We start from the raw sequence: 57,671 nt of genomic DNA, 5'->3' as shown, positions 1-57,671 counted from the left end.
ATATCGAACAGATTACTTAATTCAATAATTACCTCGATATTAGGATAGTTTTTACCATTCTCCCATTTAGAAACTGATTGACGACTAACAAATAATTTTTGAGCGAGCTCTTCTTGCGACCAACCTCTTTTCTCTCTTTCGATTTTTAATTTATTACTAAAATCCATATTAGAAAACTTCCTTTCTCATGTGAATGATATATTTAAGAAAAAGTCAGATTAAGTTGAACTGCTTTAAGTAGTAGATTATTGACAATGAATCCATATTCTAATTATACATTAATTCTAATAAGCGTACTGTCAGAACCCACAACTGCCGATTACGAATATATCTTGAAGAGAAAAAAGGAGTTGTTTCTCCCTTTTAACTATAGCCTACTCTTTCAGGCTACGACCAATAAAGTCGAGATGATGTAACCGTAAGTGATTCTGAAAACTTACTGCTAAGTATGAATGAACACTTAATTGGGAATTGAGAGTGGTATGAAGCCTCTACGGGCATGATTATGGGCCGAGAAGCCAATTGCTCAATTCATTGCATTCTTGGCAGGCTACCATGCCCCACCTCTTTAAATAAAGTGCTCGTTTCTACTGGGAAATAGTGTTCATTTTTATCGAGCAAAATCTGTTCAATCTTTTCTAATGGTTACAGTTGCATTTATACTGTTTACTAAGGTCTTTATTTTAAGTTATATACAAAAACCATGCTTAGACATCGTCTAAAGCATGGTAATAAACTAATATTAAACTGCTATGTTGATTTTTTTCAGCTCATCTACTTATCGAATCCATTAACTGGAAGAAGTATTCTGATTTATGAGTCTTATTTAGCTTATACCATGAATGCAATGTATCTGGTGCAAACACATCTAATTTCTTCATTACTTCCATCGCAAATTCCAAAGGAGCTACTCCTGATGCAGTAACCAAATTCTCGCCAGATACTACAGGTTCCATCTCATAAAATTTTTCTCCTTTATAATTAGGACAGACCATTTTAATATACTCTAAGTCATTGCTTGTATGCTTTCTAGAATCTAGGTATCCAACATTCGCTAGTCCCTCAGTCGCACCACAAATTGCAGCAACAATAGTGCCAAGCTTTATAGCCACGCCAATTTTTTTCAAAATAGGTTGATGATTATCTTCTCCCCAAGTATTCCCTCCAGGTAAAATTATAAGATCCGTACTCTCAAGAGTACACTCATCAAGGGCAATATCTGGTTTAATGCTCAGTCCTCCCATTGTAGTAATAATTTCTTTATTAGCTCCTACTGTAATTACTTTTAAGGGTGCTAAATCTTTTTTGAAATATCTTCCTGAGTTTAGTTCCGCAATTAAATATCCATATTCCCAGTCCGACATTGTATTAAATACATAAAGAAAAACTTTTTTTGTTTGCATCTAAATAACACTCCAATCACATTTAATATAGCCAAAGATAACATAACTTCCCTGACATCTAGCGTCAGGGAAGTTATCAAATTTGATGAAATTTTATTAATTCCGACAAAACATCAATCATTCTTTTCTTAAGACTGATTGGCTCAATAACTCGAATCGATTTACCGTACGGTAAAAGTAAATATGGTACATATGTATGTATCATATCTTTCTCAAGAAGAAATACTGCTTGATTTGAAGTCCGCTCTTGTAAATAATTTCCTAAAAACCAATGTTGGCAAATATCACTCAATGAACTTTTATCTCCATTAATAACCAAAGAAATAATCCCTTCCTTATCTTCTATAGTTGGAACAAGGTTTTTCATAAAAAAGTCACGTGCTGAAAAATTTTCTGGTCGGTTAAACTTATTTTCGGTTAACATTAGACTTTCCACTCGATCTACCCTAAAACTACGGATATCATTCCTAAGATGACAAAATCCAATGACATACCACTTATTATTCCAATAAATAATTCTGTACGGATCCACCAATCTATACTTTGATTGCCCTTCAGCACTTTTATGGTATAGAATTTTTACAGAGTATCCGTCAGCTACGGCCTGCTCCAACTCCTTCAAAAAAGGTTCCATAGCGAGGGAACTTAATCGACTTATTACTTCAAGACTAGTTAAATGTTGATTTATCTTTGTTTCCTGCTCTTGATTCGAATATTTTCTTAGCTTTGAAATAGCCCTATTTAGTGCTTCACCTCCATAATAACCGGCTTCTTCTGCAAAAATAGCAGCGTGAAATAGCGAGGTTTGCTCCTCAAAATCAAAAAAAGAGGAGCTTCAATAAAATTGTTCAATAAAGTGTATCCACCGTTATGTCCTGCGTCTGAAATTATAGGTACACCACTTATTGAAAGTGTATCAATATAACGATACACAGTCCTTATATTCATCTCTAACTTTTCTGAAATTTGTTTCGCAGTAATTTTTTCACCTGAACTAAGCATCCATATAATCGCTAGTACATTGTCAATTTTGGCCATAGAATCCACCTCTATATGGAAATCAATTTATTTTAAAATAATACTAAAAACATTACCTATTCATTGAATTTCTTTTTAAAAGTAAGAAAACCGAAAAAGCTAAAACAACTTGCCATGTAATTTTTAAACTTGACCTTTAATTGTTTGTTCTCTTCTTCTAGTGCCTTTATACGGTTTTTTAAGGTCTTTAATACGCCCAGAGAACCTTTATGAATACTGTATAAAAGTTAGACATTCCATCAGTCCTACTTCTGATGACACTTCGTTAAAGACACAGAATACAAAATGCGATGTTTCTATTAACAAAGAAGTATATGAGCTAATTCGTAAAATTCCTGTTAAAGAGAATGGTTATATTCTTGGCTTTGGTGGCTTTAAAACTGTCGGAGCAATTAGCTGAGTTATCGTAGAAACTATACATTAAACGAACTACTTTACTCGGTTCAAGAGATACTTATGCATCATCTTTATTTTCTCAAGGCATAGATATTAGATATGTTTCCAAATGATTAGCATATAAACATAGAAACCACACAAAATTACTATTTGAAATTAATGCCAGAAAAAAAAGCACCAGCAAGATGCCAATGCTTTGAATCTGTTAAGTTCTTTATGAGGTTCAAGTTGATTTGAACCAACTTGAACCAAAAAACCTCTGTAAACGTTGATGCAATATGGAATTGATTAACGTTTTGAGAACTGAGGTGCACGACGTGCTGCTTTAAGACCGTATTTCTTACGCTCTTTCATACGTGCATCACGAGTTAGGAAACCAGCTGATTTAAGTGCTGGACGGTTATCTGGGTCTACTTGAAGTAGAGCACGTGCAACACCGTGACGGATTGCACCAGCTTGACCTGTGTAACCACCACCATCAACGTTAACAAGAACGTCATATTGACCTTCTACGCCGATTTCTACGAGTGGTTGCTTTACAATAAGCTTAAGTGTTTCAAGACCAAAGTATTCATCTAGTTCACGACCGTTAATCACAATACGTCCGTCGCCTGGCAATAAGCGTACACGAGCAACTGAATGCTTACGACGACCTGTACCATAATATTGTACTTGTGCCAAAATAATACCCTCCTATCGATTAACCACGAAGTTCATATGCTTCTGGTTTTTGAGCTTGATGTTTGTGTTCGCTACCTGCATAAACGTGTAGCTTCATTCCTTGAGCGCGACCAAGAGTGTTCTTTGGAAGCATCCCTTTAATTGCTAACTCTAGCATACGTTCCGGCTTGTTAGCACGCATATCGCCAGCAGTTGTCTGCTTCAAACCACCTGGGTGAAGAGAATGACGATAGTAGATCTTATCGTTTAATTTATTTCCTGTTAAATGAATCTTCTCAGCATTAATCACAATCACGTGATCACCTGTATCAACGTGTGGTGTGAATGTTGGCTTGTGCTTACCGCGAAGAATGGATGCAACTTCAGAAGCAAGACGACCAAGTGTTTGACCTTCTGCGTCGACGACATACCATTTACGCTCAACTTCGTTTGGCTTTGCCATATATGTTGTACGCATAATTTACCCTCCTAATAAACAATCACTTTCAATTTACCTTTCAAACTAAAAAAAGCTTACTTATCCATGTCTATAGTATCGTTTCCGGCACCCGGGGCTAGTGGGTTATGGAATTACCATCTACCATCATATAATATTCAAAATCCAATGTCAATAAAATGTTACACTAGGATTCGTTGTTTTTATAATAATCGAATACAAGATTCGGATAATCGACCTTCCAAAGGTACAAACCGTGTGCTGGTGCTGTTTTGCTTGCTTTCGTCCGATCTCGTGCTGCTAGTATGTGAGCAACATCCTCACTCTCAAGCTTCCCATAGCCAACCTCTAACAACGTACCAACCATAATCCGAACCATATTATACAAAAATCCCGTTCCTTTAAAACGAAGACTAAGCTCGTCTCCGCTTTTGACTAGCTCAATTGCGGTAACTTCTCGTACTTTGTCTTTGACATCAGTATTTGAGGCACAAAAGGAAGAATAGTCATGTCTACCGATCAAATAGTGAGCGGCAAGCTCCATTTCCGCGGTGTTTACCTCTTGTTGGATCAAATACGTAAAGTTTCGCCGAAAAACGTCTAATTGTCGCTTCAGTGAAATCTGATAGCGGTATTCTTTCCCGACTGTATCGTAGCGAGCATGAAAATCGACTGCAACTGGTTTCACTTCATGAACAAATATATCATCAGGTAGACAGGCGTTAATTGCATTAGGCCAACGATTAGCGGGAATGGTCAATGACGTATCAAAATGAATCACTTGACCCTTGGCGTGAACCCCAGCATCTGTTCGCCCTGAGGAGATGACCTTGATCTTTTCTCCTTTATGCAGCTTCGTAAGAGCCTGTTCAAGCTCAAGCTGCACGGTTCTTTTACTTGGCTGTACTTGATAGCCAGAGAAATTTGTCCCGTCATATGACAGTAGTGCTGCTACACGCTGCATGCAAACACACCCTTTACCTAAAATCGTAAATAAACAATGACAGCTGAAAAAAGTGTCACTATCATTAATGCCAACGTATCTCTTAATTGCCACTGTAATCCGCGATATTTCGTTCTTCCTTCACCACCACGATAAGCACGAGCGTCCATCGCTGTCGCTAAATCCTCAGCCCGTTTAAATGAGTGGATAAACAGAGGGATCAATAACGATAGAAGAGCCACCATCCGCTTTTCCACGGTCCATAACGATAACTAACACCTCTGGCGAATTGAGCCTTTATAAGCCTTTCAGTCTCCTGTAGAACCGTTGGGATAAAACGAATAGCAATCGTCATCATTATAGCAAGCTCATGTGCTGGAAGCTTGAAACGCTCTAGAGGACGCATGAGCTGCTCTAATCCATCAGTTAACGCTAACGGCTTTGTCGTTAATGTAAGCAATGATGTGATAAGGATGAGGGCAAGAAGTCTAATTGCGATGATCGCTCCATGATATACACCTTCTTCCGTTACCGTGAAGATCCATACCTTTACCAATTCTTGTCCTTCGCGATACGAATATAATTGAAGCAAAAATAAAACAATAACTAAGATCATAATCGGCTTAATTGCCCGCCAAATATACGAAAATGTGATTCTAGCGAGCAACAGCTGGAGGAATATAAAGAAACAGATAAAGCCTAATGATAGCCAGCTATTGGCGATAAATATCACAATAACAAATAACATGACCGCAATTAACTTCGCTCTTGGATCTAACCGATGCAAAATAGACTGTCCCGGGAAATATTGCCCAATCAAAATATGTTGAAACATTATGTCCCCCTTCTCGACCTGATCCACGACACGATCTGTTCTGCTAGCTCTTCTTCATCAAATAGTGCTGGCCAATCGTTTAGATCAAATCGATTTTTAACTTTCTCCGCAAGCTGGAGGACAGGTGGGATATCTAAACCTAGCTGTTGCAATGTATGACTTTGAGAAAAGATGTCTTTAGGTGTTCCATCTAACACGATTTCCCCTTGATCCATTACAAGCACTCGCTTTGCGTAGGCAACTACCTCATCCATTTGATGGGTAACGAGCACAATCGTCGCCTGATGTTCCCTTTGGTAGTTTGTAAAAAGCTCCATCATTTCTTTACGACCAATCGGATCTAAGCTTGCTGTCGGTTCGTCTAATACGACTACTTTCGGTTCACTTGCTAGGACACCTGCAATTGCAACCCGACGCATTTGCCCGCCACTTAACGCGAATGGTGACTTCTGCATAACTTCTTTAGATAGACCAACTAACTCGAGCATCTCATAAGCTCGCTTTTTTGCTTCCGTTTCAGAATAATTAAAATTTAATGGACCGAAGCATATGTCCTTTTCTACAGTCTCCTCGAACAATTGATGCTCAGGATATTGAAAGATATACCAACATCCTTCCGCAGTGATCTCATATCGCCACGTCCCTTTGCCGATAGACGATGTGGCCGATTTCAATTTCGCCTTCTGTTGGCCTTAATAGACCGTTCAAATGTTGAGTAAACGTTGACTTTCCTGAACCAGTCGCTCCAATAACCGCGATAAAAGAGCCAGATGGAATCGTAACCGTAATATTTTTCAATGCCGTTTTTTCAAAAGGCGTTTTACGCATATACGTATGACTTACACCTGAGAAGACAATTTCCATAACTGATCCATCAGCTCCTCTTCCTCTAAGAAAAGTCGATTTAAAGGGATTCCTCTATTACGTAATCCATGCTGAAGTCCGATAAGTGGAGGAATCGCTAAACCTGCAGCTTCTATGCGATCAGCGTCATTGAAAAATGTATGAGGCTGCTCATCAGCAACAACTTGTCCATTTTCAATTAAAATGACTCGATCGCTTTTTAAAGCTTCTTCCATATAATGAGTAATTGTCACAACTGTAGAGCCTTGCTTTTTAATAGTGTGAATGGTCTTCAGAACTTCTCTTCGTCCAACAGGATCAAGCATTGACGTTGCTTCATCAAATACCATTACCACAGGCTCCATTGCTGCAACACCTGCTATAGCTACACGTTGCTTCTGACCACCTGACAGGCGGTGTGGTTCTGCTGAAAGTAAGTCGCTAATTCCCGTTAACGCCGCATATTTCTGAATTCGCTCTTTCATAACAACTGGTGAAAGCCCTATATTTTCAAGACCAAAGGCAATATCATCTTCAACTGTTGTCGCCACAAACTGGTTATCTGGATTTTGAAAAACGATCCCTACGATTTGACGAATATCGTTAAGCGATTGTTCATCCTTCGTATCGTATCCATTAACGATCAGATGTCCTTCAGCAGGTTGTAGTATCCCATTTAATAGCTTTGCAAACGTTGATTTTCCTGAGCCATTACGACCAACAATGGTCACCCATTCCCCTTGATGCAAGCTTAGATTAACCCTTTTTAGCACCCAAGGGCTATCTTCATTATAACGAAATGATAGGTCATTTAATTCAATCATACTTGACACGATGATCAACACCTTTTTATTAGAAAGACGCGAATGCGTCCTTACCTTGAAGCGTCGCGTGAAGCCGTTACTACGGTTTTAAATCTGTCTGTCAGACGTGTACCGAGCGGGGCCGACACTCTCCTTTGAATCAACTCACATCTTCCTCGAATCTTTCCAAACTGTCACCTAATAAATTCCGATATGAAAAAAGGGCTCAGTGTCAGAGCGTTAAGCTCGGATCTGATTGCCCTTTATTTCATACGCTTATTCTTCACCTTTTTCAACAAGCTCAATGATCGCCATTGGTGCGCCATCTCCACGACGTGGACCGACTTTTAAAATACGTGTGTATCCACCTTGACGGTCTTCAAAACGAGGAGCAATGTCTGAAAATAGCTTTTGTACAGCATCTTGACCAGATTCTTCATTCGCTACTTCTTTACGAATAAATGCCGCTGCTTGACGACGAGCATGAAGGTCTCCACGCTTACCAAGAGTGATCATCTTCTCGACGATTGAACGAAGCTCTTTCGCTTTTGCTTCTGTTGTTTCAATGCGCTCATTAATAATAAGATCAGTTGCTAGATCACGGAATAATGCCTTACGACCAGCACTATCACGACCTAATTTTGCATATGCCATGTAAATTCCCCTCCTTTGTCACTAATACATTCACTATGTGACTCAGCTTATTCTTCATTGCGAAGGGCTAAACCAAGTTCCCCTAACTTCTCTTGAACTTCTTCTAAAGATTTACGGCCAAGATTTCGCACTTTCATCATATCTTCTTCTGATTTATGAGTAAGCTCTTGCACCGTATTGATGCCAGCACGCTTTAAACAGTTGTAAGAACGAACAGAAAGGTCAAGTTCCTCGATTGTCATTTCAAGAACCTTCTCTTTTTGGTCTTCTTCTTTTTCAACCATGATTTCGGCATTTTGAGCTTGATCTGTTAATCCAACAAAGATATTCAAATGCTCAGTCAAGATTTTTGCCCCAAGTGAAACGGCCTCTTCAGGGCGGATGCTTCCGTCAGTCCAGACATCAAGAGTTAGTTTGTCATAGTTGGTCACTTGACCGACGCGCGTATTCTCAACTTGATAATTTACACGGGATACTGGTGTGTAAATGGCATCAATAGGAAGAACTCCAATTGGTTGATCGTCTCTCTTATTCCCTTCTGCTAACACATAACCACGTCCACGCTGAGCGTTTAAACGCATATGCAAATGCGCTCCCTTTGCTAACGTTGCAATGTGTAAGTCTGGATTTAAGATTTCCACATCACTGTCATGTGTGATATCTGCTGCTGTTACAACTCCCTCGCCTTGAACATCAATTTCTAACGTCTTTTCTTCCTCAGAATAAATCTTAAGGGCAAGGTTTTTCAAATTCAAGATGATCGTTGTTACATCTTCTACAACACCTTCAATTGTTGAGAACTCATGTAATACTGAATCAATTTGAACAGATGAAACAGCCGCACCAGGTAAAGAAGAAAGTAGAATACGACGTAAGGAGTTACCTAAAGTTGTTCCGTAACCTCTTTCGAGTGGCTCAACTACAAATTTCCCATACTTTGCGTCTTCACTTATTTCAACCGTTTCAATATTTGGCTTTTCGATTTCAATCATTAACAAACCCTCCTTCAAAACGTCGAACTCCGGTAGACTTCTAGGGATTGCCTGACCGGCACCCCAGTCGGCAATTCCTTTGCATGTTACTAACCTGCAAATGGACGAATATCGCTCTATCCATTATAGACAAATTAGAAAATTCTATACAATCTATGAATAAGTTACACTCTACGACGTTTTGGTGGACGGCAACCGTTATGTGGAACTGGAGTAACATCTTTAATCATGTTAACTTCAAGTCCAACAGCTTGTAATGAACGGATTGCTGCCTCACGACCAGCACCAGGACCTTTAACAGAAACCTCGATCGATTTCATACCATGCTCCATAGCTGTTTTAGCTGCTGATTCAGCTGCCATTTGTGCCGCGAATGGAGTAGATTTACGAGAACCTTTAAAACCTAGCGCGCCAGCACTTGCCCAAGAAATAGCATTACCGTGTGGATCTGTAATTGTCACGATCGTGTTGTTAAACGTAGAACGAATGTGAGCAATACCAGATTCAATATTTTTACGTTGACGACGCTTTGGACGAGTATTCGTTTTCTTAGCCATTTAGTCTGTTTCCTCCTTTCTTACTTCTTCTTATTTGCAACCGTACGACGAGGACCTTTACGTGTACGCGCATTGTTCTTAGAATTTTGTCCACGTACTGGTAAACCACGACGATGGCGAATACCACGATATGAACCAATTTCAATTAGACGCTTAATGTTTAGAGATACTTCACGACGAAGATCCCCTTCTACTGTTTGACCTTCAACTGCTTCACGAATACGTCCTAACTCTTCTTCTGTTAGGTCACGTACACGAGTTTCCTCAGAAACGCCAGCTTGTGCAAGAACTTGAGAAGCTTTTGCTTTACCGATTCCATATACATACGTAAGTGAAATCACAACGCGCTTATCACGAGGAATATCAACACCTGCAACACGTGCCATGTATGCGCACCTCCTTGTTTATTAACCTTGTTTTTGTTTATGCTTAGGGTTTTCACATATAACCATGACCGTACCCTTACGACGGATAACTTTACATTTCTCACAAATAGGCTTGACTGATGGTCTTACCTTCATTTTTTTAACCTCCTATTTAGTACGGAGTCGTCTCGTAACCAATTTATTTATAACGATATGTGATTCGTCCACGTGTTAAATCATAAGGCGATAACTCCACTGTCACCTTATCACCTGGTAATATCCGAATAAAGTGCATTCTGATTTTACCAGACACATGGGCAAGAATCTTATGGCCATTTTCTAATTCAACACGAAACATTGCATTCGGAAGTGGTTCAATAACCGTTCCTTCTACTTCGATAACATCTTCTTTCGCCATGGATTTACTCTCCTTCCTTCAGTAAATCAGAGTGTTTTTCAAGAAAGTTAGTAATTGCATACCTTAACTTCCCATTAGTAACACGTCCTGTTTCATCAAAGCTATTGCGTACTTCATCAGCAATATAGTCAACGAGCTCAAGGTGATTTAGGTTTTTCCTTTTGACACGGTCAACCTTACGAGTATCACCATTTGCGATACCAACAAAGCGATCATCGATCAATTCAATAATGACGCCAAACTGCCCTTGGTCACGACCTTTTCTAATACGTACGATTCGACCAAGCTCTGGACTTGGACCAGAGTCATTCATAGAACCATCACCTACATTTAAGCTTTTGTTAAAATCTCATACCCTGATTCTGTGATTGCAATTGTATGCTCAAAGTGCGCACAATTCTTTCCGTCCACAGTCACAACTGTCCACTGATCAGAAAGCGTACGTACGTACCTGGTTCCAGCATTAATCATTGGCTCTATCGCTAAAACCATCCCCGGTTTTAAGCGTGGACCTTTTCCAGGGCGGGCCGTAATGAGGGATTTGTGGATCCTCATGTAAGTCTTGCCCAACTCCATGTCCGACATACTCTCTCACAATTGCATACCCTAACGGCTCTGCGTAGGATTGAATAGCATGAGAAATATCAGACAATCGTGCACCTGCTTTTGCTTGCTCAAGACCTTTATACAACGACGTCTCCGTCACATCTAAAAGCTCTTGATCCTTTTTGGTAATGTTACCAACTGCATAGGTCCATGCTGAATCACCATGATAGCCATTTAGCTTTGCACCAATATCTAAGCTAATGATGTCGCCTTCTTTAAGCACTCGCTTACCAGGAATACCGTGCACCAATTCCTCATTTACCGAAGCACAGATGCTACCAGTAAATCCATTATAACCTTTGAATGAGGTGTTGCACCATTGAACGAATCAACTTTTCTGCAATCTCATCCAATTCTTTAGTAGATATACCGGGTTGTATATGTTTCTTTATCTCTTGATGAGTTAAAGCTACAATCTTTCCAGCTTCCCGCATGATTTCTAATTCTCGTTCCGTTTTACAAATGATCATGCATAAATTCCTTTCAGCAATGCATCAATATCTGCAAATACATCATCAATATCTTGGTCACCATTAATGTTCTTAAGATAGCCTTTTTCCGAATAGAAATCATATAACGGTTTTGCTTGTTGCTGATTAACTTCCAATCTCTTCTTTACTGTCTCAGGTTTATCATCATCACGTTGAATTAAATCACTTCCATCAACATCACACTTGCCTTCAACCTTAGGTGGGTTAAATAAGACATGATATGTTCTGCCTGATGTTGGTGATACGCGACGTCCAGTCAAACGCTCTAATAGAAGTGCAACAGGCACATCAACGTTTAGAACAAAATCAATTTTACGATCCATCGAATTGAGAATTTGTTCTAAAGCTTCAGCTTGAGCTACTGTACGTGGAAAGCCATCTAACAAAAAGCCCTTTTGACAATCTGGCTCAGATAAGCGTTCCCGTACAATTCCGATTGTGACTTCGTCAGGGACAAGTTCACCTTTATCTATAAATGACTTTGCCTCTAGACCAAGTGCTGTTTCGTTTTTAATTGCAGCTCTGAACATATCACCCGTTGAAATATGAGGAATCTGATATTTCTCAACAATACGTTCAGCCTGAGTCCCTTTACCAGCGCCTGGTAAACCCATTAAAATAAGATTCATTCGTTCATTCACCCCATCTTCGGTCTTAACAACAGGCGAACAGGAAGAACAAACTCCCCTGCTCCCCCTATTACTTAATAAAGCCTTTATAAGAACGTTTTATCAACTGATTTTCAATTTGCTTCATCGTATCTAATGCTACACCAACTACAATTAATAATCCAGTACCACCAATTTGAACGGCTGTTGGTAAATCCATCAAATTAGTAAAGAATACCGGGATAATAGAAACTGCAGCTAAGAATAGCGCGCCAACAAACGTTAAACGATATAAAATGCGTGTTAAGTAAAATTGCGTTGTTTTGCCCGGACGGATTCCTGGAATATAGCCGCCTTGTTTCTTCAAGTTATCAGCCATTTTTTCCGGATTAACCTGAATGAACGTGTAAAAATACGTGAAACCAATGATCAACGCAGCATATATAACCATGCCGAGAGGTTCAGTATAATCAAATATTCTTGTTACCCAATCCGCAATTTCATTTCCTGTACCAAAGAATCCTGCAATGGTAGGAGGAAGATGAAAAGAGATAAAGCAAAGATAACCGGAATAACCCCTGCAGCATTAACTTTTAATGGCAAGTGTGTAGACTGACCACCTACAGGACTACGACCAACTAAACGTTTTGCATATTGTACAGGCACTTTTCTTAATGCTTGTTGTATAAAAATGACCCCAACGACAATTGCTAACACGGCTAGTGCAAGAAGAAGCACTGTGACAATACTTAAAAACAACTGCTCTCCAGCATTCTCAACTTGTGTTGCATATAATTGGTTTACCGCAGTCGGAATACCAGCAGCGATCCCCGCAAAGATGATAATGGAGATTCCATTACCTACACCTTTAGCTGTGATTTGTTCACCAAGCCACATTAAAAAGGCTGTACCTGCCGTTAAAACGAGTGCAATAAAAAGATATGTTGGCACAGATGGATTAGGAATTAATCCAGGGAAGATTGCGTTAAACCCAATCGACATCCCGATTGCTTGTGTAAAGCCTAATACAATTGTTCCATAGCGGGTAAACTGAGCTAATTTACGTCTACCAGCCTCTCCTTCTTTCGCCCATTCTGCGAATTTAGGGACAACGTCCATTTGCAACAATTGAACGACAATTGATGCCGTAATGTATGGCATTATCCCCATCGCAAAAATAGAAAAGTTCCCTAATGCTCCACCACCAAACGTATTCAAAAACCCAAATGCATTTGCTTGATCGTCATAGAAATTTAATACGTCCTTGTTCGTACCTGGAACAGGAATAAAACTTCCGATCCGAAAAACAATGAGCATGAGTAAGGTGAAAATGACTTTGTTTCGCAAATCACCTACTCGAAAAATGTTGGAGATAGTCCGGAACATTAAATCACCTCAGTTTTTCCGCCAGCTGCTTCAATTGCTTCTAATGCTGAAGAAGAAAACTTATGTGCTTTCACAGTTAGGCTTTTTTCAAGATTTCCATTTCCTAAAATCTTAATTCCATGCTTAACGTTCTTAACCACACCAGTTTCAATTAGCAACTCAGGAGTTACCTCAGTTCCTTTATCAAAACGGTTCAGCGTTTCAACATTTACGATCGTAAATTCTTTACGAGTCGGGTTTGTAAATCCACGCTTAGGTAAACGACGGTAAATTGGATTTTGACCACCTTCGAATCCTGGTCTTACTCCACCGCCTGAACGAGCATTTTGACCTTTGTGCCCTTTTCCTGCTGTTTTCCCATTACCAGAACCGATCCCGCGTCCGACACGGTTACGTACTTTACGAGATCCTTCTGCAGGCTTCAACTCATGAAGTTTCATGTTGACACCTCCTCAAATTTAAGTAATCCTTTTATGCTTCGATTTCATTAACAGTTACAAGGTGTGAAACTTTGTTCACCATACCGCGAATCGCAGCATTATCTTCTTGAACAACCGTTTGGTGCATCTTGCGTAATCCAAGTGTTTTAACCGTTACACGTTGATCTTCTGGACGACCGATAAGACTACGAGTGAGGGTAATTTCTAATTTCTTAGCCATTTCCTATCCCTCCTTAACCTAACAGTTCTTCTACTGATTTTCCACGAAGTTTTGCAACTTCTTCAGCACGCTTTAGGTTCTTTAGACCTTCCATTGTAGCACGAACCATATTAATTGGATTGTTTGAACCTAGTGATTTAGAAAGAATATCACCAACACCAGCAAGTTCAAGTACCGCACGAACTGGTCCTCCAGCGATAACTCCAGTACCTTCAGATGCATTCTTTAGAAGAACGCGACCTGCACCAAAGTGTCCAACAATCTCATGAGGGATTGTCGTACCTACAACTGGTACTTCAATAAGGTTCTTTTTCGCATCTTCTACCGCTTTACGAATTGCTTCAGGAACCTCTTGTGCTTTACCCATTCCGAATCCTACGTGTCCATTCTTATCGCCGACAACTACTAGTGCAGCAAAGCGGAAACGACGTCCACCTTTAACTACTTTCGCTACACGATTGACAGCTACTACTTTTTCTTCAAGTTCTAACGTATTAGGGTCAATACGACGCATTCGTTTTTCCCTCCTTTTTTAGAATTTCAAACCATTTTCACGAGCTGCTTCTGCAAGCGTCGCTACTCGACCATGATATAAATATCCGCCACGATCAAATACTACTGATTCATGACCATTTTCAACTGCACGCTTCGCAACTAGTTCGCCTACGACCTTCGCTGCTTCCGTCTTTGATAGCTCGCTTGCATTTACTTCTTTATCTAAAGTAGATGCTGATGCAAGTGTCACACCATTTACATCATCAATTAACTGAGCATAAATGTGCTTAGAAGAACGAAATACATTTAGACGAGGACGTTCAGGAGTTCCAGTGATTGAACGACGTACATGTATGTGTCGCTTTTTACGTGCCGCATTTTTATTAGGCTTCGTAATCATTGAACGTCAATCCTTTCCGTATGTTAGTGATTATTTACCTGTTTTACCTTCTTTACGACGAATATATTCGCCTTCATAACGAATTCCTTTACCTTTGTAAGGTTCAGGTAAACGAACAGAACGGATGTTAGATGCTACAGCACCTACTCGTTCCTTATCGATTCCTTTAACAATAACTTTTGTATTAGAAGGAACTTCGATCTCAATTCCTTTTTCAGGAACAATTTCAACAGGATGTGAGTAACCAACGTTTAGTACAAGCTTCTGTCCTGATTTGCTAGCACGGTATCCGACACCGACAAGTTCAAGAGAACGCTCGAAACCTTTTGTTACTCCTTCAACCATATTTTGAATTAAGCTACGAGTTGTACCATGAAGAGCACGATGCACCTTATTATCTGAAGGGCGCTCTACTGTTACTTCGTTTTCTGCAACGTTAATCTTCATATCTTCATGAAGCTGACGCTTAAGTTCACCTTTAGGACCTTTAACAGTCATATGTTGACCGTCAAGTGTAATCGTTACACCACTTGGGACCTCAACTGGCTTTTTACCAATACGAGACATTCGTCTACACCTCCGTTCTTATCATATCAATTACCAAACGTATGCTAAAACTTCTCCACCAATTTGTTGTTGACGAGCATCTTTATCACTCATTACACCATTTGATGTAGATACGATAGCAATTCCAAGTCCACCTAGTACGCGAGGAAGTTCGCCAGCTTTCGCATATACGCGAAGTCCAGGCTTACTAATGCGCTTTAGGCCAGTAATAACACGTTCATTTGCTACACCATATTTTAAGAAAATACGGATGACACCTTGTTTGTTATCTTCAATATACTCATAATCACGAATGAACCTTCGCGTTTAAGAATTTCAGCAATTTCCTTCTTCACCTTTGAAGCAGGTAGTTCCAGTTTCTCGTGACGTACTGTGTTTGCATTACGGATACGAGTAAGCATATCTGCAATTGGATCTGTCATGACCATTATTCTTTACCTCCTTCCCGTTCTAGGGATTACCAACTAGCTTTTTTCACACCAGGAATTTGACCCTTGTGCGCAAGTTCTCTAAAGCAAATTCTGCAAAGTTTAAACTTGCGTAATACTGAATGAGGACGACCGCAACGTTCACAACGAGTATACTCTTGAACTTTATACTTTTGTGTGCGCTTTTGCTTTGCAATCATTGATTTCTTCGCCAACGTTTTCCCTCCTCTTCGTTATGAATTCGATTATTTTTGAAATGGCATTCCCATTTGTGTTAATAGTTCACGTGCCTCTTCGTCAGTATTTGCAGTTGTTACTAGAACAACGTCCATACCACGAACTTTATCAACCTTATCATAGTCTACTTCAGGGAAAATCAATTGTTCTTTTACACCTAAAGTATAGTTACCGCGACCATCAAATGCTTTCTTTGAAACCCCACGGAAGTCACGTACACGAGGTAGTGCAACAGTAATTAACTTATCAAGGAATTCATACATACGCTCACCGCGTAATGTCACCTTTGCACCGATTGGCATACCTTCACGTAACTTAAATCCTGCAATAGATTTCTTCGCTTTTGTAATTAAAGGTTTTTGTCCTGTAATTTCTGTAAGCTCTTCAACAGCTTTATCAAGTGCCTTTGCATTTGAAACAGCATCACCAATACCCATGTTGACAACGATCTTTTCAAGCTTTGGCACGGCCATAACTGAAGAGTAGTTAAACTTCTCAACAAGAGAAGGAACAATTTCAGCTGAATATTTCTCCTTTAAACGATTCATACGATTGACCTCCTTTCACACTCTGACTATTTATCTAACACTTCGCCAGACTTTTTAGCAACTCTTACTTTTTTACCGTCCTCAACTCTATGACCTACTCGGGTAGGCTCACCAGTTTAGGATCGATCGGCATTACATTAGAAGAATGAATTGGCGCTTCTTGGTTCAAGATACCACCTTGTGGATTATCTTGAGAAGGTTTCGCATGCTTCTTGACCATGTTAACTCCTTCTACAAGAACACGACTCTTCTTAGGGAATGCCTCTAAAATTACACCTTGTTTTCCTTTGTCTTTTCCTGAGATGACTTTAACCGTATCACCTTTTTTGACATGCATTGACATTATTGCACCTCCTTCAAGCAGGGCTATCTTATATCTTAATTAAAGAACTTCTGGAGCAAGAGAGACAATCTTCATGAATTGATTTTCACGAAGCTCACGTGCAACAGGTCCGAAAATACGTGTACCTCTTGGGCTCTTGTCGTCACGGATAATAACGGCTGCATTTTCATCAAATTTGATGTAAGAACCGTCCTTACGACGAGCACCACTCTTCGTACGTACAATAACCGCCCTAACGACATCACCTTTCTTGACAACGCCGCCTGGTGTTGCTTGTTTCACAGAACAAACGATTACATCACCAATATTAGCTGTTTTACGACCAGAACCACCTAATACCTTAATACAAAGTACTTCACGTGCACCAGAGTTATCGGCAACTTTCAAACGAGTTTCTTGTTGGATCATAAGATCTTACCTCCCTTCAACTTAAAGATCTTAGATTAGATGATAACCGCTTCTTCTACAATTTCTACTAAGCGGAAACGTTTATCTTTAGATAGTGGACGAGTTTCCATGATTTTAACGATGTCGCCAACTTTTGCACTGTTTTCTTCATCATGTGCTTTGAACTTTTTCGAATACTTTACGCGTTTCCCGTAAAGACGATCTTTCTTATATGTTTCAACAAGAACTGAAATGGTCTTATCCATCTTGTCTGAAACAACGCGCCCTGTATAAACCTTGCGTTGGTTGCGTTCCATTTAAGCAAACCTCCTTTTTAGCCGTTGTTAATTCCAAGCTCACGTTCTCGTAATACTGTTTTCGCACGAGCGATTGCTTTGCGAACTTCACGAATACGGGTTGGATTATCCAATTGACCAGTCGCTAGTTGAAAGCGAAGGTTAAATAACTCTTCTTTTAATGATTTTGTCTTTTGCTCAATTTCAGCAGTGGTTAAGTTACGAATTTCATTAGCTTTCATTTGCGTCACCACCCACTTCTTCGCGTTTTACAAACTTACATTTTACTGGTAACTTATGTGAGGCAAGACGTAATGCTTCACGTGCTACTTCTTCAGAAACACCGGCAATTTCAAACATGATCTTACCAGGCTTAACTACAGCTACCCATCCCTCAGGAGCACCTTTACCAGAACCCATTCGAACTTCCAATGGCTTCGCAGTATATGGCTTAGAAGGGAAAATTTTAATCCAAACCTTACCACCACGTTTCATATAACGTGTCATTGCAATACGAGCAGCTTCAATTTGACGGTTTGTAATCCATGATGCATCAAGTGCTTGTAAACCGTACTCACCGAAATGAACCTCAGTACCACCTTTTGCACGGCCTCTCATCTTACCACGGTGCTCACGACGGTATTTTACGCGTTTAGGCATTAACATGATTATTTGCCTCCTTCCACTTTGTTTGTTCCTTTTGTTGGAAGGACTTCACCACGATAAATCCAGATTTTCACACCTAACTTACCGTATGTTGTATCAGCTTCTGCTGTACCATAATTGATATCAGCACGAAGTGTGTGAAGTGGAACAGTTCCTTCACTATAATGTTCAGCACGAGCGATATCCGCACCACCAAGACGACCAGATACTTGAGTTTTAATCCCCTTTGCACCAGCACGCATTGTACGTTGGATCGCTTGCTTCATTGCACGACGGAAAGAAATACGATTTTCTAGTTGACGAGCAATATTTTCAGCTACAAGCTTCGCATCTAAATCAGCTTGCTTAATTTCAAAAATATTAATATGAACTCTCTTACCTGTTAATGTGTTAAGAGCTTTACGTAGAGCTTCTACTTCAGAACCACCTTTACCGATCACCATACCTGGTTTAGCAGTAGAAACTGTAATGTTTACACGATTTGCCGCACGCTCAATTTCAACTTTTGAAACTGATGCATCCTTTAAACGCTTTTCAATGTACTCACGAATTTTAATATCTTCGTGTAGTAAATCAGCATATTCTTTATCAGCATACCATTTTGACTCCCAGTCATGAATGACACCAACTCGAAGTCCGGTAGGATTTACTTTTTGACCCACGCGTTATCCCTCCTTCTTTTCTGTTACCACTAACGTAATGTGGCTAGTACGTTTGTTGATACGGCTTGCACGCCCCATAGCACGCGGACGGAAACGTTTCAGTGTGACACCTTCATCAACATAAACTTCACTAATTACAAGATTATTTGGCTCCATCTCATAGTTGTGCTCTGCATTCGCAATCGCCGAGTTCAAAAGCTTCTCTACTACAGGAGATGCCGCTTTTGGTGTATGGCGAAGGATAGCAATTGCTTCTCCGACTTGCTTTCCACGAATAAGATCCACGACTAGACGCACCTTACGAGGAGCAATACGGACTTGTTTTGCTACAGCTTTAGCTTGCATAGGATTGACCTCCCCTCTTACATTTAACGTCTTGTTTTCTTATCATCAGCTGCATGGCCTTTATACGTACGTGTAGGTGCAAACTCACCAAGCTTGTGTCCTACCATATCTTCAGAAATGTATACAGGTACATGCTTACGGCCATCATATACTGCGATTGTATGACCGATAAAATCAGGGAAAATAGTTGAACGACGAGACCAAGTTTTGATCACTTTTTTGTCATTTGATTCATTTAACGCTTCAACCTTCTTCATTAAATGATCATCGACAAAAGGTCCCTTTTTCAAACTGCGACCCATGAGAATTCCTCCCTTCGCGACTGTTCCACGGTTCTAATGAAGAACCGTAGCTCAATCCCGTTATTTTTTACGACGACGTACAATATGCTTATCGCTTGCTTTATTCTTCTTACGAGTTTTGTAACCAAGTGTCGGTTTACCCCATGGAGACATAGGAGACTTACGACCGATTGGTGAACGGCCTTCACCACCACCGTGTGGGTGATCGTTCGGGTTCATAACAGATCCACGAACTGTTGGACGTTTACCTAACCAACGAGAACGGCCTGCTTTACCAATGTTCACAAGTTCATGCTCAAGGTTTCCAACTTGACCGATTGTAGCACGGCAAGTAGCAAGAATGTAGCGAGTTTCACCTGAATTCAAGCGAACTAATACATAATCGCCTTCTTTACCTAAAAGTTGTGCTTCAGCACCAGCTGAACGAACTAATTGGCCACCTTTTCCTGGCTTCAATTCAATATTATGAATAACTGAACCAACAGGGATATTCTTTAATGGTAATGCATTCCCTACTTTGATATCAGCTTCAGGACCAGATTCAATTGTTGCACCGACAGTAAGACCTTTTGGAGCTAGAATATAACGCTTCTCACCATCAACATAGTTAATAAGTGCGATATTCGCTGTACGGTTAGGATCATACTCAATTGTAGCAACGCGTCCTGGAATTCCATCTTTATTGCGTTTAAAGTCAATCACACGGTATTGGCGCTTATGGCCTCCACCTTGATGACGTACAGTTAATTTACCTTGGTTATTGCGTCCGCCTTTTTTGTGTAAAGGGGCAAGCAATGACTTTTCTGGTTTGTCTGTTGTGATTTCTGCATAATCTAATACAGACATACCACGACGACCGGCACTGGTTGGTTTATACTTCTTTACCGCCATCTTTTATTCCCTCCTTCACTAGTAGTTCTTAAACACCTTCAAAGAATTCTAATTCTTTACTATCTGCTGATAATGTCACGATAGCTTTTTTACGACGTGCAGTAAAACCTGTATAACGACCGAAGCGTTTAGCTTTACCTTTGTAATTTTGCGTATTTACATTATCAACTTTAACATCAAAGATTTCTTCAACAGCATCCTTGATTTGCGTTTTGTTGGCACGAACATCCACTTCAAACGTGTATTTCTTTTCACTCATTAAATCTGTTGAACGTTCTGTGATTACAGGGCGCTTAATGATATCACGAGCATTTGACATTACGCAAGCACCTCCTCTACCTTTTCAACGGCACCTTTCGTTATGACAAGCTTATCATGCTTCAATACATCTAGAACGTTGATTCCATCAGCTGAAACAAACGTAACACCTGGGATGTTGCGAGCTGATAATGCAACTTGTTCATTGTAATCCGCTGTAACAACTAACGCTTTACGATCAGCTGAAAGGTTAGCAAGAACAGCCTTCATTTCTTTTGTCTTAGGAGTATCAAATGATAATCCTTCTAACACAACAATTTCTTCTGCTTTAACCTTACTTGATAGAGCAGATTTAATTGCTAAACGGCGAACTTTCTTTGGTAGTTTATAGCTATAGCTACGAGGAGTAGGACCGAATACAACTCCACCACCAACCCATTGCGGAGAACGGATTGACCCTTGACGAGCGCGTCCAGTTCCCTTTTGACGCCATGGCTTACGACCACCACCACGTACTTCAGAACGTCCTTTTGTTTTGTGTGTACCTTGACGTAGAGAAGCTTGTTGCATCACTACTGCGTCATGAAGCACACTGTTATTTGGTTCAATTCCAAATACCGAATCATTTAATTCAACATCTCCAACTTGAGATCCACTTTGATTAAATAATGCTACTTTTGGCATGATGTGTCCTCCTTTCTGTCAAGCTTATTTTGCTTTAATCGCACTTTGAACAGTTACGTAACTCTTTTTTGCTCCAGGAACATTCCCTTTAACTAAAAGTAAGTTGCGCTCTGTATCAACTTTTACGATTTCTAAATTTTGAACTGTTATTTGTTCTCCACCCATACGTCCAGGTAAAAGTTTACCTTTAAATACACGGTTCGGATCTACAGGACCCATTGAACCAGGACGGCGATGATAACGAGAACCGTGAGACATAGGTCCGCGAGATTGATTGTGACGCTTAATCGCACCTTGGAACCCTTTCCCTTTTGACGTACCTGTTACATCAACTGTGTCACCTTCTGCAAATGTATCTACTTAACTTCTTGACCAACTTCATATTCGTCAAGATTAACGTTACGGATTTCCTTGATGAAGCGCTTAGGGGCCGTATTTGCTTTAGCGGCATGGCCTTCAGCTGGCTTGTTAACATTTGCTTTCTTTTGATCCGCAAATCCAATTTGAATTGCTTCATAACCATCAGAATCAGCTGTCTTCTTTTGAAGGACAACGTTTGGTTCTGCTTCAATTACTGTTACTGGAATTACTTCACCATTTTCAGCAAATACTTGTGTCATACCAATTTTTCTACCTAAGATTCCTTTGGACATCCGTTACACCTCCTATTAATTGTTCAATTTATTTTGCCATTTTCATATCATCAGTTGAGATTTGCATCTCAAATACTATGTTATAGTTTAATTTCAATATCTACACCAGACGGTAAGTCAAGACGCATTAATGCATCTACTGTTTGTGGCGTAGGATTCACAATATCAATTAAACGCTTATGCGTACGCATTTCAAATTGCTCACGAGAATCTTTATACTTATGCACCGCACGAAGAATTGTATAAACAGATTTTTCTGTTGGTAGTGGAATCGGACCCGAAACACTAGCACCAGAACGTTTTGCTGTTTCTACGATCTTTTCTGCTGATTGATCAAGGACTCTGTGATCATATGCTTTCAAACGAATGCGAATCTTTTGTTTTGCCATAATAGCCCCTCCTTTATCGTCCATTTTTATAAACAGACATACTCTGCGAAAATTTCCTACACCCTGCCATGGCAAAGGAGCCGGGTGTGTCAGCAACCTTTCGCTTCATCGCTGTCAGTGACCAACGTTCACCATTATACACAAAAAGAAAAACCAGTGCAAGTGGGAACCTACGCTGATCACACCTTATCTATTATAATAGCCTTGAATATAAAAATCAATGTTTAATTTAAATCCAACGTAATTAATTTATATTTTAGCATTCTTTATGATTACAAACGGTTTTCTTTCCTCTTGTAATGATCATTTATCTTTCGCTAGCTTCATCAATTTAGTAACTACCAATCACTGAGATTTAGTAAACTTCTCATTAATGCAGTAAATACAACTCTTTCGTTTTTTTTACTACACTTCTGCCGTTCATATGTTCATATATAAGAAAACCCTGTCGTTTGACAGGGTTTCTATAATGTATTTATTACTTTTGAATTGATGCAACAACACCGGCACCAACAGTACGTCCACCCTCACGGATCGAGAATTTAGTACCTTCTTCGATCGCGATTGGAGCGATTAGTTCAACTGTCATTTCGATGTTATCTCCTGGCATTACCATCTCAACGCCTTCTGGAAGTTGAACAATTCCAGTTACGTCAGTTGTACGGAAGTAGAACTGAGGACGGTAGTTTGAGAAGAATGGAGTGTGACGTCCACCTTCTTCTTTTGAAAGAACGTAAACTTCAGCTTTGAAGTTTGTATGTGGTGTGATTGAACCTGGCTTAGCAAGTACTTGACCACGTTGTACCTCTTCGCGGCTTACACCACGAAGAAGAGCACCGATGTTGTCTCCAGCTTCTGCATAGTCAAGAAGCTTACGGAACATTTCTACTCCAGTACAAGTAGTTTTTTGAGCTTCTTCAGTAATACCGATGATTTCAATTTCATCACCAACATTTAACTGACCACGCTCAACACGACCAGTAGCAACTGTACCACGACCAGTGATTGAGAATACATCCTCAACTGGCATCATGAATGGCTTTTCGTTATCACGCTCTGGAGTTGGGATGTAGCTATCAACAGCTTCCATTAGCTCAATGATTTTTGCTTCCCATTCAGCATCGCCTTCAAGTGCTTTAAGAGCAGAACCTTGGATAACTGGAACATCGTCACCAGGGAAGTCATACTCAGAAAGTAAATCACGTACTTCCATTTCTACTAATTCTAATAGTTCTTCGTCATCAACCATGTCACATTTGTTTAAGAATACAACAAGGTAAGGAACACCTACTTGACGAGATAAAAGAATATGCTCACGAGTTTGAGGCATTGGACCATCAGCAGCAGATACTACTAGGATACCTCCATCCATTTGTGCAGCACCAGTGATCATGTTCTTAACGTAGTCTGCGTGTCCTGGGCAGTCAACGTGTGCATAGTGGCGGCTCTCAGTTTCATACTCAACGTGTGCAGTTGAGATTGTGATACCACGCTCACGTTCTTCTGGAGCTCCATCAATCGCATCATATGCCATTGCAGTACCTTTACCAGATTTTTTAGCTAATACTGTTGTAATTGCAGCAGTTAAAGTTGTTTTACCGTGGTCAACGTGTCCAATTGTACCAATATTGGCATGTGTCTTGGAACGATCGAATTTTTCCTTAGCCATGATTCATTTCCTCCCTTAATTAAGAAAAGTATAAGTATTTATTATTGGGTAAGAAAGGTGTGTACCCATTGTAGAATATCACCTTTCTTAGCTTACAACAAACATTACGTTGAAACAATTCCTAAACGAAATATTATTCGCCAGTTTGTTTCTTAATAATTTCTTCAGCAACACTCTTAGGTACTTCCTCATAATGATCAAAGAACATTGTATATGTTCCACGACCTTGTGTACGAGAACGAAGTGAAGTTGCATAACCAAACATTTCAGCTAACGGTACAAAAGCCTTAACGACTTGAGCATTTCCGCGTGCTTCCATACCTTCTACACGTCCACGGCGAGCTGTAACGTCACCCATTACATCACCCATGTACTCTTCAGGTACAACAACTTCTACTTTCATTAGTGGTTCAAGCAATACAGGGTTACACTTTGACTTGGCATTTCTAAGTGCCATTGAAGCAGCGATCTTAAAGGCCATTTCACTCGAGTCAACATCATGGTATGAACCATCGAAAAGCTTCGCTTTAAGATCGATAACTGGATAACCAGCAACCATACCATTTTGCAATGCTTCTCTAATACCTTCTTCTACTGAATTGATATATTCACGAGGTACCGCACCACCGACAACCGCATTTTCGAATTCGAAACCAGCGCCTTCTTCATTTGGAGAGAACTCAACCCAAACGTGACCAAATTGACCTCGACCACCAGATTGACGAACGAACTTTCCTTCAACTTGTGCTGATTGACGAATTGTTTCACGATAAGATACTTGCGGAGCACCAACATTAGCTTCCACCTTAAACTCACGCTTCATACGGTCAACGATAATATCAAGGTGAAGCTCACCCATACCAGAGATGATCGTTTGTCCTGTTTCTTCGTTTGTTTCAGTATGGAATGTCGGATCCTCTTCTGCTAATTTAGCCAGTGCAACCCCCATTTTATCTTGGTCGGCCTTTGATTTAGGCTCAACTGATAAAGAGATAACAGGCTCAGGGAATTCCATAGATTCAAGAATAACGAGATTCTTTTCATCACATAAAGTATCCCCAGTGGTAGTATCTTTCAAACCTACTGCAGCAGCAATATCACCAGAATAGACAGTAGAGATCTCTTCACGAGAGTTTGCGTGCATTTGTAGAATACGTCCTACACGTTCACGCTTATCTTTCGTTGAGTTCCTTACATATGAACCTGAATCTAGTGTTCCAGAATAAACACGGAAGAATGTAAGCTTACCAACGAATGGATCAGTCATAACCTTAAATGCTAATGCAGAGAAAGGTTGATCATCTCCAGACTCGCGAGTAACCTCTTCCTCTGAATCAGGAATAGTACCTTTGATAGCTGGTACATCTAGAGGTGATGGAAGATAATCAAGTACAGCATCTAACATTAATTGAACACCTTTGTTCTTGAATGCCGAACCACAAAGAACTGGATAGAATTCTACATTACATGTTCCTTTGCGGATCGCTGCTTTTAATTCTTCCTTCGTTAACTCTTCACCTTCTAAATACTTCATCATAAGCTCTTCATCTAGTTCAGCTACTGCCTCAACTAGTTGTTCATGCAATTCTTGAGCCTTTTCTTTGTATTCTTCAGGGATTTCTTTCGCCTCAGTACGAGTACCAAGATCATCTTCATAGAAGTACGCAACCATGTCTACTAAATCGATAATACCATCGAATTCATCCTCTGCTCCAATCGGTAATTGAATAGGATGAGCATTTGCTTGCAGACGATCTCGAAGCGTTCCTACAGAATAAAGGAAATCCGCACCTGTTTTATCCATTTTATTAATGAATACAATACGAGGTACACCGTATGTTGTCGCTTGACGCCATACAGTCTCTGTTTGCGGTTCAACACCAGATTGTGCATCAAGTACCGCTACAGCTCCATCCAATACACGTAATGAACGTTCTACTTCTACAGTAAAATCGACGTGTCCTGGTGTATCAATGATGTTAATACGATGGTCTTTCCATTGTGCTGTTGTCGCAGCAGACGTGATTGTAATACCACGCTCTTGCTCCTGTGCCATCCAGTCCATTTGTGAAGCACCTTCGTGAGTTTCACCAATTTTATGGATACGTCCAGTATAGAAAAGAATACGCTCCGTAGTAGTTGTCTTACCAGCATCAATGTGAGCCATGATCCCGATATTACGCGTATCTTTCAAGGAGAACTCTCTTGCCATAATGTCTTTCTCCTTCCTAATTCAAAGTTTATAATTTTTTTAATTTTACCAACGATAATGAGCAAATGCTTTGTTCGCTTCAGCCATCTTATGAGTATCTTCACGCTTTTTAACAGAAGCACCTGTGTTATTAGCAGCATCAAGGATTTCATAAGCTAAACGTTCTTCCATTGTCTTCTCTCCACGTAGACGTGAATAGTTTACTAACCAACGAAGACCTAAAGTAGTACGACGTTCAGGCTTAACCTCAACTGGTACTTGATAGTTTGCACCACCTACACGGCGAGCTTTTACTTCAAGAACTGGCATGATGTTTTTTAATGCTTGATCAAACACTTCCATTGGATCATTGCCACTACGTTCCTTTACAATTTCAAACGCATTATAAAGAATTGTTTGTGCTCTACCACGTTTACCATCCTCCATAATACGGTTGATTAAACGTGTAACAAGCTTAGATTTGTAGATTGGATCCGGTAATACATCGCGACGAGCGACTGGTCCTTTACGAGGCATAGTTCCCCCTCCTTTCCATTGTTATTTTTTATTTCTTAGGACGCTTCGTACCATATTTCGAGCGACCTTGCATACGATCTTGAACACCAGCAGTATCTAGTGCACCACGAACAATGTGGTAACGAACCCCTGGTAAATCCTTAACACGTCCTCCACGAATAAGAACAACACTGTGCTCTTGTAGATTGTGTCCAATACCTGGGATGTATGCTGTAACTTCAATTTGGTTCGTTAAGCGTACACGAGCATACTTACGAAGAGCTGAGTTTGGCTTCTTCGGTGTCATTGTACCAACACGAGTACATACACCACGCTTTTGTGGTGAAGAAAGGTTCGTTTGTGACTTTTTGAAGCTGTTGTACCTTTGTTAAGTGCAGGTGAATCAGACTTCTTCGTCTTAGCTACACGACCTTTACGGATTAACTGATTAATTGTAGGCATTTTATTTCCTCCTCTCTCTTACTAAATTAAGACCACTGATCCTGGTGGTTCATCTTTAGGCAAAAGGAAAGTTTTCGCCATCCGGATGAACCCCGTATGGCAAAAACGCATTTATTTCCTTAAAGCTACAGTGGCAGCACCAACATCGATATTAGCAGCTTTACCAAGTCGCTTCATCGAGTCGACATATATTAATGGTACTTCTTTCTCTTTAGCCAATGCTTCAACCTTATAGATCACACGGTATTCAGCATCTTTTGCTATTACAATCTCTGAAACAATACCATCTTCTAGCGCCTTTAGGGTTTGTTTAGTCCCTATAATTAGGTTATTAGCCTGTAAAACTTTTTCATAAGACATAATCCATCCTCCAAAGCAACAGGGGTCTCAGGCACACTTTGATATATTAACACTTTGTTACATTAAGTGTCAATGTTTTCTTTTTCAAAAGTTATTCATGAGTTAATGCTTCTTCAGCCACGTGCTCATCAACAATTTCCGGCTGTTCTTTATCGTACTTAGAACGAATGTCTAACTGACGATAACGTTGCATACCAGTACCAGCAGGAACTAGCTTACCGATGATTACATTTTCCTTAAGACCAAGAAGTTCATCACGTTTCCCTTTTATAGCGGCATCCGTTAAGACACGAGTCGTTTCTTGGAAGGATGCTGCTGATAGGAAGGAATCTGTTTCAAGAGATGCCTTTGTAATACCGAGCAGTATAGGTTTACCTGTTGCCGGACGTTGGCGTTCGAGAAGAACTTTGCGGTTTTCATCGTTAAACTGTTGGATCTCAACTAGTGAACCAGGCAATACGTTTGTTTCACCGGCATCGACGACACGTACTTTTCGTAACATTTGACGAACCATTACTTCAACGTGCTTATCACCGATTTCAACCCCTTGCATACGATAAACCTTCTGTACTTCCCTTAATAAATACTCTTGAACACCATTCATACCTTTAACCTTTAGAAGCTCTTTAGGATCGATCGAACCTTCAGTGATCGGTTCTCCAGCTTTAACTAAATCACCGATTGACACTTTCAAACGCGAACCGTAAGGAATGGCATAATTCTTCGTTTCCATCTCGCTCTTAATAGCAACCTCGCGTTTATCACCATCTTTAACATCGATCACTTCTCCGTCAATTTCTGAGATAACCGCTTGCCCTTTAGGGTTACGAGCTTCAAACAATTCTTGAATACGAGGAAGACCTTGTGTAATATCATCTCCAGCTACCCCACCTGTGTGGAATGTACGCATAGTAAGCTGCGTTCCAGGTTCTCCGATTGATTGTGCTGCGATAATTCCAACCGCTTCACCAACTTCTACATCACTACCTGTAGCTAAGTTACGTCCATAACATTTCTTACAAACACCATGGCGCGTATCACACGTAAAGACCGAACGAATCGTTACTTGTTCAATTCCAGCTTCGACTATTTGCTTAGCGATATCCTCATGAATCAATTCATTTCTACCGATCAAGACTTCACCTGTTTCAGGGTGCTTAACCGTCCTAAAGGCCACACGCCCAACTAAACGATCATACAGATCCTCAATGATTTCGTTACCTTCTTTAATGGCACTAACAGCTAAACCTCGGTCTGTACCACAATCATCAGAACGTACGATAACATCTTGAGCAACGTCAACAAGTCGACGTGTTAAATAACCTGAATCGGCTGTTTTTAGTGCGGTATCAGCAAGACCTTTACGCGCACCGTGAGTTGAAATAAAGTATTCCAAAACCGTTAAGCCTTCGCGGAAGCTTGATTTAATCGGTAATTCAATGATTCGACCAGATGGATTCGCCATTAATCCACGCATTCCAGCTAATTGAGTAAAGTTAGATGCATTACCACGGGCTCCTGAATCACTCATCATAAAGATTGGATTACTACGGTCTAATGTACCCATTAACTTGCTTTGAATAACATCCTTCGCTTCACTCCAAATGGAAATGACACGATCATAGCGCTCTTCCTCTGTAATTAAACCACGGCGGAATTGCTTTTGAACTTTATCAACTTTCGTTTCTGCTTCAGCTAAAATTTCCTTCTTCTCAGCTAATACAACAATATCCGCCACACCTACTGTAATACCAGCACGTGTTGAATATTTAAATCCTAACTCTTTCATTCGGTCAAGCATCTTAGAGGTTTCGGCAATTGCAAATTTCTTAAAGACTTCTGCGATAACGTGTCCTAAGAAGCCTTTCTTAAAAGGAGCAATTAGCTCGCTTTCTTCAACATGCTTTTTCACATCTGTTGTGCTTGGCACAATATATTTATCAGGTGTAGCAATTTCTAGGTTTGTCATCGTCGCTTCATTCACGAATGGGAATGAATCTGGCAAAATTTCATTAAAGATCAGCTTTCCGACAGTTGTTACTAACAATTTGTCATATTGGTCATCTCTAAACGTCGTTTTACCTAATGATTTAACCGGAATTGCAACACGGCTGTGTAAATGTACAAATCCATTCTGATAAGCGATTAAAGCTTCATCCGTATCTTTAAAGATGGCACCTTCACCAATTGCTCCTTTTCGTTCCATCGTTAAGTAGTAATTTCCTAATACCATATCTTGTGATGGTGTAACAACTGGCTTTCCATCCTTCGGGTTAAGGATGTTTTGTGCAGCTAACATTAAAATACGAGCCTCCGCTTGAGCCTCCGCCGATAACGGTACGTGGACAGCCATTTGGTCACCATCAAAATCGGCATTATAAGCCGTACATACAAGCGGATGAAGTCGAATTGCACGTCCTTCAACTAAAGTAGGCTCAAAAGCTTGAATACCGAGTCTGTGTAACGTAGGTGCACGGTTTAATAAAACAGGGTGTTCACGAATGACTTCCTCGAGTACATCCCAAACTTCTGGATGGACACGTTCTACTTTTCGCTTAGCACTCTTAATATTGTGTGCAAGCCCTTTGCTTACTAACTCCTTCATAACAAACGGTTTAAACAATTCTAATGCCATTTCTTTAGGTAATCCACACTGATACATCTTCAAGTTCGGACCAACGACAATAACGGAACGACCAGAATAGTCAACACGTTTACCAAGTAGATTTTGACGGAAACGACCTTGCTTACCTTTTAGCATATGTGAAAGGGACTTCAGCGGACGGTTCCCTGGTCCAGTAACCGGACGGCCTCGACGACCATTATCAATTAAAGCATCCACTGCTTCTTGCAACATACGCTTCTCGTTTTGAACGATAATATTCGGTGCACCTAAATCTAATAAACGTTTCAGACGATTATTACGATTGATCACTCGACGATACAAATCGTTCAAATCAGAAGTAGCGAAACGACCTCCATCTAATTGAACCATCGGTCGCAATTCAGGTGGAATAACAGGTAGCACATCAAGAATCATCCATGATGGCTCATTTCCTGAGTTACGGAATGCTTCTAACACTTCTAATCGCTTTATCGCCCGTGTACGACGTTGTCCTTGAGCAGTTACAAGTTCCTCTTTTAAAATAGAAACTTCCTTTTCAAGGTCAATATCAGAAAGAAGCTTACGAATCGCTTCGGCTCCCATCTGAGCTTGGAACGAACGGCCGTATTTATCACGATACGTCCGATATTCCTTTTCGGAAAGCAATTGTTTCTTTTCAAGAGCAGTATCACCTGGATCGGTTACAACATATGAAGCAAAATAAATAACCTCTTCTAACGAACGAGGAGACATATCTAGTACCAATCCCATACGACTTGGAATACCTTTAAAGTACCAAATATGAGAAACAGGAGCCGCTAATTCAATATGACCCATACGCTCGCGGCGAACCTTCGCACGCGTCACTTCAACGCCACATCGATCACAAACAACACCTTTGTACCGTACGCGCTTATATTTTCCGCAGTGACATTCCCAGTCTTTTGTAGGACCGAAGATACGCTCACAGAAAAGCCCGTCTTTTTCTGGTTTTAACGTTCGATAGTTAATCGTTTCAGGTTTTTTAACTTCCCCTCTTGACCAAGAGCGGATCTTTTTAGGTGAAGCAAGACCAATTTTCATATATTCGAAGTTGTTTACATCTATCAAGGGGCTAACCTCCCTTTTGGTTTTGCGTATCAATTCATTGCCCAAACAATCGATTATTAATAAGACAGTTCTGGGAACTAGTCGAAAACTAGCCCCCAAAAACATCATCATTTAAACGTTGGATTCGCTTGATTCAAAATTCAAGTTTAGCTTTTCACTAGCTTGATCATCTTCATCGTCAAGCTCTCTCATTTCAATTTCTTCTTCGTTACTTGAAAGCATCTTAACGTCCATTCCTAATGATTGAAGCTCTTTGATTAACACTTTGAACGATTCCGGAACACCTGGTTCAGGTACATTTTCACCTTTGACAATCGCTTCATATGTCTTCACACGACCAACTACATCATCAGACTTAACAGTTAAGATTTCTTGAAGGGTATAAGCAGCACCGTATGCTTCTAATGCCCAAACCTCCATCTCACCAAAGCGTTGACCACCAAACTGTGCTTTACCACCTAATGGTTGCTGTGTAACGAGAGAATACGGACCAGTTGAACGGGCATGTAACTTGTCATCAACCATATGTGCAAGCTTAATCATGTACATAACCCCAACAGAAACACGATTATCAAACGGTTCACCAGTACGACCATCGTAAAGGATCGTTTTTCCGTCACGTGCCATTCCTGCTTCCTCTAACGTATTCCAAACATCATCTTCACTAGCACCATCAAATACCGGAGATGCAACATGAATACCAAGCTTTCGTGCAGCCATACCTAAATGAAGTTCAAGCACTTGCCCGATATTCATTCGAGATGGTACCCCTAATGGTTTAACATTATATCAATCGGCGTGCCATCTGGTAAATACGGCATATCCTCTTCAGGGAGAATTTTTGAAATAACCCTTTGTTACCGTGACGTCCGGCCATTTTATCTCCTTCATGAATCTTACGCTTTTGTACAATATAAACTCGAACAAGCTGATTCACACCTGGAGGTAACTCATCGCCATCTTCACGGTTGAAGATCTTAACATCTAATACAATACCGTCCCCACCGTGTGGTGCTCTTAGAGATGTGTCACGAACTTCTCGTGCCTTTTCACCGAATATTGCATGCAATAAACGTTCCTCAGCTGTTAATTCGGTTACACCCTTAGGTGTTACTTTACCGACGAGAATGTCTCCATCTTTCACTTCAGCCCCAACACGGATAATTCCACGCTCATCCAAATTCTTCAACGCATCCTCACCGACATTTGGGATATCACGCGTAATTTCCTCAGGACCAAGCTTCGTGTCACGTGATTCTGATTCGTATTCTTCGATATGAATGGATGTATAAACATCATCTTTCACAAGGCGCTCACTTAAAATAATCGCATCCTCATAGTTGTATCCTTCCCAAGTCATAAATCCAACTAATACGTTACGTCCTAGTGCCATTTCACCTTTTTCCATTGAAGGTCCGTCAGCTAAAATTTCTCGTTTTTCAACGACATCCCCTTCAGAGACAATCGGACGTTGATTATAGCTAGTTCCTTGGTTAGAACGGACAAACTTTTGTAAACGATACTTTTCTAAGTCACCTTTTACTTCCTGACCATCTACTTCTTCTAAACGACGAACCCAGATTTCCTTAGCCGTTACACGTTCGACAATCCCTTTAGATTTCGAAACAATCGCAGCACCTGAGTCTTTCGCTGATACATGCTCCATACCTGTTCCAACAAAAGGAGCTTCCGGCACAAGTAATGGCACCGCTTGACGTTGCATGTTTGCTCCCATCAAGGCACGGTTTGAGTCGTCATTTTCTAAGAACGGAATACACGAAGTCGCAGCAGAAACAACCTGCTTCGGTGATACATCCATATAGTCAATACGTTCACGAGGTACGACTGTATTTTCACCTCGGAAACGAGCAATAATATTATCATTCACAAATGAGCCATCTTCATTTAAAAGGGCATTTGCTTGTGCAACAACATAGTTATCTTCTTCATCTGCAGTCAAATAATCAATTTGAGCAGTCACTTTTCCTGTCTCTGGATCTACACGACGATACGGTGTTTCCATGAAGCCAAACTCATTTACTTTTGCATATGATGAAAGTGAGTTAATAAGTCCAATGTTTGGACCTTCTGGCGTTTCAATTGGACACATACGACCGTAGTGGGAGTAGTGGACGTCTCGAACCTCAAAGCCGGCACGCTCACGTGTCAATCCACCTGGCCCTAGTGCTGATAATCGTCGTTTATGTGTTAATTCGGCTAACGGATTGGTTTGATCCATGAACTGAGATAACTGTGAACTACCAAAGAACTCTTTAATCGACGCAATGACCGGCCTGATATTAATAAGTGCTTGTGGTGTGATCATATTTGGATCCTGAATCGACATTCTTTCGCGAACCACACGTTCCATACGCGACAACCCAATACGGAATTGGTTTTGCAACAACTCACCTACTGAGCGTAGTCGACGGTTCCCTAAATGATCAATGTCATCAGTATCACCTACACCATGCAACAAATTAAAGAAATAGTTTATAGAGGCAATAATATCTGCAGGTGTTATATGTTTAACATCACGCTCTACTAAGCCGTTACCAATCACACGAATTGTGTTCTCACCATCTTGATCGTCCGGTGAGTAAATTAAAACTGATTGAATGTCAATTTCCGCATCATCTACAACCCCACCAGTTGCACGTACACGACGGAACCCAACATTATTTTCTAAGTAAGGCAGTATTCGATCCAAAGCTCGACGGTCTAATAACGTTCCTTCTTCTACAATTACTTCACCTGTTTCAGGATCAATAAGCGTTTCTGCTAAACGTTGATTAAATAAACGATTTTTTATATGAAGCTTTTTGTTGATTTTATAACGACCAACATTTGCTAAATCATACCTCTTAGGATCAAAAAAGCGTGAATCAAGCAAACTCTTCGCATTCTCAACAGTTGGCGGCTCTCCTGGACGTAGACGCTCATAGATTTCTAGCAACGCCTTTTCCGTGCCATCTGTATTGTCTTTCTCCAACGAATTACGAAGGTATTCATCTTCTCCTAGCAAATCAATGATCTCTTGATCAGATCCAAAACCTAACGCACGTAAAAGAACCGTTACTGGTACCTTTCTCGTACGATCAATTCGGACATAAACGATATCCTTCGCATCTGTTTCAAGTTCTAACCACGCCCCGCGGTTAGGAATGACAGTTGCTGTAAAGCCTTTTTTACCGTTTTTGTCCGTTTTCTGACTGTAGTAAACACTTGGTGAACGAACAAGCTGTGAAACAATAACACGTTCTGCTCCATTAATAACAAACGTTCCTGTTTCAGTCATTAACGGGAAGTCACCCATAAATACTTCTTGTTCCTTTACTTCTCCAGTCTCTTTATTGATTAATCGAACCTTTACACGTAATGGTGCAGCATACGTCACATCACGTTCCTTTGATTCATCAACCGGATATTTCGGCTCTCCAAGACTGTAGTCAATAAATTCAAGGACTAAATTTCCTGTGAAGTCTTGAATAGGAGAAATATCTTGGAACATTTCTCTTAATCCCTCATCAAGAAACCATTGATACGAAGCTGTCTGAATCTCAATTAAATTCGGCAGCTCCAATACTTCATTAATTCTTGCATAGCTTCTTCGCTGGCGGTGGCGTCCATACTGAACAAGTTGACCTGTCAACTGATTCACCCCTCAAATCTGGCGTTATAGTATCTAAAAACAATCATATCCCTTTCATAACTTACATAAAGAGAAATGAATGATTTTTATTAATTCATACAAAAATCCGTACACAAGCTATGTACGTTTCTCCTACGATTACTCCAGTATAACCACATATATCCAAGCTTATTCAACAAAAAAGTCTTGACTTCTTATCAAAAACTTGATCTAAAAATAGGTAGTTATACGCATTAAATAACAATATCACAAAAGACAAGTCAGGTCAAACTTTTTTGCTTGCAAAATAAAATAACCTTTCTTTTTTGTGACAACATCTACAGAACCAAAAAGTTGTTGCAGCTTCTCTATTGCCGAAGGTGCCCCTTGCTTCTTTTGAATAACGACCCATAGTTCACCTTGGTCAACTAACAAATCAGCCGCTTGTTCGAAAATTTGATGAACGATCTTTTTCCCTGCACGTATCGGTGGATTCGTCACTACCATAGCAAACGAACCTGTCACTTCTTTGAGACCATCACTTTGGTAAACGAGTACATTTTCAATACTGTTGTTTTTAGCATTCTCCTTCGTAAGAAAAAGTGCCCTTTCGTTCACATCAACCATATGAATGGCTCGTGTTGTACTTAATGTAGCAAGAGCAAGACCAATCGGACCGTACCCACATCCTACATCTACAATATCCCCATCGACAGACGGAAGAGTTACTGTATCTATTAGTAAACGGCTCCCAAAGTCGATTCCTTCTTTCGAAAAAACGCCACGATCTGACAAAAAGGAAAACGTTTTACCTCGTAATTGTGCGGACCATTTTTTACATTACTTTCGACAACAGGCTTTTCACTATAATAATGCTCTGACAACGTACATGCCTCCTCGCCTCTACTTAGTTGAAAAAAAGACCCGCATTAGCGAGTCTTTTCTTTATTACATTCAAATTACTTAACTTCTACTGAAGCACCAGCATCTTCAAGCTTAGCTTTCGCTTCTTCTGCTTCTTCTTTCGCAACGCCCTCTTTAATTGGAGCAGGAGCACCATCAACTAGAGCTTTTGCTTCTTTAAGACCAAGACCAGTAAGCTCACGAACAACTTTAATAACGTTGATCTTAGAACCACCAGGAGATTCAAGAATAACATCAAATTCAGTTTGCTCTGCGGCACCAGCGTCGCCACCAGCTGCTGCTACAGCTACAGGAGCTGCTGCTGTTACACCAAATTCTTCTTCAATTGCTTTAACTAAGTCGTTAAGTTCTAAAACTGACATTTCTTTGATCGCTTCAATGATTTGTTCTTTACTCATGATTTATTTCCTCCTAATTTTTGTTTTATTCAAATCGAACAGATGCATACGTTCCTAATACAATTAAGCGCCTTGCTCTTCCTTTTGCTCAGCAACTGCTTTTGTAGCCAACGCGAAGTTGCGAACTGGTGCTTGAAGAACATTTGCAAGCATAGAAAGAAGCCCTTCTCTTGATGGAAGTTCCGCAAGAGCTTTTACCTCATCAACAGATACTACTCGACCTTCAAGTACACCTGCTTTTATTTCTAATGCGTCATGCTCTTTAGAAAAGTTATTTAATACTTTTGCAGGAGCAATCGCATCATCTGCACCAAATGCAATCGCAGTTGGACCGACTAATTGCTCGTCAAGTTCCGTTAGTTCAACCTCCGCTGTCGCACGTCGAGCTAACGTATTTTTATATACTTTAAACTCAACTCCCGCTTCACGAAGTTGCTTACGAAGTTCTGTCACTTCTGCAACATTTAACCCACGATAATCAACGACTACTGTCGCTTTGCTATCACGAAGCTTTGCCGCGATATCTGAAACAACTTGTTTCTTTTGTTCTAATACACTCATCCTTACACCTCCTATTATGCTGTCCTATACCGTTCAAGCATAAAAAGTGCCCTCATGCAGACATGAGGGCACACAAACACAGTATTTAACCTGTATCTATTGCTTACCTCGGTAGGATGATTAAGTGCTTAGCACCCCTACTGTCTACGGTACGACTTTTTTAATTTTAACGTATCTTTCATGACACTTTTAAAAGTATACAGACACGTATGAATGAAGTCAAGATTTATTTTGCAAATGCTGTCGCGTTTACACGTACACCAGGTCCCATTGTTGAAGCAACCGCAACATTTCTCATGTAAGTTCCTTTAGATGCCGCAGGCTTAGCTTTAACTAACGTTTCAATAATCGTCTGGAAGTTTTCAACAAGCTTCTCTGACTCAAATGATACTTTACCAATTGGAACATGTATGTTACCAGCTTTATCAACACGGTATTCAACTTTCCCCGCTTTGATTTCACCGATTGCTTTAGTTACATCAAATGTTACTGTACCTGTCTTAGGGTTTGGCATTAAACCTTTAGGTCCTAATACACGACCAAGCTTACCTACTTGAGCCATCATGTCAGGAGTTGCTACGATCACATCAAAATCAAACCAGCCTTGGTTGATTTTATTGATTAGATCTTCTTCTCCAACAAAATCCGCTCCAGCAGCTTCAGCCTCTTTCGCTTTATCACCTTTAGCAAATACTAATACACGTTGTGTTTTACCAGTTCCATTAGGCAATACTACTGCCCCACGAATTTGTTGATCTGCTTTTTTCGGGTCTACCCCAAGTCGTACAGCCACTTCTACTGTTTCATCAAACTTTGCAGTAGATGTTTTCTTAACTAATTCAATTGCTTCTTCAACTTGATACGCCTTATCACGATCTACAAGCTTAAGAGCATCAGTGTACTTTTTACTTCTCTTAGCCATGTTTATTTCCTCCTCAAATGTGGTTTTAGCGGTAGTTACCTCCCACTATGAAAGGTTGCGAACCATTAGGTTGCAACCTCCAGCTGTCAATCTCAAACTACATTAGTCTTCAATCACAATTCCCATGCTACGTGCTGTACCTTCAACCATACGCATTGCAGATTCAACATTTGCAGCGTTTAAATCAGGCATCTTCGTTTCAGCGATTTCGCGTACTTTATCGCGCTTAATAGTAGCAACCTTCGTCTTATTCGGCTCACCTGAACCTGAATCAATACCAGCAGCTTTCTTAAGTAAAACTGCTGCAGGTGGAGTTTTTGTGATGAATGTAAACGAACGATCTTCAAAAACAGTGATCTCAACTGGGATAATAAGCCCTGCTTGATCTGACGTACGTGCGTTAAATTCCTTACAGAAACCCATGATATTTACACCTGCTTGACCTAATGCAGGACCAACTGGTGGCGCTGGATTAGCTTTCCCAGCAGGAATTTGTAACTTTACCATTTTAATTACCTTTTTAGCCACGTGACACACCTCCTTAGTCCGTGATGTGGTTATCGGGTACTTATACCCTCCCACTCAAAAAACGGATGCATTCATGCACCCGGTGGCTCATGTAATAAACCAATGTCAACCATGAAGATTCTATCACTTCCAGAGAAAGATATCAAGTCATTTTTCAAATCTTTTCAACTTGATTAAATTCGAGTTCAACTGGCGTTTCACGTCCAAACATATTCACGTGAACTTTTAACTTTTGCTTTTCTTCCTGAATTTCCTCAATAACTCCAACAAAATTCGCAAAAGGACCTTCCTTCACTTTAACTGATTCTTTCAGTTCAAAATCTACCTCTACCTTAGGCTGTTCTACACCCATTTGTTTCAAAATAACGTCAGCTTCTTCAGGTAGAAGAGGTGTCGGTTTAGAGCCAGCCCCGGAAGAACCAACAAATCCTGTTACACCCGGCGTGTTCCGCACGACATACCAAGAATCGTCTGTCATAATCATTTCGACAATAACATAACCAGGAAACACTTTCTTCGTAACCGTTTTACTTTTCCCGTTTTTCGTTTCCGTTTCCTCTTCAACAGGAACGAGAACACGAAAAATCTTGTCTGCCATTTCCATTGACTCGACACGCTTTTCTAAGTTTGTTTTTACTTTGTTTTCATAGCCTGAGTACGTATGTACTACATACCAATTTTTCTCCACTGTCAGTCGGACACTTCTGTCCTTCCCTCCTCTCTATTTAGCAGTTTCACCAAAATCAACCAACATTAACCGAGTAGGAGGCGAACTAATTCAGAAATCCCTAAATCTACTACAAAGAAATATATAGAAATAAAGATCACTGTACCGATTACAACCAATGTGTAGCGTGTTAATTCTTTCCGAGAAGGCCAAGAAACACGCTTCATTTCCGCTGCAACACCTCTAAAAAAATTGCCAATTCCTTTCTTTTCTCCGTCAGCCATGACAGACACCTCCAGCACAATTCAATATAGACAAATGAGCCATAATCTATTCAGCCAAGTAAAACAGCTTGTCCGTTTACTTAGGATCAATCATTTCCGCTCACAAAAAAGAACCGCTCCATTATTTCGTTTCACGATGAAGGGTGTGCTCTTGACAAGTCTTACAGAACTTCCTCGTCTCAATGCGGTTTGGTTTATTTTGCGTATTCTTTTGTGTTGAGTAATTTCTAGAATGACAATTCTCGCAAGCTAGTACAACCTTTGTTCGCACTTTGCACCATCACCTTCTAACACGTACATACTATTTCATTCTATTATAATCCTCCAATTATGTCAATTTCGATATTTGTAGGTAATTAAATAAAAGTAGGGAGCTACACAATCAATGTGCACTCCCTAAAATAACTATGTCTAGCTCTTGAAATATTAAAGACCTTTGATCCAAGCACCGGCCATTTTAACCCAATTTGTAACTTCTGGTTGAATGGTCGCCTGATTATTATATGCTTTCGTTTCCTCTGTTCCAAGGGATAGACCATGTATCCCCTTTGGATAAATGTGCATTTCAAGCGGAATTCGGTTCTCAAGTAACGCTTGAGCGAACATAAAGCTATTTTGCACTGGAACAGCTTCATCAGTATATGTATGCCACAGAAATGTAGCTGGCGTCTGTTCTGAAACATGCTTTTCTAACGAAACCTGTTCCAACAGTTCTTTATGTTTATCGCCTAATAAGGCTTTAAAAGAGCCTTTATGGGCATAGTTTCCTGAAGTAATAACAGGATAGCTTAATAGTAGCCCGTTCGGCTGCAATTGCTCTGAAGGTAACCCTACCTGTTCAGCTAGAAAAGGCTTAGCCCAAAATACACCTAAACTTGCAGCTAAATGGCCTCCCGCAGAAAAGCCAACAACAATAATTTTAGAAGGTCGACATTCCATTCTGTAGCTCTTTCTCTAATAAGTGCAACTGATTTAGCTAATTCAATTAATGCAATAGGAAAGAATGCAGGCTTAACACTGTATCTTAACACACAAGCATGAAATCCCATCGCGTTAAATTGAATCGCAACAGGCTCGGCCTCACGATCGGATGTCCGTTCATAACCACCACCAGGACAAATGATCACAATTGGCCGCTTTCTTTCAGGATCAATCTCAGCTGATTGGTGTAATAAATATGTATACAAAGAGACTGCTGAATGCTCTGTTTCAATCGTAATGGTTTGATGAATCAACAGGAACCACTCCCTTAACTTTTCTCGTTATAACATTCTACGTAAGATATGATGAAACTCCATTGGCAATGGTTCCATTCATCGCTTTTTCGCAACAAGCAGCAACTCTAACACATCTTAATTAAGCTAGAGAAACTCCTCTTAATTCTACATAACGCTCAAGCTTCCTCTTCACTCGCTGCAGTGCATTATCAATTGATTTTACATGTCTATTTAAATCAACAGAAATTTCTTGATACGTTCGCCCATCTAAATAGAGCATTAGAACTTGTCTTTCTAAATCACTCAATAATTCACTCATTTTCAATTCAATATCTTGAAATTCTTCTTGATTAATTAATAGCTCCTCAGGATCAGTAACCCTCGTTCCACATATAACATCTAATAACGTACGGTCTGATTCTTCGTCATAAAGAGGCTTGTCTAATGACACGTATGAATTCAACGGTATATGCTTCTGACGTGTAGCTGTTTTAATTGCTGTAATAATTTGCCTTGTAATACATAACTCTGCAAACGCTTTAAAAGAAGATAGCTTGTCCCCATTGAAATCTCTGACAGCCTTATAGAGACCGATCATTCCTTCTTGAACAATATCCTCATGATCCGCACCGATAAGGAAATATGACCTTGCCTTTGCTCGAACAAAATTTTTGTACTTATCGATTAAATATTCTAATGCTACTGTATCACCATTTCGAACATATAAAACTAAAGCATCATCATCAATCTTGTCATAAATAGGCGTTACGTCTGTTCTTTGAAGGCTCATTTCCACTAAAAACCCCTCCGACTTCAGCTCTGATTGAAATTTTATTAACATTATATAGGACATATTTCCAGTCGGTCAACCATTGATTAACGCTCTCGACGCCATTTTTCAAAAATTTCCAAAACTTCATCTTTTATTTGCAAACTTGTCGAATGTTGTTTTTTTTGCGTTTTTTTGTACCTCTTTGTCGATTCCTTTTTCAGTTGACTCAATTTCAATGAGGAGCTCACGTGCAGACTTTCTCAATGCCCCACTTCCAAAGATCAGAGATTGCTCGATAAAATCTGATGTTGCAACATGTATTCTTCTATCGATCCGTTTTAACTGATGAACGAGTTTTTCAATACGTTCATCAGCCGTTTCATTTTTCTTCGTATAGATGACATCAACACGATAATTATGATAGGTTTTTCCTATTCCCTCTACCCTATGTGCATCAAAAATGACATACACTTTAAAGCCAGTAAATGCTTGATATTCAGCCATCATCTCAATAAGCCGATCACGAGCCAACTCGAAATCTTTCTCTTTTAAATCACGTAATTCAGGCCATGCACCAATCATGTTGTACCCATCAACTAATAAAATATCCTTCATGTGATCACGTACTTCCTAGCTTGGAGCGATTACGATATACTTCATACATTAATAAACTTGCAGCCACCGACGCATTAAGTGACGTGACACGTCCAACCATCGGAATCTGTACAAGAAAATCACATTTTTCTTGTACGAGCCTACTAATTCCCTTTCCTTCACTTCCTATCACTAAACCAATTGCCATATCATAAGTTGCTTGTCGATAATCCTCTTTGCCTTTAGCGTCTGTTCCAATAAACCATAGTCCACGCTTCTTTAATTCTTCCATTGTCCGGGCAATATTCGTTACCCTTACTACAGGGACATACTCAATGGCTCCGGTAGAAGCTTTCGCAACGGTTTGAGTTAAACCAACCGCTCTTCTCTTTGGGATAATAATACCATGTGCTCCGACTGCATCGGCAGTTCGCATAATCGAACCAAGATTATGAGGATCTTCTACCTCATCTAATATTAGAAAGAATGGCTCTTCTTCTTTTTCTTCTGCTAGAGCAAATAAATCATCAATTGAAGCATACTCATATGCCGCTATAGATGCGACAACCCCCTGATGCTGGTCGATTTGCACAAGTTGATCCAATTTCCTCTTCGGTGCATTTTGAATCAAGATTCCATTTTCTTTTGCTAATTGTATAATCTTTGTCATTTGCCCCTTTTGAGAGCCTTCTGCGATCCAAATTTTATTAATGGCATGTCCAGATTTCAATGCCTCTATTACGGGGTTTTTCCCATAAATAAATTCCTGACTCATCACTTAGCCTCCTTTCATTTCATTCTCAATAAAGTTGACGGCTTTTGTCATAATTTCATCTAAACGTTCATTATTCCCCTGGAAATACAAAAATCCGAGGACTGCTTCGAAACCTGTCGAATAACGATATGTCTGTAAATCAGTATTTTTAGGTATCGTTCCAGATTTAGCGTTTCGTCCCCTTTTAAATAATGCTATTTCTTGTTCATTTAAAATTTGCTCATCAAGAAGATAGCGTACAATATTCGCCTGTGCCTTAGCTGACACATATTTAGTTGCTTCAACGTGCAGTTGATGCGGTCGAACCCTGCCCTTTGCAATAAGGAAGTAGCGCACATACATATCTAGTACGCTATCTCCCATATAAGCAAGAGCTAAAGCGTTAACTTGTGTCAAATCAATCGTTGGTTTAATAATCTTCATCAATCAATTAGCCTCGTTTCCAGCGAACTCCTTGAGGGGTATCCTCAAGAATAATTCCTTGTTCCTTTAATTGATCTCTTATTTGGTCAGCTAACGCAAAATCTTTTTCCTTCCTTGCCTCATTACGTTTTTCAATAAGCTCTTCAATTTCATTGTCTAGTAATTCCTCTTGCGTTTTCAACGTGAGCCCTAACACACCAGCAAATTCATTGATTTGTTCAAGAAAGCCCTCGAGAACTTCTTTTGATGACTGTTCCTCTCGTAAATAGATATTTGCTTCTTTCGTTAAATCGAATAAAACGGAAATCCCATTGGCACTGTTAAAGTCATCATCCATTTCTTCAATAAAACGGTGTTTAAATTGCTCGATTCTCTCGATCCAATCTCCCTTTTCACCTAAATCCGCCGATTTCTCTAGTCGATACTCTAAAGCAGTAACAGCTGACTTCAAACGTTCAAGTCCATTCTTTGCTCCTTCTAGCAGCTCACCACTGAAGTTAATCGGACTACGGTAATGAGCAGTTAACATAAAGAAACGTACGACTTCTGCAGAATGCTGCTCAATAATATCCTTTGCTAACACAAAGTTCCCAAGTGATTTTGACATCTTTTCATTATTAATATTAATAAATCCATTATGAAGCCAATAATTAGCCATCGTCTTTCCAGTTAATGCTTCCGATTGAGCAATTTCATTTTCGTGATGCGGGAACGTTAAGTCTTGGCCACCTGCATGAATATCAATCGTATCGCCTAAATATTTTTTGACCATTGCCGAGCATTCAATATGCCAGCCAGGACGACCTTGTCCCCATGGGCTTTGCCAATAAACTTCTCCCGCTTTAGCAGCTTTCCATAAAACGAAGTCTAGTGAGTCCTCTTTACGAGAATCCACTTCAATTCTTGCCCCTGATCGTAAGTCTTCTAATGACTGAGATGAGAGTTTTCCGTAGTCCTTAAATTTCCTTGTGCGAAAATAAACGTCGCCGCCTGATTCATAAGCATAGCCTTTTTCAACAAGACCTTCAATAAACGCAATAATTTCTGGCATTGTTTCAGTAACTCTCGGGTGAACATCCGCTTCTTTCACACCTAGAGCACATGTATCATGATGGTAGGCTACAATAAAACGGTTTGCAACAGTAAATACGTCTTCTCCCATCTCATTGGCTGCTCGAATAATTTTATCGTCAACATCAGTAAAATTAGAAATAAATTCAACATCATAACCGCGGTATTCAAAATAACGACGGACCATATCATATACAATCGCTGGCCTTGCATTTCCAATATGAATATAATTATAAACTGTCGGCCCACACACATACATCTTTACTTTGCCTTCTTCTATCGGAATAAAACGTTCTTTTTTCTTCGTTAAACTATTATAAACATGAATTGACATACTTTATACACCCTCCTTTATTGTGAGTAATCTTTCTGTTTTGTTATCTCTTTTAATTGTTTAATTTCTTGTTCTAGCTCCTTCAGTTTATCCGCAATTGGGTCTGGAAGTTGATGATGGTTTAACCCTTGTTCAACCTTTACCCCATCCTGGACAACAATTCTTCCAGGTATGCCAACGACCGTTGAATTAGGTGGCACTTCCTTTAGTACGACAGAGCCGGCCCCTATCCGAGAATGCTCACCAATCGTAAATGAGCCTAATACTTTTGCCCCTGAGGCAATTAAAACATGGTCCTCAATCGTCGGATGACGCTTCCCTTTTTCTTTTCCGGTTCCCCCGAGTGTTACCCCTTGATAAATGGTGACATGATTACCTATCTCACACGTTTCCCCAATAACGACGCCCATACCATGATCAATAAATACTCGTTGACCAATGACAGCACCTGGGTGAATTTCAATACCAGTGAAAAAGCGGCTTGTTTGCGAGATCAATCGTGCTAAAAAGAAGATACGCCGTTTCCAAAGCCAATGAGCAAAGCGATGTGCCCAAATCGCGTGAACTCCTGAATAGGTAAAAATAACTTCCATTCTACTACGAGCCGCCGGATCTTGGTCAAAAACGACATCAATATCATTCAACAAAGTTCGAATCATTTTCTTCACCAATATCCCCCCTCTCTCATGACACGAAAAACGCTAAGCGTCTTTTTTAAGATCAAATTAAATCATTTTCGGCTTTTTTTGTATTACTTATAAAAAGAGCACCTCTATGCTATTTTTAGCACAGAGGCGCTTACAACGCGGTTCCACCCTGTTTAACAGACGTATGTTCTGTTATCTCTATGCGAATAACGCCGCTACACGCTCTTCCCTACTAAATATGAATCGTTCAGAAAGAGACTCAAGGGTGCATGTTCAAAAAAAGTCCACCTAAACTACTTCCAGCTACTGTAGCTCTCTCTGTAAGGCATTCTTTTTCCTACTTTTCCCTCTCATCGCTTTATCTATGTTTCATCTTATGCAAGTAATTGCTTTAAGCGTGCTAATACAACTTCCTTACCGAGCAAAGAAATCGACTCTGGCAAATCACGTCCATGAGTTAAGCCAGTTGTCGCAACACGAATTGGCATAAACAGTTTTTTCCCTTTATGTCCCGTTGCTTTTTGTGTCGCTTTGATTGCTTGTTTAACGCCTTGTGCAGTAAACTCTTCAAGCTGGTGAAGCTCCTTTACAAAATGTGCTAACACATCTGGAACCTGCTCTTCGTTTAACACCACTCGTGCGTCTTCATTATACTCAATTTCAGTCTTAAAGAAAAGCTCTGTTAACTCCACGATTTCAGCACCATATTGTAATTGCTCTTGATAAAGTTCAATTAAGCTTTTCGCCCATTCTCGCTGCTCGTCATTTAAATGTTCAGGTAACTTACCAGCCTTCATCAAATGTGGCAATGTTAAATCGACGACTTCCTCAATATCCGCCTGCTTGATGTATTGATTATTCATCCATGCTAATTTGTCAGTATCAAAAACAGCCGGTGCCTTCGATACGCGCTCTAACGAAAACATCTCTTCTAATTCTGCCATCGTAAAAATCTCTTCTTCGCCACCTGGCGACCAGCCGAGTAACGCTAAGAAATTGACTAATGCCTCAGACTTGTATCCTAATTCCTTATATTGTTCAACAAACTGAATAATCGATTCATCACGCTTACTCATTTTTTGCCGATCAGCATTTAAAATAAGTGAGGCATGTGCAAAACGTGGAACTTCCCACCCAAAGGCTTTATATAATAACACCTGTAACGGTGTATTAGAAAGGTGCTCCTCACCACGGATAACGTGAGAAATCTTCATCAAATGGTCATCAACCGTAACAGCAAAGTTATACATCGGCACGCCATCTTTCCGAGCTATGACAAAATCACCAATACCATCTGACTCAAAGGAAACCTCACCGCGAATTGCATCATCAATTTTAATGACTTGCCCTTCTGGAACTCGGAAACGCACGACTGGCTTTAACCCTTTTGCTTCATACTGTTGACGTTGCTCTTCTGTTAAATCGCGATCACGACCACTATATTTTGGAGTCTCACCACGCGAACGCTGCTCTTCCCGCTCTGCCTCGAGCTCCTCCTCTGTCATATAGCAATAGTAGGCCTTCCCTTCCGCTAAGAGCTGCTCAATGTATGTTTGGTAAATGTCCATTCTTTCCATACAGCTATATGGCCCATATTCTCCGCCTACGTCAATGCTCTCATCCCATTGAATTCCTAACCACTTTAAGCTATCTAATAGCTTTTCTTTCGCGTGCTCGACATTCCTAGCCTGATCTGTATCTTCAATGCGCAAAATAAATTGCCCACCTTGACTTTTTGCAAACAAATAATTAAAAAGAGCGGAACGTGCTCCACCAATATGTAGATGTCCTGTTGGACTTGGGGCAAACCTAACTCTTACTTCACTTCCCATCCGTTATACCTCCTGTTTTACGAACATAGCTCGCGTTCATGGTTTTATTTTAGCACCATTTATACCTTTACGGTCAAGTTATCTGTTTCTTTACTAATAAGATAGCCACTTGAGAAGCAATCCCTTCTCCTCTTCCTGTAAAACCAAGCTCTTCCGTTGTTGTCGCTTTTACATTCACTTGATCGAGGTCGGCTTCAAGCAATTCAGATATTCTCGTACGTATTGCTTGAATATATGGAGCCATCTTCGGCTTTTGTGCGATGATCGTGCAATCAACATTACCTAATTGATAGCCTCTTTCTTTCACAAGCTTCCACACTTCTATTAGCAACTTGGCAGAATCAGCATCTTTAAACGCCATATCCGTATCCGGAAAGTGACGGCCAATATCACCTTCACCTATTGCTCCTAAAGCTGCATCTGTAATAGCATGAAGTAATACATCAGCATCAGAGTGGCCAAGTAATCCTTTTTCATAAGGAATATGAACCCCTCCTAAAATAAGTGGTCTACCTTCCACCAACTGATGTACATCGAACCCTTGTCCTATTCTCATTTGTGCCTCTCCCTTTCTACTAAAATCGCCTCGGCAAAGAGTAAATCCTCCGGTGTAGTCAGCTTAATGTTCTGATAGTCGCTCTCAACTATCGTTACTTCATGACCTAACCATTCTAATAGACTACAATCATCTGTCCCAAAAAAACCAGCTGCTACCGCTTGCTCATGTGCCTGAATTAATAGAGCTTTATCAAAAGCCTGTGGTGTCTGTACAGCCCAAAGCTCGCTGCGATTTAACGTTTCAATGACACGATAATCATGTGCTCTTTTGATCGTATCTTTAACAGCGACTGCCGTTGTAGCTGCACGACTGCGATATGCCTCAGCAACAAGTGCCTGTAATATTTCCTTGCGAATAAATGGACGTGCCCCGTCATGAACTAATACGATCCCTTCATTGGATTGTAATTGATCTAGTCCATTTTTCACGCTATGTTGACGTTCCTTCCCCCCAACGACAAGTTTCGGAACTTTTGTTAAACCACTTGTTGTAATAAGTCGCTGCATTTCTTTTATTTCATCATCGTTTACAACTAATATCAGTTCTTCACATTCAAGGTCGGTAGCGAACAGGCGTAGAGTATGAATTACTAAAGGCTCACCTCTTAATTTTAATAACATTTTATTTTTCCCTGCTGCCATCCGCTTTCCTTTCCCAGCAGCTACAACAACGACACTATATTTCATTCCATTCGCTCCTAACTAACAAATCCCAAATCGTTCTAATTTTATCACGTTCGCCTTTGCAATCATAGAAGCGTATACCATTTTCTATAAGAAAAGTGCTAATAAACATCTTTTCTAATCTGCCCATGAATGGAAACCAATGCTCATCCGCTAAAATCCGCTAACTCCGTCCCTTATGAACGTTCCCTTTTAAAAAAAGACTATCCGAAATGCTGGATAGTCTTTCTATCATCTCTTTCACAATGCCTTTTCAAGCAATTTTGGCTTCGCAAAAATCATCCGACCTGCACTTGTTTGTAATACACTTGTGACAACAACCTCAATATTTTTCCCGATATAATCGCGTCCACCTTCGACTACAATCATTGTTCCGTCATCTAAATATGCCACGCCTTGGTGCTGTTCTTTACCATCCTTAATGACCTGAATTGTTAGCTCTTCACCTGGTAGCACAACCGGTTTTACAGCATTCGCTAAATCATTAATATTTAACACAGCCACACCTTGTAACTCACATACTTTATTTAAATTAAAGTCGTTTGTAACAACCATACCTGATAATAGCTTTGCTAGCTTCACGAGCTTGCTGTCAACCTCACTAATATCATCAAAATCACCCTCATATATTTCAACAGCGATAGGCAATTCCTTTTGTATCTTATTGAGTATATCTAATCCTCTTCGACCACGATTTCGTTTCAATAAATCGGATGAATCGGCGATATGCTGTAACTCTTCCAACACAAAGCCAGGTATTACTAACGTTCCCTCTAAAAACCTGTTTTGCAAATATCCGCTATCCGTCCATCTATAATCACACTTGTATCTAAAATTTTTAACTTCTTACCTTCTTCAGCAGCCTCTTCCTCTTTTTCTTACCTAAATTTCTTGTAAGTGTAAATAAATTAATAAGTTCGTCTCGTTTTTAAATCCAATCTGAAAACCAAAATAACCAAGGAAAATCGTCGCGAAAATCGGTAAAACTGTACTAACAAAGGTGAAATTCATAGAATTTAATGGAATCGTAATTAAGTAAGCAACGATTAGTCCAATGATTAATCCCATCGATCCAAACAAAACATCTGTAACAGGTGCTTTAACGATCGATTCTTCCATCAATTTCATGAAATCAACAATATAGTCTGCTATCCAAAACGTTAATAAAAAGAATAAAACTGCTCCAATCACTGCCCCTGAATAAGGATTTAATAACCAACTCGGCATTTCGCCGACATTTAAAATATGGATAAGGTCAGGAATAAATAGAAATCCAAGTGTCCCACCAGCAATCAAAAAGAAAAGCTGCACCATCTTTTTTAACATCCATATTCACCTCCTTCTCTTAGTATAGACAAGTTTTCCGATTTGAAACCTATCAAACTGGATTTCACATAAATTATGAGAATTATTCCGCATTCGTATAAATATGTTTAAATGTGTCGATCGATAAACAACTGTTCTTGAATACGCGTTAAGCCTTCTTTTATCATTTTCGCTCTTGGTTCTCCAATTCCTTCCACCTCATCTAATTCTTCCATACTAGCAAACATAATATTTGTTAAATTGCCATATTTATCAATTAAATTTTCAATGATAGGTGCTGGTAGCCGCGGTATTCGATTTAATATCCGATAGCCTCGTGGTGCTAACGAATACTCTTGAATATTTACACTTTTTGGATACCCTAATACTTTTAAAATTGCATGCTCATCTAGAAGCTCTTCTGAGTCTAGCTTTGATAATTCCTTAGATACATCCTCGACACCATCGACATCATCTTTTACGTAATCCTTTAATAGGAGCAGTGTTTCTTTTTCTGTATTTCCAACTAATTCATTTAATTGCATTGAAACGAGCCGACCTTCATCACCTAATTCATTAACATAATTAATAATTTCCCGTTTGATACGCAGCACCATTTGAATTCGATAGATAACCTGTGTTACCTCATGAAGGGTAACTAGCTGTTCAAATTCTAAAGCACCTAAATTTGTAATTCCTTGATCAAGGACAACCTTATACTTTTCTAACGTTTGTATCGCTTGATTGGCCTTCGTTAAAATAACTCCAATATCTCGTAATGAATAACGATAATCTCCTTGATAAAGCGTAATGACATTTCTTCTTTGTGATATCGAGATAACTAAATTCCCTGTCTGCTTCGCCACGCGTTGTGCAGTACGATGACGAATACCCGTTTCATTCGACGGGATCGTATTATTCGGCACTAATTGTGTATTGGCATACAATATCTTCTTTGCATCTTCACTAATAATTATGGCTCCATCCATTTTTGCCAGCTCGTATAAATAGGCAGGTGAAAAATCTGAGTTAATAAAAAAGCCACCATCCACTATCGGAACCATAGCATTATTATAGCCAACAACAATTAACCCTCCCGTCTTAGCCCGCAATACGTTATCTATACCTGAACGTAATGGGGTACCAGGTGCAACAAACTTTAATAGTCTTTGAACAAACTGTTCATTATTCTGCTCTTCTGACATCGTTTACCCTCCTAAACCGACTTCCAACGCCCTATCCAAAGTTGGAACTCCTATAATTTGTATATTACTTGGATACGTCCAACCTCCTAAATTCTTTTCAGGGATAATAACCCTTTTAAACCCTAGCTTCGCAGCTTCATTTACACGTTGTTCTATACGAGAAACCCTTCTAATTTCGCCTGTTAAACCAACCTCGCCTATTGCCACATCCATCGGGTTTGTCACTTGATTACGAAAGCTTGAGGCGATACTTAATGCTATGGCCAAGTCAATAGCTGGTTCATCTAATCTTATTCCCCCTGCTACATTTAAATAAGCATCTTGATTTTGTAATAGCATCCCCACGCGCTTTTCGAGTACTGCCATTAGTAATGAAACGCGATTGTGGTCAACCCCAGTTGCCATTCTCCTTGGATTTCCAAAGCTAGTTGGTGATATCAAAGCTTGAAGTTCAACTAAGACTGGCCTTGTTCCTTCCATTGAAGCAACAACAATTGACCCAGCAGCTCCATCCGATCTCTCTTCTAGGAAAATTTCAGAAGGATTTAATACCTCCTCCAAGCCACTTTCCTTCATTTCAAATATACCCATTTCGTTCGTTGATCCAAAACGATTTTTTACTGCACGCAATATTCGATATGTATGATGACGTTCCCCTTCAAAATACAAAACAGAATCAACCATATGCTCAAGAAGTTTTGGTCCAGCAATCGACCCTTGCTTCGTAACATGACCGACGATAAAAATGGCGATTCCCTTTGTTTTTGCGATTCGCATAAAAGCTGCTGTACATTCTCTAACTTGTGCGACACTACCAGGAGCAGATGTTATTTCTTCTTGATAAACAGTTTGAATCGAATCAATAATCACAAGTGTCGGTTTCACTTCATCGATTGCCCGTTCAATAAAAGCTATATCCGTTTCTGCTAATACATACAAATCTGATGAAGAAACACCTAGCCGATCTGAACGAAGCTTCGTTTGCTTCACTGATTCCTCACCAGAAATATAGAGCACTCGTTGCTTAGCATCAGCTAGCTTTGAAGAAAGCTGTAACAACAACGTTGACTTTCCGATTCCTGGATCACCGCCGACTAATACGAGAGAGCCTGGGACAATCCCGCCACCTAGCACTCGGTCAAGCTCTGGCATTGTTGTACTAATACGTGCTTCCGTTTCACTTTGGACTGTAACAATCGATTGTGGCTTTGAACCGGTACTTGTAGATGATGTAACAAAGCTCCGACTTCCACTTTTCGCACTTGGCTCAAACTCTTCAACCATCGTGTTCCAACCTTGCAGCCTGGACACTTACCCATCCATTTCGCCGATTCATATCCACATTCCTGGCACACAAATTTTGTTTTCTTTTTCGCCATTCCGTTCTCCCCTTTACGGTCTCTTGCCTTTATTGTAGCAAAGTTCCAAGAGAAAAACGATGAATCCCCCTCTTCGCAAAACAGCTCCTTTATAGTCTATGTCAATGATGCAAACATAACCAATCTTTATTAAGCATTTCTGGAAACAGCTCTTTTTAATAAAAAGAGTGTGTTCAGAAATGTTACGACGGAACCTTGATGAACACCCCCACCAAAAATAGATAATACGGCAAGTGAAAAGAGTTTATCGGGTATAAATAGGAAGTTGACATCTATTTAAAAAACTCCGAGCGATAATTTCATATCGTTCGGAGTTTTCTATCATTTAATTGAAACACTGCTTACACTTGTAAATCTTCTTTTGTATTTACAAAAAACTCGTCATCTTTCACATCTATAATTGCTTTTTGGCCTTTTACAATCGTACCTTTTAGCAATTCTTCAGACAGACGATCCTCGACTTGTTTCTGAAGTGCTCGACGCAACGGTCTTGCTCCATATTCAGGATCAAATCCTAAATCAGTAATCTTATCCTTTGCTGCTTCTGTTAATTCGAAATCAATCCCTTGTTCACTCAAGCGTTTCTTCAATTGATCTGCCATTAACGTAATGATTTCACGGATATGCTTCTTCTCTAAAGAGTGGAATACAATCAGCTCATCAATACGATTTAAGAACTCTGGACGGAAGCTACGTTTTAACTCATCCATTACCTTACTCTTCATGTCATTGTATTCTTGATTCTCACCTTCAACAGTAAACCCTAAGAACTTACTTCTACGTAGTGTACTTGCACCTACATTTGATGTCATAATAATTACAGTATTACGGAAGTCGACTGAACGTCCTTTAGAATCCGTTAAACGGCCGTCTTCTAATACTTGCAATAGAATATTGAATACCTCTGGGTGAGCTTTTTCAATTTCATCAAGTAGAATAACTGAATATGGCTTTCTACGGACCTTTTCTGTTAATTGACCACCCTCTTCATGACCAACATAGCCTGGCGGTGAACCAACTAATCGACTAGTCGCGTGCTTCTCCATATATTCTGACATATCAATTCGAATAACAGAATCCTCATCACCAAATAATGTCTCCGCCACCGCTCTAGCTAATTCAGTCTTACCAACACCCGTTGGACCTAAGAAGATAAATGAACCAATTGGACGCTTCGGATCTTTCAATCCAGCTCTTGCACGACGAATCGCTTTTGAAATCGAATTAACCGCTTCTTCCTGTCCGACAACACGTTCATGAAGGATATTTTCCATTTTAAGCAGGCGATCCGCTTCTTCCTCTGCTAGCTTCGATACTGGAATTCCAGTCCAGCTAGCGACAACTTGGGCAATGTCATCAACTGTTACCTCTGTTGCTTCTTGTCCTTGTTTCTTCTTCCATTCATTTTTCATTTCATCCAATTCTTCACGTAATCGTTGTTCAGAATCACGTAATGATGCTGCTTTTTCAAACTCTTGACTTTGTACAGCCGCATCTTTTTCTTTACGTGTTTCTTCTAGACGTTGCTCTAGCTCTTTCAAATTTGGTGGAGCTGTATATGAACGAAGACGGACTTTAGAGCCAGCCTCATCAATTAAATCAATTGCTTTATCTGGTAAGAAACGGTCGGAAATGTAACGATCCGATAATTTCACTGCTTCTTCAATCGCACCGTCAGTTATCGTCACACGGTGATGTGCCTCATAGCGATCCCGCAATCCTTTTAAGATTTGAATCGACTCATCTAGAGACGGCTCATTAACTTGAATAGGCTGGAAGCGACGCTCAAGTGCTGCATCTTTTTCAATGTATTTACGATACTCATCTAACGTTGTAGCACCAATACATTGTAGTTCGCCACGTGCTAATGATGGTTTTAAAATATTTGAGGCGTCAATAGCTCCCTCTGCACCCCCAGCTCCAATTAGAGTATGAAGCTCATCAATAAATAAAATGACATTTTGTGCTTGGCGAATTTCATCCATTACCTTCTTGAGGCGGTCCTCAAATTCTCCACGGTACTTCGTTCCAGCAACAACCGTTCCCATATCTAATGTCATCACACGTTTTCCACGTAATGTTTCTGGTACTTCATTATTAATAATCGCTTGGGCAAGGCCCTCAGCAATAGCCGTTTTACCTACACCTGGCTCCCCAATTAGGACTGGGTTATTTTTCGTACGACGGCTTAACACTTGAATAACACGTTCGATTTCTTTACTACGACCAATAACCGGATCTAGTGATTCTTCTTTCGCTACTGCGGTTAGATCACGAGCTAGACTATCTAGTGTCGGTGTATTGGCATGAGATGCTCCACTTCCTTGTGAAGAGGAGTTATTGACTTCATTACTTCCTAACAATTGAAGGACTTGCTGACGCGCTTTATTTAAGCTAACACCAAGATTATTTAAAACACGAGCTGCGACACCTTCTCCTTCTCGAATTAAACCTAGTAAAATGTGCTCTGTTCCAACGTAAGAATGACCTAATTTACGAGCTTCATCCATTGAAAGTTCAATAACTTTCTTAGCTCTTGGTGTATAGTGAATGGTTTTAGAACCTTCTTGTCCTTTACCAATTAACGATTCAACTTCATTTTGAATTTTATCGGAACCTAAGCCTAACGCTTGTAATGCTTTAGCTGCAATCCCTTCTCCTTCTCGAATTAAACCTAATAAGATATGTTCTGTTCCAATATTATTATGACCTAATCGTACAGCTTCTTCTTGTGCTAATGCTAATACCTTCTGCGCTCTTTCTGTAAAACGTCCAAACATCATCTTTCTTCACCTCCGAAAATAGTAACTACATTTGCTTTTCTAATTTAAGACGTTCTCGAATTAATGTTGCTCGTCTTTCATCGCGTTGGTCGGGTGTTAACTCTTCTTTCGCATATTGCTGTAAAAAACCAGGCTGAGTTAAAATCATAAGCTCATTTAAAATATTCCCTGATAGTCCTTTAATCAACCCTAAATCAATACCTAATCGAACATTTGACAAGCGTTGTGTCGCTTCCTTCGACTCAATCATTCGACTATTTGCTAGAATTCCAAATGAACGAAATACTCTGTCCTCTAGCTGTAATCTAGATTGTTCTAGCAACATTTGTCTAGCAGCTCGCTCTTGTTGAATCAGTTGGGCTACGACACCTTGTAAATCTTCAACAATATCTTGTTCGGATTTACCTAACGTTAACTGATTTGAAATTTGAAATAGGTTACCTAAAGCTTCGCTACCCTCTCCATAAATTCCTCTAACAACTAAACCTAATTGATTTATGCTGGTAAAATACGATTAAGCTGCTGTGTCATTGCCAATGCGGGTAAATGCATCATGACAGAGGCACGTAACCCAGTCCCAACATTTGTTGGACAGCTAGTTAAATAACCATGTTTTTCATCAAAAGCATACGTTAAATGCTCTTCTATCCAATCATCTATATCACTTGCTTTTTGTAAGCCTTGCTCTAGTTGCAATCCTGGCAATAGACACTGAATTCGAAGATGATCTTCTTCATTTACCATAATGCTAACCGATTGGTCACTGTCAAGTAAAACAGCACCATACTTTGATTGCTCGGCAAGATGAGGACTAATTAAATGTTTTTCGACCAGCACTCGTTTTTCATTGGCCTTCATATCATCTATATGAAAAACTTCAAGCCGTCCTATCACTTCATGAGGTTTTTTGTTAAAGCATCTCCCACATGCTTTGTGACAGCATACGATTCCTCCATTGTCGCCAATAACGGAAATTTATACTCCTCCATATTACGAGCTAGACGCATACGACTACTTAAAACTATATCTGAATTCGGCCCGTCCTTTTTCATCCAGGACTTAACGCCTCTGATATAAACTGTTCCAGTGACATCGATCATCCCCCTTTTGTGCGTCTTTCTCTTTTTCTAAAGATCTTATTTGATCTCGTACCTCTGCAGCCTTTTCAAATGCCTCATCGTCTATATACGTTCTCATTTGTTGCTTTAGATGATCAATCTGTCGCTGGATTTGTATCCCTCCACCTATTCGTTTAGGAAGCTTACCAGCATGTGAGTGATTTCCACTATGAACTCGTTTTAAGATTGGGTCTAATTTGGAAGAGAAGCTTTTATAACAATGTGCACATCCAAAACGACCAACTTTCGTAAATTGAGAATATGTCATTTCACACTTCGGACAACTTAATTCGGCATGAGAATGCGTATGTCCTTTCTCAGCTTGCATTGGCTGTTCGAAATGTAATAAACCTGAGAGAAGTTGGTGAATAGAAAAACTATTCGATCCCGGAGTATATTCTCCTTTTTCTTTTGCACATTTTTCACAAATATGAAATTCAGTTTTTTCTCCATTTATAATTTTAGCAAAGTGTAATGTTGCTTCACGTTGTTGACACTCTTGACATAACACGATATAGCCCCCTTTCCATTTAATTTGACTCCTTATACTTTAAACAATTAATCATTGATTTCAGCATATTTGCTCGTACCTCATCACGGTGTACAGTGCTCGAATGATAATTAGAGCGATCCATCACACTGATCATAATCGTGCACTCTCTTTTTGTAATGATTTGTTCTTCATACAACCTTATGATTATATTCTCAGCCGTATGTTGATCAATACGCTTTCCGATCAATTGAATCATATGCTCAAATAGATCTAGTTGATTATGAGGCTCACTTTGACAATTCGTATATATCCCGCCCCACCCCTCTTACTTTCTACTTGGTATCCTTTTTCTAATGTAAATCTCGTTTGAATAACATAATTTATTTGGGAGGGGACACATTGAAACTTTTTTGCCACCTCACTCCTTTTAATTTCAAGTGGCGTACCTCCACTTTTTTGAATGGTTGCTTTTAGATATTCTTCTATAATATCTGAAATATTTCGCACATGTTTCCCTCCCTTATTTATCGGTTGTTTGACTTTGACTATCTTTGACTTTAATCACATTATAATCATTTTATTTTTCAAATGCAACCCATATGCTTCATTTTAAGTATACCCCCTTTTTGGACAATCAATTCCTATTTACTAGAATATTTGAATGATAGATTTCTACGTATTTTCATGTTGTTTTAAATATGTGGATGAGGGAAATATGTGATTGGAAAATTCAAGATAATAATGAGTAATTATAAAAGAAAGGTGCGGAGATCATTAGAAAAAAAAGAAAGCAGTGCGAGTTGGTATTACAAATATACTGATTCGGTTCCATCATCAGAAGCATTCAGAAGTTTAACACATGAATTTCCCTTAACAGCGCACAAGGATTTTGCACTACTTAAAAATTCCATCTACTTTTGAATGTACAGATGGAACCGTTTTATTTGATGAAAAACATTCGTCTCTCACTCGGTGTCGGTGGACAAT

At 39.8% G+C, this 57,671-nt stretch carries 58 protein-coding genes, 16 pseudogenes and 2 other annotated features (1 of these 76 running past the window's edge); all 74 genes and pseudogenes read right to left on the bottom strand.

What is annotated here, in order from left to right:
* Positions 1 to 167 carry the beginning of a helix-turn-helix domain-containing protein gene (locus JCM19034_RS14230; protein ID WP_062050763.1) on the bottom strand. 250 nt of this gene lie to the left of the window's left edge, so 167 of the gene's 417 nt are visible here — the first part of the coding sequence; its start codon is at positions 165 to 167; the stop codon falls past the left edge of the window.
* Between the two features lie 603 nt (positions 168 to 770).
* Positions 771 to 1,403, bottom strand: coding sequence for a type 1 glutamine amidotransferase family protein (locus tag JCM19034_RS14225; RefSeq protein ID WP_062050761.1), 633 nt, complete (start codon positions 1,401 to 1,403; stop codon positions 771 to 773).
* Between the two features lie 76 nt (positions 1,404 to 1,479).
* A pseudogene (locus tag JCM19034_RS14220) lies at positions 1,480 to 2,441 on the bottom strand (helix-turn-helix transcriptional regulator).
* A 684-nt stretch (positions 2,442 to 3,125) separates the two neighbouring features.
* Positions 3,126 to 3,518 carry a 30S ribosomal protein S9 gene (rpsI, locus tag JCM19034_RS14215; protein ID WP_062050759.1) on the bottom strand — a complete coding sequence of 131 codons (393 nt, stop codon included), beginning with the start codon at positions 3,516 to 3,518 and terminating at the stop codon, positions 3,126 to 3,128.
* A gap of 19 nt (positions 3,519 to 3,537) precedes the next feature.
* Positions 3,538 to 3,975 (bottom strand): 50S ribosomal protein L13, encoded by a 438-nt coding sequence (rplM, locus tag JCM19034_RS14210; RefSeq protein ID WP_062050757.1) that lies wholly within the window; start codon positions 3,973 to 3,975, stop codon positions 3,538 to 3,540.
* Between the two features lie 166 nt (positions 3,976 to 4,141).
* Entirely contained in the window at positions 4,142 to 4,918 is a 777-nt protein-coding gene (truA, locus tag JCM19034_RS14205) for a tRNA pseudouridine(38-40) synthase TruA (protein ID WP_062050755.1), read from the bottom strand.
* Between the two features lie 17 nt (positions 4,919 to 4,935).
* On the bottom strand, positions 4,936 to 5,142 hold the full coding sequence (locus tag JCM19034_RS25150) for a CbiQ family ECF transporter T component (protein WP_370622035.1): 207 nt from the start codon (positions 5,140 to 5,142) through the stop codon (positions 4,936 to 4,938).
* Positions 5,118 to 5,732, bottom strand: coding sequence for an energy-coupling factor transporter transmembrane protein EcfT (locus tag JCM19034_RS14200; protein WP_370622033.1), 615 nt, complete (start codon positions 5,730 to 5,732; stop codon positions 5,118 to 5,120). The genes JCM19034_RS25150 and JCM19034_RS14200 overlap by 25 nt, the downstream gene beginning before the upstream one ends.
* A pseudogene (locus tag JCM19034_RS14195) lies at positions 5,732 to 6,596 on the bottom strand (energy-coupling factor transporter ATPase). Before JCM19034_RS14195 ends, JCM19034_RS14200 begins: the two are co-directional and overlap by 1 nt.
* A complete protein-coding gene (locus JCM19034_RS14190) occupies positions 6,572 to 7,399 on the bottom strand; it encodes an energy-coupling factor transporter ATPase (protein WP_062050806.1) in 828 nt (275 codons plus the stop codon). The pseudogene JCM19034_RS14195 and the gene JCM19034_RS14190 overlap by 25 nt, the downstream one beginning before the upstream one ends.
* A 255-nt stretch (positions 7,400 to 7,654) precedes the next feature.
* Positions 7,655 to 8,032, bottom strand: coding sequence for a 50S ribosomal protein L17 (rplQ, locus tag JCM19034_RS14185; RefSeq protein WP_062050753.1), 378 nt, complete (start codon positions 8,030 to 8,032; stop codon positions 7,655 to 7,657).
* Positions 8,033 to 8,079: 47 nt separating this feature from the next.
* Positions 8,080 to 9,024: a DNA-directed RNA polymerase subunit alpha gene (locus tag JCM19034_RS14180; protein WP_062050751.1), complete on the bottom strand. Its 945-nt coding sequence runs from the start codon at positions 9,022 to 9,024 to the stop codon at positions 8,080 to 8,082.
* A gap of 164 nt (positions 9,025 to 9,188) precedes the next feature.
* Positions 9,189 to 9,581 (bottom strand): 30S ribosomal protein S11, encoded by a 393-nt coding sequence (rpsK, locus tag JCM19034_RS14175; RefSeq protein WP_062050749.1) that lies wholly within the window; start codon positions 9,579 to 9,581, stop codon positions 9,189 to 9,191.
* A gap of 20 nt (positions 9,582 to 9,601) precedes the next feature.
* Complete coding sequence (gene rpsM, locus JCM19034_RS14170) at positions 9,602 to 9,967, bottom strand: 30S ribosomal protein S13 (RefSeq protein WP_062050747.1); 366 nt, start codon at positions 9,965 to 9,967, stop codon at positions 9,602 to 9,604.
* A 21-nt stretch (positions 9,968 to 9,988) separates the two neighbouring features.
* Positions 9,989 to 10,102 carry a 50S ribosomal protein L36 gene (rpmJ, locus tag JCM19034_RS14165; protein ID WP_003322638.1) on the bottom strand — a complete coding sequence of 38 codons (114 nt, stop codon included), beginning with the start codon at positions 10,100 to 10,102 and terminating at the stop codon, positions 9,989 to 9,991.
* 43 nt (positions 10,103 to 10,145) lie between these two features.
* Entirely contained in the window at positions 10,146 to 10,364 is a 219-nt protein-coding gene (gene infA / locus JCM19034_RS14160) for a translation initiation factor IF-1 (RefSeq protein WP_010896341.1), read from the bottom strand.
* Positions 10,365 to 10,368: 4 nt separating this feature from the next.
* Positions 10,369 to 10,677 (bottom strand): KOW domain-containing RNA-binding protein, encoded by a 309-nt coding sequence (locus tag JCM19034_RS14155; RefSeq protein ID WP_062050745.1) that lies wholly within the window; start codon positions 10,675 to 10,677, stop codon positions 10,369 to 10,371.
* 17 nt (positions 10,678 to 10,694) lie between these two features.
* A pseudogene (gene map / locus JCM19034_RS14150) lies at positions 10,695 to 11,440 on the bottom strand (type I methionyl aminopeptidase).
* A complete protein-coding gene (locus JCM19034_RS14145) occupies positions 11,437 to 12,090 on the bottom strand; it encodes an adenylate kinase (RefSeq protein WP_062050743.1) in 654 nt (217 codons plus the stop codon). Before JCM19034_RS14145 ends, map begins: the two are co-directional and overlap by 4 nt.
* 70 nt (positions 12,091 to 12,160) lie before the next feature.
* Positions 12,161 to 13,455: pseudogene (gene secY, locus JCM19034_RS14140) on the bottom strand (preprotein translocase subunit SecY).
* Entirely contained in the window at positions 13,455 to 13,895 is a 441-nt protein-coding gene (gene rplO, locus JCM19034_RS14135; RefSeq protein ID WP_062050742.1) for a 50S ribosomal protein L15, read from the bottom strand. Before rplO ends, secY begins: the two are co-directional and overlap by 1 nt.
* 31 nt (positions 13,896 to 13,926) lie before the next feature.
* Positions 13,927 to 14,115 carry a 50S ribosomal protein L30 gene (gene rpmD, locus JCM19034_RS14130; RefSeq protein WP_035345255.1) on the bottom strand — a complete coding sequence of 63 codons (189 nt, stop codon included), beginning with the start codon at positions 14,113 to 14,115 and terminating at the stop codon, positions 13,927 to 13,929.
* 13 nt (positions 14,116 to 14,128) lie between these two features.
* The gene (gene rpsE, locus JCM19034_RS14125; protein WP_062050740.1) at positions 14,129 to 14,629 is read right to left on the bottom strand and encodes a 30S ribosomal protein S5; all 501 of its coding nucleotides are present in this window, start codon (positions 14,627 to 14,629) and stop codon (positions 14,129 to 14,131) included.
* 18 nt (positions 14,630 to 14,647) lie between these two features.
* On the bottom strand, positions 14,648 to 15,010 hold the full coding sequence (rplR, locus tag JCM19034_RS14120) for a 50S ribosomal protein L18 (RefSeq protein ID WP_062050738.1): 363 nt from the start codon (positions 15,008 to 15,010) through the stop codon (positions 14,648 to 14,650).
* Between the two features lie 30 nt (positions 15,011 to 15,040).
* The gene (gene rplF, locus JCM19034_RS14115; RefSeq protein ID WP_062050736.1) at positions 15,041 to 15,577 is read right to left on the bottom strand and encodes a 50S ribosomal protein L6; all 537 of its coding nucleotides are present in this window, start codon (positions 15,575 to 15,577) and stop codon (positions 15,041 to 15,043) included.
* Between the two features lie 30 nt (positions 15,578 to 15,607).
* Positions 15,608 to 16,005: pseudogene (gene rpsH, locus JCM19034_RS14110) on the bottom strand (30S ribosomal protein S8).
* 29 nt (positions 16,006 to 16,034) lie between these two features.
* Positions 16,035 to 16,220: a type Z 30S ribosomal protein S14 gene (locus tag JCM19034_RS14105; protein WP_012957149.1), complete on the bottom strand. Its 186-nt coding sequence runs from the start codon at positions 16,218 to 16,220 to the stop codon at positions 16,035 to 16,037.
* Positions 16,221 to 16,250: 30 nt separating this feature from the next.
* On the bottom strand, positions 16,251 to 16,790 hold the full coding sequence (gene rplE, locus JCM19034_RS14100) for a 50S ribosomal protein L5 (protein ID WP_062050731.1): 540 nt from the start codon (positions 16,788 to 16,790) through the stop codon (positions 16,251 to 16,253).
* A 26-nt stretch (positions 16,791 to 16,816) separates the two neighbouring features.
* Positions 16,817 to 17,127, bottom strand: a pseudogene (rplX, locus tag JCM19034_RS14095) (50S ribosomal protein L24).
* 45 nt (positions 17,128 to 17,172) lie between these two features.
* Positions 17,173 to 17,541, bottom strand: a complete 369-nt coding sequence (gene rplN / locus JCM19034_RS14090) for a 50S ribosomal protein L14 (protein WP_062050729.1) — start codon at positions 17,539 to 17,541, stop codon at positions 17,173 to 17,175.
* A gap of 35 nt (positions 17,542 to 17,576) precedes the next feature.
* On the bottom strand, positions 17,577 to 17,837 hold the full coding sequence (gene rpsQ / locus JCM19034_RS14085) for a 30S ribosomal protein S17 (RefSeq protein ID WP_035345234.1): 261 nt from the start codon (positions 17,835 to 17,837) through the stop codon (positions 17,577 to 17,579).
* Between the two features lie 17 nt (positions 17,838 to 17,854).
* The gene (rpmC, locus tag JCM19034_RS14080) at positions 17,855 to 18,058 is read right to left on the bottom strand and encodes a 50S ribosomal protein L29 (protein WP_062050726.1); all 204 of its coding nucleotides are present in this window, start codon (positions 18,056 to 18,058) and stop codon (positions 17,855 to 17,857) included.
* On the bottom strand, positions 18,048 to 18,482 hold the full coding sequence (rplP, locus tag JCM19034_RS14075; protein WP_062050724.1) for a 50S ribosomal protein L16: 435 nt from the start codon (positions 18,480 to 18,482) through the stop codon (positions 18,048 to 18,050). Before rplP ends, rpmC begins: the two co-directional genes overlap by 11 nt.
* 2 nt (positions 18,483 to 18,484) lie before the next feature.
* Positions 18,485 to 19,144, bottom strand: a complete 660-nt coding sequence (gene rpsC / locus JCM19034_RS14070; RefSeq protein WP_062050722.1) for a 30S ribosomal protein S3 — start codon at positions 19,142 to 19,144, stop codon at positions 18,485 to 18,487.
* Between the two features lie 3 nt (positions 19,145 to 19,147).
* On the bottom strand, positions 19,148 to 19,489 hold the full coding sequence (rplV, locus tag JCM19034_RS14065; protein WP_062050720.1) for a 50S ribosomal protein L22: 342 nt from the start codon (positions 19,487 to 19,489) through the stop codon (positions 19,148 to 19,150).
* Between the two features lie 23 nt (positions 19,490 to 19,512).
* Positions 19,513 to 19,791 carry a 30S ribosomal protein S19 gene (rpsS, locus tag JCM19034_RS14060; protein WP_062050718.1) on the bottom strand — a complete coding sequence of 93 codons (279 nt, stop codon included), beginning with the start codon at positions 19,789 to 19,791 and terminating at the stop codon, positions 19,513 to 19,515.
* A 60-nt stretch (positions 19,792 to 19,851) separates the two neighbouring features.
* On the bottom strand, positions 19,852 to 20,682 hold the full coding sequence (rplB, locus tag JCM19034_RS14055) for a 50S ribosomal protein L2 (protein WP_062050716.1): 831 nt from the start codon (positions 20,680 to 20,682) through the stop codon (positions 19,852 to 19,854).
* 28 nt (positions 20,683 to 20,710) lie between these two features.
* A complete protein-coding gene (rplW, locus tag JCM19034_RS14050; RefSeq protein ID WP_062050713.1) occupies positions 20,711 to 21,001 on the bottom strand; it encodes a 50S ribosomal protein L23 in 291 nt (96 codons plus the stop codon).
* The gene (gene rplD, locus JCM19034_RS14045; protein WP_062050711.1) at positions 21,001 to 21,624 is read right to left on the bottom strand and encodes a 50S ribosomal protein L4; all 624 of its coding nucleotides are present in this window, start codon (positions 21,622 to 21,624) and stop codon (positions 21,001 to 21,003) included. The genes rplW and rplD overlap by 1 nt, the downstream gene beginning before the upstream one ends.
* Before the next feature lie 24 nt (positions 21,625 to 21,648).
* Positions 21,649 to 22,277: pseudogene (rplC, locus tag JCM19034_RS14040) on the bottom strand (50S ribosomal protein L3).
* 80 nt (positions 22,278 to 22,357) lie between these two features.
* A complete protein-coding gene (gene rpsJ / locus JCM19034_RS14035) occupies positions 22,358 to 22,666 on the bottom strand; it encodes a 30S ribosomal protein S10 (RefSeq protein WP_017729599.1) in 309 nt (102 codons plus the stop codon).
* A gap of 478 nt (positions 22,667 to 23,144) precedes the next feature.
* The gene (gene tuf / locus JCM19034_RS14030; RefSeq protein WP_062050707.1) at positions 23,145 to 24,335 is read right to left on the bottom strand and encodes an elongation factor Tu; all 1,191 of its coding nucleotides are present in this window, start codon (positions 24,333 to 24,335) and stop codon (positions 23,145 to 23,147) included.
* A gap of 133 nt (positions 24,336 to 24,468) precedes the next feature.
* Positions 24,469 to 26,547: an elongation factor G gene (gene fusA / locus JCM19034_RS14025; RefSeq protein WP_062050705.1), complete on the bottom strand. Its 2,079-nt coding sequence runs from the start codon at positions 26,545 to 26,547 to the stop codon at positions 24,469 to 24,471.
* Positions 26,548 to 26,592: 45 nt separating this feature from the next.
* Positions 26,593 to 27,063, bottom strand: a complete 471-nt coding sequence (gene rpsG, locus JCM19034_RS14020; RefSeq protein WP_062050702.1) for a 30S ribosomal protein S7 — start codon at positions 27,061 to 27,063, stop codon at positions 26,593 to 26,595.
* Between the two features lie 28 nt (positions 27,064 to 27,091).
* A pseudogene (gene rpsL, locus JCM19034_RS14015) lies at positions 27,092 to 27,504 on the bottom strand (30S ribosomal protein S12).
* A gap of 111 nt (positions 27,505 to 27,615) precedes the next feature.
* The gene (locus JCM19034_RS14010) at positions 27,616 to 27,864 is read right to left on the bottom strand and encodes a 50S ribosomal protein L7ae-like protein (RefSeq protein WP_062050699.1); all 249 of its coding nucleotides are present in this window, start codon (positions 27,862 to 27,864) and stop codon (positions 27,616 to 27,618) included.
* A gap of 91 nt (positions 27,865 to 27,955) precedes the next feature.
* On the bottom strand, positions 27,956 to 31,579 hold the full coding sequence (gene rpoC / locus JCM19034_RS14005) for a DNA-directed RNA polymerase subunit beta' (protein WP_062050697.1): 3,624 nt from the start codon (positions 31,577 to 31,579) through the stop codon (positions 27,956 to 27,958).
* Between the two features lie 111 nt (positions 31,580 to 31,690).
* A pseudogene (rpoB, locus tag JCM19034_RS14000) lies at positions 31,691 to 35,231 on the bottom strand (DNA-directed RNA polymerase subunit beta).
* A 246-nt stretch (positions 35,232 to 35,477) separates the two neighbouring features.
* Positions 35,478 to 36,094, bottom strand: a pseudogene (locus JCM19034_RS13995) (class I SAM-dependent methyltransferase).
* A gap of 75 nt (positions 36,095 to 36,169) precedes the next feature.
* Positions 36,170 to 36,532: a 50S ribosomal protein L7/L12 gene (rplL, locus tag JCM19034_RS13990; RefSeq protein ID WP_062050695.1), complete on the bottom strand. Its 363-nt coding sequence runs from the start codon at positions 36,530 to 36,532 to the stop codon at positions 36,170 to 36,172.
* A gap of 63 nt (positions 36,533 to 36,595) precedes the next feature.
* Positions 36,596 to 37,093 carry a 50S ribosomal protein L10 gene (gene rplJ, locus JCM19034_RS13985; protein ID WP_062050693.1) on the bottom strand — a complete coding sequence of 166 codons (498 nt, stop codon included), beginning with the start codon at positions 37,091 to 37,093 and terminating at the stop codon, positions 36,596 to 36,598.
* Positions 37,094 to 37,126: 33 nt separating this feature from the next.
* Positions 37,127 to 37,261 (bottom strand) — a sequence feature (ribosomal protein L10 leader region).
* A gap of 58 nt (positions 37,262 to 37,319) precedes the next feature.
* On the bottom strand, positions 37,320 to 38,015 hold the full coding sequence (gene rplA / locus JCM19034_RS13980; RefSeq protein WP_062050691.1) for a 50S ribosomal protein L1: 696 nt from the start codon (positions 38,013 to 38,015) through the stop codon (positions 37,320 to 37,322).
* A 102-nt stretch (positions 38,016 to 38,117) separates the two neighbouring features.
* Entirely contained in the window at positions 38,118 to 38,543 is a 426-nt protein-coding gene (rplK, locus tag JCM19034_RS13975) for a 50S ribosomal protein L11 (protein WP_062050689.1), read from the bottom strand.
* Between the two features lie 154 nt (positions 38,544 to 38,697).
* Positions 38,698 to 39,231, bottom strand: a complete 534-nt coding sequence (nusG, locus tag JCM19034_RS13970; RefSeq protein ID WP_062050687.1) for a transcription termination/antitermination protein NusG — start codon at positions 39,229 to 39,231, stop codon at positions 38,698 to 38,700.
* A gap of 65 nt (positions 39,232 to 39,296) precedes the next feature.
* On the bottom strand, positions 39,297 to 39,494 hold the full coding sequence (secE, locus tag JCM19034_RS13965) for a preprotein translocase subunit SecE (protein ID WP_062050685.1): 198 nt from the start codon (positions 39,492 to 39,494) through the stop codon (positions 39,297 to 39,299).
* 121 nt (positions 39,495 to 39,615) lie between these two features.
* The gene (rpmG, locus tag JCM19034_RS21135; RefSeq protein ID WP_082394076.1) at positions 39,616 to 39,765 is read right to left on the bottom strand and encodes a 50S ribosomal protein L33; all 150 of its coding nucleotides are present in this window, start codon (positions 39,763 to 39,765) and stop codon (positions 39,616 to 39,618) included.
* A gap of 155 nt (positions 39,766 to 39,920) precedes the next feature.
* Positions 39,921 to 40,433, bottom strand: a complete 513-nt coding sequence (locus tag JCM19034_RS22325) for an alpha/beta hydrolase (protein WP_197276412.1) — start codon at positions 40,431 to 40,433, stop codon at positions 39,921 to 39,923.
* A complete protein-coding gene (locus JCM19034_RS22320; protein ID WP_197276411.1) occupies positions 40,376 to 40,729 on the bottom strand; it encodes an alpha/beta hydrolase in 354 nt (117 codons plus the stop codon). Before JCM19034_RS22320 ends, JCM19034_RS22325 begins: the two co-directional genes overlap by 58 nt.
* A gap of 121 nt (positions 40,730 to 40,850) precedes the next feature.
* Positions 40,851 to 41,501 carry an RNA polymerase sporulation sigma factor SigH gene (gene sigH / locus JCM19034_RS13955; protein WP_062050805.1) on the bottom strand — a complete coding sequence of 217 codons (651 nt, stop codon included), beginning with the start codon at positions 41,499 to 41,501 and terminating at the stop codon, positions 40,851 to 40,853.
* A gap of 86 nt (positions 41,502 to 41,587) precedes the next feature.
* Positions 41,588 to 42,098 (bottom strand): annotated as a pseudogene (locus tag JCM19034_RS13950) (NYN domain-containing protein).
* 4 nt (positions 42,099 to 42,102) lie between these two features.
* Complete coding sequence (gene rlmB, locus JCM19034_RS13945) at positions 42,103 to 42,852, bottom strand: 23S rRNA (guanosine(2251)-2'-O)-methyltransferase RlmB (RefSeq protein WP_062050682.1); 750 nt, start codon at positions 42,850 to 42,852, stop codon at positions 42,103 to 42,105.
* A 3-nt stretch (positions 42,853 to 42,855) separates the two neighbouring features.
* A complete protein-coding gene (locus JCM19034_RS13940; RefSeq protein ID WP_062050679.1) occupies positions 42,856 to 43,275 on the bottom strand; it encodes a Mini-ribonuclease 3 in 420 nt (139 codons plus the stop codon).
* Positions 43,276 to 43,282: 7 nt separating this feature from the next.
* The gene (cysS, locus tag JCM19034_RS13935) at positions 43,283 to 44,680 is read right to left on the bottom strand and encodes a cysteine--tRNA ligase (protein WP_062050677.1); all 1,398 of its coding nucleotides are present in this window, start codon (positions 44,678 to 44,680) and stop codon (positions 43,283 to 43,285) included.
* Positions 44,681 to 44,697: 17 nt separating this feature from the next.
* Positions 44,698 to 45,339, bottom strand: a complete 642-nt coding sequence (cysE, locus tag JCM19034_RS13930; RefSeq protein ID WP_062050804.1) for a serine O-acetyltransferase — start codon at positions 45,337 to 45,339, stop codon at positions 44,698 to 44,700.
* A gap of 128 nt (positions 45,340 to 45,467) precedes the next feature.
* Positions 45,468 to 45,690: a binding site (T-box leader), on the bottom strand.
* Between the two features lie 11 nt (positions 45,691 to 45,701).
* The gene (gltX, locus tag JCM19034_RS13925) at positions 45,702 to 47,159 is read right to left on the bottom strand and encodes a glutamate--tRNA ligase (RefSeq protein WP_062050674.1); all 1,458 of its coding nucleotides are present in this window, start codon (positions 47,157 to 47,159) and stop codon (positions 45,702 to 45,704) included.
* 73 nt (positions 47,160 to 47,232) lie between these two features.
* Positions 47,233 to 47,715, bottom strand: a complete 483-nt coding sequence (gene ispF, locus JCM19034_RS13920) for a 2-C-methyl-D-erythritol 2,4-cyclodiphosphate synthase (protein ID WP_062050672.1) — start codon at positions 47,713 to 47,715, stop codon at positions 47,233 to 47,235.
* On the bottom strand, positions 47,712 to 48,404 hold the full coding sequence (gene ispD / locus JCM19034_RS13915; RefSeq protein ID WP_062050670.1) for a 2-C-methyl-D-erythritol 4-phosphate cytidylyltransferase: 693 nt from the start codon (positions 48,402 to 48,404) through the stop codon (positions 47,712 to 47,714). The genes ispF and ispD overlap by 4 nt, the downstream gene beginning before the upstream one ends.
* A 237-nt stretch (positions 48,405 to 48,641) precedes the next feature.
* A pseudogene (locus JCM19034_RS13910) lies at positions 48,642 to 49,727 on the bottom strand (PIN/TRAM domain-containing protein).
* Between the two features lie 107 nt (positions 49,728 to 49,834).
* On the bottom strand, positions 49,835 to 50,911 hold the full coding sequence (gene disA / locus JCM19034_RS13905) for a DNA integrity scanning diadenylate cyclase DisA (protein WP_062050669.1): 1,077 nt from the start codon (positions 50,909 to 50,911) through the stop codon (positions 49,835 to 49,837).
* Positions 50,912 to 50,914: 3 nt separating this feature from the next.
* A pseudogene (gene radA / locus JCM19034_RS13900) lies at positions 50,915 to 52,290 on the bottom strand (DNA repair protein RadA).
* 341 nt (positions 52,291 to 52,631) lie between these two features.
* Positions 52,632 to 55,073 carry an ATP-dependent protease ATP-binding subunit ClpC gene (gene clpC, locus JCM19034_RS13895; protein ID WP_062050667.1) on the bottom strand — a complete coding sequence of 814 codons (2,442 nt, stop codon included), beginning with the start codon at positions 55,071 to 55,073 and terminating at the stop codon, positions 52,632 to 52,634.
* 25 nt (positions 55,074 to 55,098) lie between these two features.
* A pseudogene (locus JCM19034_RS25145) lies at positions 55,099 to 56,166 on the bottom strand (protein arginine kinase).
* 8 nt (positions 56,167 to 56,174) lie between these two features.
* A pseudogene (locus tag JCM19034_RS13885) lies at positions 56,175 to 56,702 on the bottom strand (UvrB/UvrC motif-containing protein); the annotation flags it as partial.
* A 19-nt stretch (positions 56,703 to 56,721) separates the two neighbouring features.
* Positions 56,722 to 57,191: pseudogene (locus JCM19034_RS13880) on the bottom strand (CtsR family transcriptional regulator).
* Positions 57,192 to 57,671 lie beyond the last annotated feature (480 nt).

Origin of the sequence: Bacillus sp. JCM 19034 (assembly GCF_001310635.1) — a bacterium.
Lineage (GTDB): Bacteria > Bacillota > Bacilli > Bacillales > Bacillaceae_D > Halalkalibacter.
The sequence above is the reverse complement of the archived record's forward strand: the minus strand, read 5'-3'. Positions and strand labels throughout refer to the sequence as shown.

Coding starts and splice junctions, on each gene's coding strand:
- JCM19034_RS14225 (WP_062050761.1), bottom strand. CDS start 1,403: ATGCAAACAAAAAAAGTTTTTCTTTATGTATTTAATACAATGTCGGAC.
- rplM (WP_062050757.1), bottom strand. CDS start 3,975: ATGCGTACAACATATATGGCAAAGCCAAACGAAGTTGAGCGTAAATGG.
- truA (WP_062050755.1), bottom strand. CDS start 4,918: ATGCAGCGTGTAGCAGCACTACTGTCATATGACGGGACAAATTTCTCT.
- JCM19034_RS25150 (WP_370622035.1), bottom strand. CDS start 5,142: ATGGTGGCTCTTCTATCGTTATTGATCCCTCTGTTTATCCACTCATTT.
- JCM19034_RS14200 (WP_370622033.1), bottom strand. CDS start 5,732: ATGTTTCAACATATTTTGATTGGGCAATATTTCCCGGGACAGTCTATT.
- JCM19034_RS14190 (WP_062050806.1), bottom strand. CDS start 7,399: ATGATTGAATTAAATGACCTATCATTTCGTTATAATGAAGATAGCCCT.
- rplQ (WP_062050753.1), bottom strand. CDS start 8,032: ATGGCATATGCAAAATTAGGTCGTGATAGTGCTGGTCGTAAGGCATTA.
- JCM19034_RS14180 (WP_062050751.1), bottom strand. CDS start 9,024: ATGATTGAAATCGAAAAGCCAAATATTGAAACGGTTGAAATAAGTGAA.
- rpsK (WP_062050749.1), bottom strand. CDS start 9,581: ATGGCTAAGAAAACGAATACTCGTCCAAAGCGTCGTCAACGTAAAAAT.
- rpsM (WP_062050747.1), bottom strand. CDS start 9,967: ATGGCACGTGTTGCAGGTGTTGATATTCCTCGTGATAAGCGCGTTGTG.
- rpmJ (WP_003322638.1), bottom strand. CDS start 10,102: ATGAAGGTAAGACCATCAGTCAAGCCTATTTGTGAGAAATGTAAAGTT.
- infA (WP_010896341.1), bottom strand. CDS start 10,364: ATGGCGAAAGAAGATGTTATCGAAGTAGAAGGAACGGTTATTGAACCA.
- JCM19034_RS14155 (WP_062050745.1), bottom strand. CDS start 10,677: ATGAATGACTCTGGTCCAAGTCCAGAGCTTGGTCGAATCGTACGTATT.
- JCM19034_RS14145 (WP_062050743.1), bottom strand. CDS start 12,090: ATGAATCTTATTTTAATGGGTTTACCAGGCGCTGGTAAAGGGACTCAG.
- rplO (WP_062050742.1), bottom strand. CDS start 13,895: ATGAAACTTCATGAGTTGAAGCCTGCAGAAGGATCTCGTAAAGTACGT.
- rpmD (WP_035345255.1), bottom strand. CDS start 14,115: ATGGCTAAGAAATTAGAAATTACCCTCACTCGTAGTCTTATCGGTCGT.
- rpsE (WP_062050740.1), bottom strand. CDS start 14,629: ATGCGTCGTATTGACCCTAATACGTTAGAACTTGAAGAAAAAGTAGTA.
- rplR (WP_062050738.1), bottom strand. CDS start 15,010: ATGATTACGAAGCCTAATAAAAATGCGGCACGTAAAAAGCGACACATA.
- rplF (WP_062050736.1), bottom strand. CDS start 15,577: ATGTCTCGTATTGGTAAAAAGCCAGTTGAGGTCCCAAGTGGTGTAACG.
- rplE (WP_062050731.1), bottom strand. CDS start 16,790: ATGAATCGTTTAAAGGAGAAATATTCAGCTGAAATTGTTCCTTCTCTT.
- rplN (WP_062050729.1), bottom strand. CDS start 17,541: ATGATCCAACAAGAAACTCGTTTGAAAGTTGCCGATAACTCTGGTGCA.
- rpsQ (WP_035345234.1), bottom strand. CDS start 17,837: ATGGAACGCAACCAACGCAAGGTTTATACAGGGCGCGTTGTTTCAGAC.
- rpmC (WP_062050726.1), bottom strand. CDS start 18,058: ATGAAAGCTAATGAAATTCGTAACTTAACCACTGCTGAAATTGAGCAA.
- rplP (WP_062050724.1), bottom strand. CDS start 18,482: ATGTTAATGCCTAAACGCGTAAAATACCGTCGTGAGCACCGTGGTAAG.
- rplV (WP_062050720.1), bottom strand. CDS start 19,489: ATGCAAGCTAAAGCTGTAGCAAAACAAGTCCGTATTGCTCCTCGTAAG.
- rpsS (WP_062050718.1), bottom strand. CDS start 19,791: ATGGGTCGCAGTTTGAAAAAGGGACCTTTTGTCGATGATCATTTAATG.
- rplB (WP_062050716.1), bottom strand. CDS start 20,682: ATGGCGGTAAAGAAGTATAAACCAACCAGTGCCGGTCGTCGTGGTATG.
- rplW (WP_062050713.1), bottom strand. CDS start 21,001: ATGTCAAATGCTCGTGATATCATTAAGCGCCCTGTAATCACAGAACGT.
- rplD (WP_062050711.1), bottom strand. CDS start 21,624: ATGCCAAAAGTAGCATTATTTAATCAAAGTGGATCTCAAGTTGGAGAT.
- rpsJ (WP_017729599.1), bottom strand. CDS start 22,666: ATGGCAAAACAAAAGATTCGCATTCGTTTGAAAGCATATGATCACAGA.
- tuf (WP_062050707.1), bottom strand. CDS start 24,335: ATGGCTAAGGAAAAATTCGATCGTTCCAAGACACATGCCAATATTGGT.
- fusA (WP_062050705.1), bottom strand. CDS start 26,547: ATGGCAAGAGAGTTCTCCTTGAAAGATACGCGTAATATCGGGATCATG.
- rpsG (WP_062050702.1), bottom strand. CDS start 27,063: ATGCCTCGTAAAGGACCAGTCGCTCGTCGCGATGTATTACCGGATCCA.
- JCM19034_RS14010 (WP_062050699.1), bottom strand. CDS start 27,864: ATGTCTTATGAAAAAGTTTTACAGGCTAATAACCTAATTATAGGGACT.
- rplL (WP_062050695.1), bottom strand. CDS start 36,532: ATGAGTAAAGAACAAATCATTGAAGCGATCAAAGAAATGTCAGTTTTA.
- rplJ (WP_062050693.1), bottom strand. CDS start 37,093: ATGAGTGTATTAGAACAAAAGAAACAAGTTGTTTCAGATATCGCGGCA.
- rplA (WP_062050691.1), bottom strand. CDS start 38,015: ATGGCTAAGAGAAGTAAAAAGTACACTGATGCTCTTAAGCTTGTAGAT.
- secE (WP_062050685.1), bottom strand. CDS start 39,494: ATGGCTGACGGAGAAAAGAAAGGAATTGGCAATTTTTTTAGAGGTGTT.
- JCM19034_RS22325 (WP_197276412.1), bottom strand. CDS start 40,433: ATGGAATGTCGACCTTCTAAAATTATTGTTGTTGGCTTTTCTGCGGGA.
- sigH (WP_062050805.1), bottom strand. CDS start 41,501: ATGAGCCTTCAAAGAACAGACGTAACGCCTATTTATGACAAGATTGAT.
- rlmB (WP_062050682.1), bottom strand. CDS start 42,852: ATGAGTCAGGAATTTATTTATGGGAAAAACCCCGTAATAGAGGCATTG.
- JCM19034_RS13940 (WP_062050679.1), bottom strand. CDS start 43,275: ATGAAGATTATTAAACCAACGATTGATTTGACACAAGTTAACGCTTTA.
- cysS (WP_062050677.1), bottom strand. CDS start 44,680: ATGTCAATTCATGTTTATAATAGTTTAACGAAGAAAAAAGAACGTTTT.
- cysE (WP_062050804.1), bottom strand. CDS start 45,339: ATGATTCGAACTTTGTTGAATGATATTGATGTCGTTTTTGACCAAGAT.
- gltX (WP_062050674.1), bottom strand. CDS start 47,159: ATGGGAAGTGAAGTAAGAGTTAGGTTTGCCCCAAGTCCAACAGGACAT.
- ispF (WP_062050672.1), bottom strand. CDS start 47,715: ATGAGAATAGGACAAGGGTTCGATGTACATCAGTTGGTGGAAGGTAGA.
- ispD (WP_062050670.1), bottom strand. CDS start 48,404: ATGAAATATAGTGTCGTTGTTGTAGCTGCTGGGAAAGGAAAGCGGATG.
- disA (WP_062050669.1), bottom strand. CDS start 50,911: ATGTCAGAAGAGCAGAATAATGAACAGTTTGTTCAAAGACTATTAAAG.
- clpC (WP_062050667.1), bottom strand. CDS start 55,073: ATGATGTTTGGACGTTTTACAGAAAGAGCGCAGAAGGTATTAGCATTA.